The sequence below is a fragment of the Pseudomonas sp. GW456-12-10-14-LB2 genome, from assembly GCF_002884345.1.
Lineage (GTDB): Bacteria > Pseudomonadota > Gammaproteobacteria > Pseudomonadales > Pseudomonadaceae > Aquipseudomonas > Aquipseudomonas paraglycinae.
In genome coordinates this window covers 1-54614 of the sequence record NZ_POHV01000031.1, presented here as the reverse complement: position 1 = coordinate 54614, position 54614 = coordinate 1, and the positions used below count along the sequence as shown (strand labels likewise).

The window sequence follows — 54614 nt, the reverse complement described above, 5'->3', positions numbered from 1 at the left end:
GACAAGATCATCGCCTTCGTGCACGCCCATAACCTGCAAGTGCAGTGGCTGCTGGAAACCCACGCCCACGCCGATCACTTGTCCGCCGCGCCGTACCTGCGCCGGGAACTGGGCGGGAAAATCGCGATTGGCGAATCGATCAGCAAAGTGCAGAACGTGTTCAAGGCGCTGTTCAACCTGGAACCGGAATTTCGCGTCGACGGCTCGCAGTTCGATCACCTGTTCGCACCGAACGAATCGTTCAGGATCGGCAATCTCAAGGCCACCGCCCTGCACGTTCCCGGCCACACCCCGGCGGACATGGCTTACCTGATCGACGGCGAACAGATCCTGGTGGGCGACACGCTGTTCATGCCCGACGTCGGCACCGCCCGTTGCGACTTTCCCGGCGGCAACGCCCATCAATTGTTCAATTCGATTCACAAGCTGCTGGCCTTCCCCGCCAGCGTGAAGCTCTACGTCTGCCACGACTACCCGCCGCAAGGTCGCGACTCGCAGTGCCAGACCACCGTGGGTGAACAGCGCAAAAGCAATATCCACGTGCATGACGGCGTCGACGAAGCCGCGTTTGTCGAGATGCGCACCAAGCGCGATGCAGGGTTGGGCATGCCGACGCTGTTGCTGCCGGCGATTCAGGTGAATGTGCGCGCAGGAAATTTGCCGCCGGCGGAAGGCAATGGCGTTGTCTACCTGAAGATTCCGATCAACTCCGTGTAAGAAAAAATCATTGAAGGAACCGGAAACAAGGGGATTCGTACCTGGCACGTCGGATCCCATGAACTGGGCGTAATCTCGGCCAACAGGCAGACTTCATGGGGTAATCAACCCATGGAGATTTGGCAATATGGATATTCGCCGTAACCATCGCGACCTGACGCCGGAACAGAAACACGCCTTCGTAAATGCCATTCTGATACTGAAAAACCAGACGCCCAGCGTACTGCGCCCGGGTCAGCAGAGTCGCTACGATGACTTTGTACAGATCCACAAGAATTCCATGGGACGAGGTAACCCGATCTTCCCCAACCCCCATGGAACCCCTTTATTTTTTCCCTGGCATCGCGTCCTGATTCGCCAGTTCGAGCTTGAACTGCAAGCCGCCGCAGACAACCCGACCATCACGCTGCCGTACTGGAACTGGAGCATGAATGGTGCGGATGACCCCTTTACTGACGATTTCATGGGCAGAGACGGCGACCCGACGCAAAACCAGCGGGTAACCATTGGCCCGTTTGCCCTCGAGCGTCGTTTATTCGGCATAAAGGTCTGGGATGGTGAGACAGGAGATCCTGGCTTGCGGCGCAACTTCGGAGCAGGCCCCTCACCGCTCCCCTCTGCGCTGGATGTCGAAACCTTATTGAACAGAACGCCCTACTGGCTCGAACCGACCGGATGGGAAAATCTGACGGAAATGATGCACAACGATGTGCATGCCTGGGTTGGAGGCAACATGGGCGAAGCCTCCTCTCCCAACGATCCGTTGTTCTTCTTGCACCACTGTTATCTCGACTTTCTCTGGGAGCGCTGGAAGCGCAAACACCCGACCGAGCCGGTGATCGCATTTCCCGAGAACGCACCACACGGGATGCTCGGTTCAACGCTGATGTTCAATCCGGACAATGAACCTGCGCCCTGGCTTCAGCCTTTCAGGGTGGAACAGACCTTGAACACGGCAAGTCTGGATTACGGCTATGCCGATCTCTGATCAGGGCTGAGCACTCAGCTCCCGAGGATCAGGCCATTGGCCGGTAATGGTAGTGCCGTTTTGTAGCGCACCTGCTTGAGGGCAAAGCTTGACCGGATGTTCGCCACGCCGGGGACTTTGGTCAGAAAGTCCATCATGAAGCGTTCAAGCGCCTGAATGGTCGGCACCAGCACGCGGATCAGATAATCCGGATCGCCGGCCATCAGGTAGCACTCCATGACTTCGGGGCGGTCGGAAATCGCCTCTTCGAAATGCTGCAGCGCTTCCTCTACCTGCTTCTCGAGACTGACGTGGATGAACACGTTGACGTGCAACCCCAGCAGGTCGGCGTCCAGCAGGGTTACCTGCTCGCGGATCAGCCCCAGTTCTTCCATCGCCTTGACCCGGTTGAAGCACGGCGTCGGCGACAGATTGACCGAACGGGCCAGGTCGGCGTTGGTGATGCGCGCGTTCTCCTGAAGGCTGTTGAGAATGCCGATGTCGGTACGGTCCAGTTTGCGCATGAGACAAAACCACCTGCTTTTTATGTTTATGCAGAATTTCTATCTGCAAATGATCTTCAGCGCAACGAAACAGAGAGAAATATTCTTCTTGCCCGGGCCTATGATTGTTGTAGGACAAGATTTCTTTTATCGAAGAATGACTGCCAGCTCACTACAAGAAATTCACAAGATCGAGCGTAGAAGCCATGACCCAAGCGTATGAACCGCTGCGTCTGCACGTCCCTGAACCCTCGGGCCGCCCAGGCTGCAAAACCGATTTCTCCTACCTGCATCTGACCGATGCGGGCACGGTGCGTAAACCTTCCATCGACGTTGAACCGGCCGACACTGCCGACCTGGCTCGTGGCCTGATCCGCGTGCTCGACGACCAGGGCAACGCTCTCGGCCCGTGGGCTGAAAACGTGCCGGTCGAGATCCTGCGCAAAGGCATGCGCGCCATGCTCAAGACCCGGATCTACGACAACCGCATGGTGGTCGCCCAGCGTCAGAAAAAAATGTCGTTCTACATGCAGAGCCTTGGCGAAGAAGCCATCGGCAGCGCCCAGGCCCTGGCCTTGAACATCGACGACATGTGCTTCCCGACCTACCGCCAGCAAAGCATTCTGATGGCTCGCGACGTACCGCTGGTCGACCTGATCTGCCAACTGCTGTCCAACGAGCGCGATCCGCTCAAGGGCCGTCAACTGCCGATCATGTACTCGGTCAAGGACGCAGGCTTCTTCACCATTTCCGGCAACCTCGCCACTCAGTTCATTCAAGGCGTGGGCTGGGGCATGGCCTCGGCGATCAAGGGCGACACCAAAATCGCCTCGGCCTGGATCGGCGATGGTGCCACCGCCGAATCGGACTTCCACACCGCCCTCACCTTCGCCCACGTTTATCGTGCGCCGGTGATCCTCAACGTGGTCAACAACCAGTGGGCGATTTCGACCTTTCAGGCCATCGCCGGTGGTGAAGCCACCACCTTCGCCGGACGCGGCGTCGGTTGCGGCATCGCTTCCCTGCGAGTCGATGGCAACGATTTCTACGCGGTCTACGCCGCTTCCGCCTGGGCCGCCGAACGCGCCCGCCGCGGCCTCGGCCCGACCATGATCGAATGGGTCACCTACCGCGCCGGCCCGCACTCGACCTCCGACGATCCGTCCAAATACCGTCCTGCCGACGACTGGAGCCACTTCCCGCTGGGCGACCCGATTGCCCGCCTGAAACAGCACCTGATCAAGGTCGGCCACTGGTCGGAAGAAGAGCACGCCGCCGTCAGCGCCGAGCTCGAAGCCGAAGTGATCGCTGCGCAGAAACAGGCCGAACAGTACGGCACCCTCGCCGGCGGCCAGATTCCAAGCGCCGCGACCATGTTCGAAGATGTCTACAAAGAGATGCCGGAGCACTTGAAGCGCCAGCGTCAGCAGTTGGGGATCTGACATGAACGATCACAACAACAATATTCAGTTGGAAACCGCCATGACCACGACCACCATGACCATGATCCAGGCCCTGCGCTCGGCCATGGATGTGATGCTTGAGCGTGACGACAACGTTGTGGTGTTCGGCCAGGACGTCGGCTACTTCGGCGGCGTGTTCCGTTGCACCGAAGGCCTGCAGACCAAGTACGGCACCTCGCGGGTGTTCGACGCGCCGATCTCCGAGAGCGGCATCGTCGGTGTCGCCGTGGGCATGGGCGCTTATGGCTTGCGCCCGGTCGCCGAGATTCAGTTCGCCGACTATGTGTATCCAGCCTCTGACCAGATCATTTCCGAAGCCGCCCGTCTGCGTTATCGCTCGGCCGGCGAGTTCACCGCGCCGATGACCCTGCGCATGCCTTGCGGCGGCGGCATCTACGGCGGCCAGACCCACAGCCAGAGCATCGAGGCGATGTTCACTCAGGTCTGCGGTCTGCGCACGGTCATGCCTTCCAACCCGTATGACGCCAAAGGCCTGCTGATCGCCTCCATCGAAAACGATGATCCGGTGATCTTCCTCGAGCCGAAACGCCTGTACAACGGCCCGTTCGACGGCCATCACGACCGCCCGGTAACCCCGTGGTCGAAACACCCGCAAGCTCAGGTGCCGGACGGTTACTACACCGTGCCGCTGGACGTTGCCGCCATCACCCGTCCGGGCAAGGACGTGACCGTACTGACCTACGGCACCACCGTTTACGTATCGCAAGTTGCGGCCGAAGAATCCGGCGTTGACGCTGAAGTCATCGACCTGCGCAGCCTGTGGCCGCTGGACCTGGAAACCATCGTCAAATCCGTGAAGAAAACCGGCCGTTGCGTGGTGGTTCACGAAGCCACCCGCACCTGCGGTTTCGGCGCCGAACTGGTGTCGCTGGTGCAAGAGCATTGCTTCCACCACCTGGAAGCGCCGATCGAACGCGTCACCGGTTGGGACACCCCCTACCCGCACGCGCAGGAGTGGGCGTATTTCCCTGGGCCGTCCCGAGTGGGCGCGGCGCTGAAACGGGTCATGGAGGTCTGAATGGGCACGCACGTTATCAAGATGCCGGACATCGGCGAAGGCATCGCAGAAGTAGAACTGTCGCAGTGGCACGTAAAAGTTGGCGATCTGGTCGTTGAAGATCAGGTGCTGGCGGATGTGATGACCGACAAGGCAATGGTTGATATTCCCTCGCCGGTACACGGCAAAGTGATTGCACTCGGCGGTCAGCCGGGTGAAGTGATGGCGGTCGGCAGTATTCTGATCAGCATCGAGGTTGAAGGCGCAGGCAATCTGAAGGAGTCGGACAAACCGGCGCCTGTTGCGGCGAAAGAAACGCCAGCCGCACCCAAAGTTGAAGCTGTCGTTGAAAGCAAACCTGCTGTTGCCGCGCCGCGTCCGGCAGCTGCCGTTTGCCAGGGCCCGATGGTTGCTCGCGAAGCCGATGAGCGTCCGCTGGCCTCGCCGGCCGTGCGCAAGCATGCGCTGGACCTGGGCATTCAATTGCGTCTGGTGCGCGGTTCCGGCCCGGCCGGTCGCGTATTGCACGAAGACCTCGACGCCTATCTGGCGCAAGGTCAGTCGAAAGCTTCGGCGCCGGTCGCCGCCGCGTACACCCAGCGCAACGATGAAGAGCAGATTCAGGTTATCGGCATGCGCCGCAAGATTGCCCAGCGCATGCAGGACGCCACTCAGCGTGCCGCGCACTTCAGTTATGTCGAGGAAATCGACGTCACCGCGATTGAAGAGCTGCGTGCCCACCTGAACGAAAAACACGGCGCGAGTCGTGGCAAGCTGACCTTGCTGCCGTTCCTCGTGCGCGCACTGGTCGTCGCCCTGCGCGACTTCCCGCAAATGAACGCCCGTTACGACGACGAAGCCCAGGTCATCACCCGCCTCGGCGCGGTGCATGTCGGCGTCGCTACCCAAAGCGATGTCGGCCTGATGGTGCCGGTGGTGCGTCACGCCGAAGCGCGCAGCCTCTGGGACAGCGCGGCGGAAATCTCCCGCCTCGCCAACGCTGCCCGCAACGGCAAAGCCAGCCGCGATGAACTCTCCGGCTCGACCATCACCCTGACCAGCCTCGGCGCCCTCGGCGGCATCGTCAGCACCCCGGTGCTGAATCTGCCGGAAGTGGCGATCGTCGGCGTCAACAAAATCGTCGAACGCCCGATGGTCGTCAAAGGCCAAGTGGTGATCCGCAAGATGATGAACCTCTCCAGCTCCTTCGATCACCGCGTGGTCGACGGCATGGACGCGGCGCTCTTCATCCAGGCCATTCGTGGCTTGCTCGAACAACCCGCGACCCTGTTTGTGGAGTGATGGCATGCAAACTCTGAACACCACGCTGCTGATCATCGGCGGCGGCCCCGGCGGTTACGTGACGGCCATTCGCGCCGGGCAACTGGGCATTCCAACCATTCTGGTCGAGGGCGAATCGCTGGGCGGCACCTGCCTGAACATCGGCTGCATTCCGTCGAAAGCGCTGATCCACGTGGCCGAGCAGTTTCACCAGACTCAACATCACAACCAGCATTCGGCACTGGGCATCAGCGTTTCGGCGCCGACCCTCGACATCACTAAAAGCGTCGAGTGGAAGGACGGAATCGTTGATCGCCTGACCACCGGCGTCGCCGCGCTGCTGAAGAAGAACAAAGTTCAGGTCATCAACGGCTGGGCCAAGGTCATCGACGGCAAGACCGTGGAAGTCGGCGACACCCGCATCCAGTGCGAGCATCTGGTGCTGGCCACCGGTTCGAAAAGCGTCAATCTGCCAATCCTGCCGATTGGCGGGCCGATCATATCGTCCACCGAGGCGCTGGCGCCGAAGTCGGTGCCGAAACGCCTGATCGTGGTGGGCGGTGGTTACATCGGTCTGGAATTGGGGATTGCCTATCGCAAGCTCGGCGCCGAGGTCAGTGTGGTCGAGGCGCAGGATCGGATCCTGCCGGCCTACGACGCCGAACTGACCCAACCAGTGCACGACGCGCTGAAGCAACTGGGCGTGAAGCTGTACCTCAAGCACAGCGTGCTGGGCTTCGACGGCACGTTGCAGGTGCGCGATCCGAACGGCGACACCCTGAACCTGGAAACCGATCAGGTGCTGGTGGCCGTCGGTCGCAAACCCAATACCCAGGGCTGGAACCTTGAAGCGTTGAACCTGGACATGAACGGCTCGGCGATCAAGATCGACAGCCGCTGCCAGACCAGCATGCGCAACGTCTACGCCATCGGCGACCTGAGCGGCGAGCCGATGCTGGCCCACCGCGCCATGGCTCAGGGCGAGATGGTTGCCGAGCTGATCAGCGGCAAGACCCGCGAATTCAACCCGACCGCCATTGCTGCCGTGTGCTTCACCGACCCGGAGCTGGTGGTCGTCGGCAAGACCCCGGACGAGGCCAAGGCGGCGGGACTTGACTGCATCGTGTCGAACTTCCCGTTCGCGGCCAATGGCCGGGCGATGACGCTGGAATCGAAAACCGGCTTCGTGCGGGTGGTCGCCCGTCGGGACAATCATGTGATTGTCGGCTGGCAGGCGGTGGGTGTCGGGGTATCGGAATTGTCGACTGCGTTCGCGCAAAGCCTGGAAATGGGCGCGCGACTGGAAGACATCGGCGGCACCATCCATGCGCACCCGACCCTGGGCGAAGCGGTGCAGGAAGCGGCGTTGCGTGCCCTCGGCCACGCGTTGCACCTGTAACGCTCGGTCGCAGATCATTCCCACGCTCCGCGTGGGAATGCCTCCACGGACGCTCCGCGTTCGGCTGTTGGGACGCAGAGCGTCCCGGACTGCATTCCCACGCAGAGCGTGGGAACGATCAAAGGCAGAGATTTCGGGCTGCGAAACCGCTCAAGAATGAAGTATTGTTGTGCCCATCCAAAAAAACGTCAGAAGCCTTGAACCGCTTCGGCGGTTGTTCAGTGATAGAGGGTGTCATGGGTAACGAAAGCATCAACTGGGACAAGCTGGGTTTTGACTACATCAAGACCGACAAACGCTATCTGTCGTACTTTCGCAATGGCGAGTGGGACAAAGGCACCCTGACCGAAGACAACGTGCTGCACATCAGCGAAGGCTCCACTGCCCTTCACTATGGCCAGCAATGCTTCGAAGGCCTGAAGGCCTATCGTTGCAAGGACGGCTCGATCAACCTGTTCCGTCCGGACCAGAACGCCGCGCGCATGCAACGCAGCTGCGCCCGCCTGCTGATGCCGCATGTGTCCACCGAGCAGTTCATCGAAGCGTGCAAGGAAGTGGTTCGCGCCAACGAGCGCTTCATCCCGCCTTACGGCACCGGCGGCGCGCTGTACCTGCGCCCGTTCGTGATCGGCGTGGGTGACAACATCGGCGTGCGTACCGCACCTGAGTTCATCTTCTCGGTGTTCGCGATCCCGGTCGGTGCCTACTTCAAGGGCGGCCTGACCCCGCACAACTTCCAGATCTCCACCTTCGACCGCGCCGCGCCACAAGGCACCGGTGCCGCCAAGGTCGGTGGCAACTACGCGGCCAGCCTGATGCCGGGCTCCCAGGCCAAGAAAGCGCACTTCGCTGACGCCATCTACCTGGATCCGCTGACCCACAAGAAGATCGAGGAAGTCGGTTCGGCCAACTTCTTCGGGATCACCCACGACAACAAGTTCGTGACCCCGAACTCGCCCTCGGTACTGCCGGGTATCACCCGTCTGTCGCTGATCGAACTGGCCAAGTCCCGTCTGGGCCTGGAAGTGGTCGAAGGCGACGTGTTCATCGACAAGCTGTCGGACTTCAAGGAAGCCGGTGCTTGCGGTACTGCGGCGGTGATCACCCCGATCGGTGGCATCAGCTACAACGACCACCTGCACGTGTTCCACAGCGAAACCGAAGTCGGCCCTGTGACCCAGAAGCTCTACAAAGAGCTGACCGGCGTGCAGACCGGCGACGTCGAAGCGCCAGCCGGCTGGATCGTCAAGGTTTGATCTGACGGCCAGATGCACAAAAGCCCCCATCGAGTGATCGATGGGGGGCTTTTTCATTCGCCTCGCTCGCCGGCCTTCATGGCAATCCGCTTACCCGCGCGACCGGCGATCCCGCTCGCCTGTCCGTTCTGCTGCTTGCCCATTCGCGCCTGGGTAATCAATCCGGGAATCAGCTCTCCTTCCGGCAGGTTCTTCCAGAACCGCGTCGGCAAATGCCCCTGCATGACTTTCTCGTTCAAACGCGCCGGGTTGAAGATGTGGCTGTAGTACGTCAGCCACAAGTCACCGTGGGGATCGTCGACGTTCTGCGCCAGTTGCTGCCACTCCAGCGGACACTGACGATCATGGATCAGTTGTGCACCATCGTAATAAACCCCGTCGCGGGGCGTGGCGATCAGCCAGCGATGCCGGCCCATGCGCCCGATAAAGTGTTCGCTGGCGCTGTGCAGAATGTCGTGGGCCGGTTCGTGCCATGCGACGTATTGCGGGCCCGGCAGCTCTGGCGGGCGCTCGATGAAGCGCACGAACGCATGCAGATGATGGGCTTCGCGCTGCACCTGCTTGATCCGCCGCTGCAACTCGCTGCCCAGCTTGTCGCCGGCCATCATTGCCGTGCGGTCACCGTGGCTGACTCGCCACAGCACTTCATACAGCAAACTCCAGCGCTGATCGCCACGGTATCGCGACGCTTGTTCCAGGGTGTCGAGCAACGCACGCGGAATCCGTGCCTGAAACGGCCCCTGCCCTTCGGGCACCGCCACGTCACTGGCAAACAGATCACTTACCCCTTCCGACGCCCAGCTCACCAGACTCGGATCAATTTCATGGCTGAGCAGCCAGCGCGCCTGCTGGCGCCAGGTGTCGAACAGGTCGTCGCAGTCGAGATTGATCATCCCCACAGCCCCATCTGTTGCGGCATTGGTCGGTCGCGCAATTGCTGATAAAGCATCTGGCTGGTGACTTCCGCCTGCTGAGGGTGGTAATCGCTGGTGATGATGAACGGCTTGGCTTTGGCCAGCACACAGCGCATGCGCGCCACGTCTTCGTAGCGAATGCGCCGCTGCCGACGCAGTTCCACCAGACGTTCGGTGGTGCGCAAGCCGATGCCGGGGATGCGTGAAATCAACGCCGGCTCGGCGCGATTGAGGTCCAGCGGAAACACCTCGCGATTCTGCAGCGCCCAGGCCAGTTTCGGGTCGATGTCCAACGCCAGATTGCCCGGCCCCTGAAGCAACTCACCGGCGGTATAGCCATAACCGCGCAACAGAAAATCCGCCTGATACAAGCGGTGCTCGCGCATCAGCGGCGGTGCGGCCAGCGGCACGCTTTTCGGGCTGTCGGGAATCGGGCTGAAGGCCGAGTAATAGACCCGGCGCAGACGGAAGTTGCCGTAAAGCGCCTGCGCGCTGTGCAGGATGGTGCTGTCGTCGGTGTCATCGGCACCGACGATCATCTGCGTGCTCTGCCCGGCCGGGGCGAACTTTGGTGCGCGAGGTTCGTTGAGCACGGTCTGCACACCGGTGTAGATGGTGTTCATCGCCTGCTTGATCGAGCCGATGTGCTTCTCCGGCGCGAGAGTTTGCAGGCTGGCATCGGTGGGCAATTCGATGTTGACGCTCAAACGGTCAGCATAACGCCCGGCCTCTTCGATCAACGCAGGATCCGCATCAGGGATGGTCTTGAGATGAATGTAGCCACGGAACTCATGCTCTTCGCGCAGCAGCTTGGCGACGCGCACCAGTTGCTCCATGGTGTAGTCCGCCGAACGAATGATCCCCGAGCTGAGAAACAACCCGCTGACGCAATTGCGCCGGTAGAAATCCAGGGTCAGCGTCACCACTTCCTCGGGTGTGAAACGCGCACGGGGCACGTCGCTGGAACGGCGGTTCACGCAATATTGGCAATCGTAGAGACAGAAGTTGGTCAGCAGAATCTTGAGCAGCGACACGCAACGCCCGTCCGGCGTGTAGCTGTGGCAGATGCCCATGCCATCGGTTGATCCCAGCCCGCTTTTGCCCTCGGAGCTGCGCTTGGGCGCGCCACTGCTCGCACAAGAAGCGTCGTACTTGGCGGCGTCGGCGAGGATGCTGAGCTTGTCAATGATTTGCATGGCACGGACTCGATACTGTTCGCATATACAGTATAGAGAGCGATTGGCTCATACAAGGTGCAATGCCGCTCTTCGTCGGAATGTCGCACCGCAGGAGTCAGGTCAATTTGACTCGGCAGCAGTCAGATTGACTCGATTCAACAAGCGTCATAATGACTATCAACCCTGCGCAGCCCTTGATATTAAAGGCTGTCCGACATGGCCCGAAAATTGACTGACTCCCCGTAGCCATTTGGCTGAAGACCAAAACGGGAGTCGAACATGGATCATGTTTTTCAGGGCAAGCTTGCCGTCGTCACCGGTGCCAGTTCAGGCATAGGCCTGGCCGCGACCGAACGCCTGCTCAATCAAGGCGCGCGCGTATTGGCCATGTCGCGAAAACTCGGCGCACTGGCCGAACTGCTTGAGCGGTATTCGCAGCAACTGGTGTGGAAACCCGGCGATGTCACTCAAGCTTCCGACCTAAACGCTTTGGCCGAACAGGCTGCACGCCTCGGTCCGGTGAATTTCGTAATCCCTAACGCCGGTATTGCGGAGCTCGCTGACGGGCTCGACAGTTCGGCGTTCGATCGCCAATGGGCAGTGAACGGCGCCGGCGCCCTGAACACCTTGGCCGCCCTGCGCCCGCACCTTGCAGACAAGGCGTCAGTGGTGTTCATCGGTACTTTTCTGGCCGGAATCAGTTTCGCGGGACTGGCCGCCTATATCGCATCAAAAGCAGCATTGATCGCCCACGCCCGAACCCTCGCGGTCGAGCTGGCACCCCACGGCGTGCGCATCAATTGCGTCTCCCCCGGCCCGACCGCAACGCCGATCTGGTCGACACTGGGCTTGAGCGACGAAGCGCTCGGCGACGTAGCCCGAGGCGTCAACCAACGACTATTGGGCGGACAATTCCTCGAACCTGCGGCAGTGGCCGACGTCATTCTGTTCCAGCTGGGCAATGGCGCACGCGGCGTCATCGGTCAGGACTGGGTGGTCGACAGCGGATACACCTTGAGCTAACGCGCATGCACCGATCCGGGCGTGGAATCAGCCAACTGGCGACCTGACGAATCCCGCCCGGCTTCGGGCAAAACCAGCCCCCAGCGCGATGACAATTCTCGGCGCCCCTGCACCGTCAACGTCAGCGCCCGACTGTCCAGATCCTGCGTCACCCATTTGCGCTTCAACGCAGCCTGCAACAACGCCGCCCCGAGCGAACCGCCCAGATGTGGCCGACGCATGCTCCAGTCCAGGCACGCGCAGGCAAAGCGGCGGCGCATCGTCGGCAGATCCTTGACCTCAATGCCCAGCCCTTCAAAAAACGCCTCCCCGCTTTCACTGAGGCGATAAACCTGCTTGTCGGTTTCCACCAGCCAACCACCCTCCAGTAACCGGTCATGCAACAACACCGCCAGCGTCCCAGCCATGTGGTCGTAGCAGGTGCGGGCGAATTGCAGGCGATCCGGCGTGTGCGGTTTGAAGGTCGGTGCGGGGTTCTGACCGATCACCATCAGCGCTTCCAGCGCCTGGGCCACGCGCTTGTCGGCGAGGCTGTAATAACGGTGGCGGCCCTGCACGTGCAGGCGCACCAGCGCCAGGTCCTTGAGCTTGGCCAGGTGAGCGCTGGCGGTCGAGGCGCTGACGTCGGCGAGGGTCGCCAGCTCGGTGGCGGTGCGGGCGTGGCCGTCCATCAGCGAGCACAGCATTTTGGTCCGCGCCGGCTCCGCGATGGCGGCAGCCACTTGCGAGACGCCGATGTCTTGATGTTCTGCGTGCATATTTCGCTCCCGGACGAATCATCGCCCTCAAGGACTGGAGATAGTAGCAACACTTTCCCCACCGACAAGGTTGCGATCCATGGACCCGATCATCGCGGCGACTCACGCCGATCCCTACCCCTACTACGCCGAACTGCGCGCAGCGGGCGGGCTGACTTTTCATCACGGACTGAAACTGTGGATTGCCAGTAGCGCCCGCGCGGTGTGCGCGGTGTTGGCGCATCCGGATTGCAGGGTGCGTCCGGTGCAGGAGCCGGTGCCCAAGGCGATTGCCGATGGCATGGCGGGCAAGGTGTTTGGCCTCTTGATGCGTATGAATGACGGTGAAGCTCAGCGTTGCCCGCGTTCGGCCATTGAGCCTCCGCTGGGGCTCTTTGATCGGGAAGGAGTCAGCGCTCTGGTGTCCGCGCGGTTGATCACCAATGATTCCGACGGCCTCTATAAAGCCATGTTTCGCGGCCCGGTGTGCGTGGTTGCATCGTTGCTCGGATTCACCCCGGCGCAGGCGCGGGTCATCAGTGAACTGACGGCGGATTTCGCGGCGTGTCTGTCGCCGCTGAGCAATGACCTGCAACTGGCCGCAGCCCATCGGGCGGCGGAGCAATTGCGCGCTTACTTTATTGAATTGCTGGCGGATCCGAATCCGTTTCTCGCCGACATCCAACAGCGTTTTGTCGGCGAGGAGGATGTGCTGCTCGCCAACCTGATCGGCCTCTGTTCGCAGACATTCGAAGCCACCGCCGGGCTTATCGGTAATGCGCTGGTGGCGTTGCAGCGTCAGCCTGAATTACGCGCGGCGTCAGTGGATTCGTTGCTGGCTGAAGTCCAGCGCTTCGATCCTTCGGTACAGAACACCCGTCGATTTGTGGCGAACAGCTGTGAAATCGACGGCGTGCGGCTGGAAGCAGGTGACGTGATTCTGGTGCTGCTGGCCTCGGCCAATCGCGATCCGGCACTCAATGAAAACCCGGATCGCTTTATGCCGGATCGCCCGAATCGCCGCAGCTTCACGTTCGGCAGCGGTCGGCATCAATGTCCCGGACAGATGCTGGCAATGACGATCGCCAGCGCCACACTCACTGAAATCCTCGCCCGCGACATCGATCCGGGGCGATTCGCATGGCACTACCGGCCTTCGCTGAATGGGAGAATTCCGATGTTCAGCGAGGTGCAGCCTTAAGCGTTGCGCAATTCGATGGTCAGGTGCGAAAGTTCATGCACCGGCGCCAAGCGCTCACGGATCGCGTCGGCAGTCACGCCCGCCACCGCGACCACACTGACAATCGCCGCCCGCGCCTGCGGGCCGACCTGCCAGACGTGCAAATCGCTGATGCGCACATCATCGGAGGTTTCCAGCAGTTCGCGGATCTCCTCGGCCACGGGTTCATCGGTGGTGTCGAGCAACACGGCGGCGCTGTCGCGCATCAGGTTCCAGGCCCATTTGGCGATGACGATGGAACCGACGATGCCCATCACCGGGTCCATCCACACCCAGCCCAGATAGCGCCCGGCCAGCAGCGCGGCAATCGCCAGCACCGACGTCAACGCGTCCGCCAATACGTGCACGTAGGCTGAACGCAGGTTGTTGTCGTGATGGTGGTGATGGCCATGATCGTGGCTGTGGTCGTGACTATGGCCGTGGTCGTGATGGCTGTGGTGACCGGCCAGCAGAAAAGCGCTGAGCAGGTTGACGCCCAGGCCGACCACGGCAATCAAGGTTGCTTCGCCGAACGCCACACTGGTTGGCTGGAACAGACGGAAAACCGATTCCCCGGCAATCCCCAGCGACACCAGCCCCAACACCATCGCCGAGGCAAAACCCGCCAGATCACCGACCTTGCCGGTGCCGAAACTGTAGCGTCGGTTGTTGGCGTTACGCCGGGCAAAACCATAGGCTGCCGCCGCGATGCCCAAGGCGCCGGCGTGGGTCGCCATATGGAAACCGTCGGCCAGCAATGCCATGGAACCGGTGAGATAACCGGCGGCAATTTCGCCGATCATCATCACGAAAGTCAGCACCACCACCCACAGGGTGCGGCGGGCGTTTTCATCGTGCGAAGCACCGAGAAACTGGTGGTTGTGGGAAAAGTCATCAACCTTGAGGGTCATGATGTCGGCGCTCACTTGGAATATCGGCGGATGGCCAGCAGCAACTCTTCCACGCCCTGGGCGCGGGCTTCATCGCTGAGGTCGGGACGGGCGACATGCTCGCGGGCGTGGGCCTCAATGAACTGCTCCATCAAGCCATTGACCGCGCCGCGAATCGCCGCCATCAGGTGCAACGTCTTGGCACATTCGGCCTCGGACTCCAGCGCCCGTTCAACCGCCTGAACCTGCCCGGCAATACGCCGGACCCGGTTGAGCAACTCGCCTTTGTGTTCATGCGTGTGCGACATACCTATACCCCCTACCCCTATATGGCGAGCATAGTCGCTGTTCCGATCGAGAGGGGCAAGGCCTGTTTTCGACCATCCGTCGCAGCTTGAATTTTTGACGTGAAAGGATTGAGGCGGAGCGTCAGTCGGCAACCGCCTCTGGAAGGTGTTTCAGAGGCAGGATCGTTGAGAACCCTCGTCTGTCAGGCCCATTGCAGTGGCGAGGACGACGAGAAGCAGAGGTCTACGTCCAGTTGCGCTGCAGCCGACAGGTTGACCAGCGCATCCAGAGAGAACTTGTCGATTTTGCCGTTGAGTACGTCGTTGAGGCGCGGCTGGGTGATGCCTAGACGCTTGGCCGCCTCCTTCTGCGGAAGCTCCCAGGCACGAATCGTTTCGCACAACGTGCGCATCAGCTTGGCCCGCAGGCGCATGTTGGCCGCTTCCTGCGGCGTGTCTTCCAGTGCATCCCAGACGCTTGAGAAACGCTGGGGTGGATTTTGATGATCCGTCATGGTTTAGCCTGATTCCTTGTGCTGGATGTGCCATGCAGGCTATATCGAAACCGATATAAATCAAGCTCGAAGTGGCTTATTAAATATCCAGTATCACAAAGCAGAAATGCGCGAGCCGGCACACCTGATAAGCCGACACAGAACCCTGTGGGAGCGAGCTTGCTCGCGATGGCGGACTGAAAAATGACGCATCATTTTGCCCCCATCCGGGAGGCTACATTGCCTTGCGCCTTTGCCTACAACTACGCCAGAATCCGCCGGCTTGTGCGGTTTGGAGCCTGCCCGTAACTTGATTCGCATCACTGAATGGTCAGTGAACGGGTTTAGTCGCTCGGTGGGTTTTAAGCTGCATAGAGTCATTTCTGTCAGGCATTTCTACGCCTGTACTTAATGGTAGCTGTGCGCAGGGCACCTTCGGGTGCGCCGGGAAAGCTTAGAACCACCGGTCGACTAACCTGCGCATAGCTGCCACCCAATTTGTTTAGTCGCAAATGACGGTGTAAGCCTCAATTGAAAGGTTCTAAGCAAATGATCAAGCCAACACCCAATCCTCCGGAAACAGACATCCAGTCCGAATCCGACCCAACCTCTCCCTACTCCACAACCGATTCAAAAAAACTCCACGAAGCCGCCGAGCGCGCCCTCGACCATTACCTGAAACCCACCGCCCCGAAACAGCACTGCCCCGGCCGCATGTTCCTCATCGCCCCCCACATCGATCAGCATGCCCTGCTGGCCCACGCCTGCGAGTCGATGGCTTCGGCCAGCGTGATGCTCAGCGACTTCGCCGCGCTGCTGGACCCGCCCTACCGCAGCACCGTGCTGGGCATCGCCCAAGTGGTGATGTGTGGCGAGCTCGCCGTGAACCGGGCGCTGGACACTCTCGATGCCACGACCTGAGGAACACCCCATGGAAAGCAAATCCGATGCACACGTCGTCGCCGCCCTGATCTCCATCGGCCTCAACGAGAAAGACAGCCAATGGGCCGAAAAGGCCTGTCTGCTCCTGCTCGAAAGCGAAAGAAAATCCATCGTCACCGCCGCCCTCGAGGCCCTTGTCCAACTCGCCCGCGATCACGGCAAACTGGACCGGAACCGCGTCATGCCGGCACTCCACAGCGTCAAACGCAGATTTCCGAGCCTGACCAGCACGGTTGCCGCGACGCTGGATGAGATGGCTATAGCTGCGTAACGCCTCAGGTAAAAGGCAAGAAAAAACCCGCTGGCTCCGTAAAAGGAGGCAGCGGGTTTGGCTTTTACAATCACAAGACTGGTGTCCCATGGGCATTATCGAGAGTGCTTTTTTGTAACAACCATCTGAGCTTCAGAAGCGTCCTACATCTTTCAAACTCTCATTCAGATAGCGTCCTCCACGCTTTGAAAAGATGAAACAAGGACGCTCATGCCTCGAAAAACACTCCTCCCCCGGATTCAAAATCCGCCGTCAGGTGACGGGCACCACATCACTACCCGCTTCATGACTGCTACCGAACTTGCTGCGCAGGATGCCAGACAAAAGAAATACGACGATATGCTGGCCAGACAACAAGCCTATGAAGATCGTTTTGTTCGGCAGACGCCACGACAGAGTCAACTCAGCGCCGTAGGTTGTGTATTCGCCAAAAGCTGCAACCTCCCCGATGGCGTCATCAACCATGAAAGCCCGGCAGGGTTTATTCCTGTCGAAAGGCTTGCCGACTTTGGAGCGTTCTCACTGCTTGGGGGGCGCGAAAGAGATGCGTCGGGAAACATTCCCCTCAAAAAAATCAGCGGTGCCAATTTGCCGTCCGCACTGGGCACGCTTGTGTTGGGCAGTCCCGCTTTTGCTGGCGCCGGCGCAAGCTCCACTTTCAGTGTTGGTGCAGTCACGGGCGGCGTTGCAGGAGGTGCATTGGCGGGAATGGTTGCACTTCTGTGGCCATCGAATCTGGGGGACAGTTCGCTCTATACCGAAGAACAGCTCAGATCACTGAAGGAGGGCCGAACACGTATCCGGCTGCACGTAGAGCAACAGGCCGATGGCCGTCTCAAAGGGTACGGGTACAACACTCAGAAGCGCCCTGACTGGGAAATGATTCCGGTCGTGCAATTCGTTGCTCAAGGCTCTCGACAAGTGGCTGACTTTGGCAATGGCATCACATTGACCTGGACGCCAGCCGTCGACCCATCCAGCACTTCGGTCATCCCGCCGCTGGAAAGTGCCCCGCAAACACCGACTATCTGGATTTATCCTCCCACCGAGCAAGCAGACAAGATCATCGTCAGCCCGCTTTATCCGCCAGAGTACGAGGATTTCATCCTTGTGTTTCCGGCCGACTCCGGTATCAAGCCTCTCTATATTGTCTTGGCGTTGGAGTTTGATGCTGCCAGTTATCATGGAAAGGCAGACACTCCTGTAAAGAGCAAAGGCCCTGTCAATGGTCAGGAAGCCTTGGAGAATTCAATTCAGGTAAAACCTACATCACCACGCAGAATCGGTGTCGATCCAGATACCAGCGAGTTCGTCGTCTTTGATCGCACAGGGGGCGATGTTTACCATGGACATGTCAGACCTTGGGACAAACTCCATCAGGATATGAAAAACGCGCTAATCAAAGCCAAGAAAGCGGATAACAAAGGCAACATTTTGGGAGCCAAGAAGTGAGCTTGACCTATAAAGACCCGTCTATTAGCCATGATGAAGCAGTGAGACTTCTTCAAAGCCGCACAGACACAGACGTTATCCAGGCTCTGATTTCTATTGGCCTCAACGAAGAAGACAGGATTTGGGCCCAACAAACTTGCTTGAAGTATTTCGACAGCAGCAATGAAGCCGTAGTCTCCTCCGCCATTACCGCTCTAGGCCACATCGCTCGCAGGCACGGCGAGCTGGACAAAAATGCCGCCCTCTCAGCGCTGGAAGAAGTAAAGACAAGATTTCCCTCCCTGGAAGGCGTGATCGCAGACACGCTTGACGACATTGAGGCATTTACCTGATTCATCGGGCCCTTCATGCAGGACGTTGTGATCAGGAACGCCCCTCATCACAACGTACTCACCCACGAGCTTTAATCCTCCCGCGTCAAAACCTCAAGCAACTCAATCTCAAACACCAGATTCGAATTCGGCGGAATCTTGCCCATCGTCCGCTCGCCGTAACCCAGATGCGCCGGCACCACCAGCTTGCGCTTGCCGCCAACCTGCATGCCCATGATCCCTTGATCCCAACCCTTGATGACCCGGCCCGTGCCGATCACGCACTGAAACGGCTTGCCCCGGCTCCAGGACGAATCGAATTCGGTGCCGTCTTCCAGCCAACCCGTGTATTGGGTGGTGATCAACGCGCCTTTGACGGCGGCTTTTCCGTCACCGGGCTGAAGATCGATTATCTGCAGTTCATCATTCATAACATTCGCTCTATTGTTCCGCTGGCCGCCGTTTTCCCAGAAATGCCGGCCATTGGCAACCGTTTGACCCTACGTCGGCCGTGATGGATGATGGCCACCCGCTACCAATCCTGATCGATACGCCATGACAGCGACGCTTGAATGACTCAACTCTGGATCAGCTTCGCCATTGTCGTTGTGTTGTTGGTCGTGATCGCCGTTCTGATCCGCCGAGTGCGCGAGCTTCGTCAACAACTTGCCGAGTATCGCGAACTGCTCACCCGCGCCGCCGAGGGCCAGAATATCCGTCAGGATGGTGACGCCGACCGCTTCAAGCGCAGCCAGTATTTCGCCCGGATCGGCACCTGGGACTGGGAAGTCGACACCGACCGACTCTATTGGTCCGACGCAATATTCGGCATGTTCGGCTTCAAGATCGGCGAAGTGACGCCCTCCTACGCGCTGTTCTGTTCCTGCGTACACCCCGATGACCGCGCCAGAGTGCGCACCGGGGAATTGCGCTGTCTTGAGACCGGCGAAAACCACGACGAGGAGTACCGCGTGGTCTGGCCCGACGGCACAATCCGCTGGCTGCGGGAAACCGGCAATGTGGTGCGCAACGATCACGACGCGGTGATCAAGATGATGGGCGTGGTGCGCGACATCACCGAAGAAAAGGCCTCGGCCAGCTACCTCCAGCACCTCGCTCATTTCGACCCGTTGACCGGCCTGCCCAACCGCCTGGTGCTGGAAGAACGGCTATCGGAAGCACTGGAACATGCGCGCATGACCGAGACGCGGGTAGCGTTGGTATTTATCGATCTCAACGGCTTCAAAGCGATCAACGACCGCTACGGTCACGCCGCCGGCGACCGCGTTCTGATCACCACCGCCACCCGCCTGAAACGCATCCTGCGAGTCAGTGACACCGTTGCGCGTATCGGCGGCGACGAGTTCGTGGTCATTCTGCAAGGCCTCGCCCCCGGCCTGAACCTGCAGGACGAAGCGCGCAGTATCTGCCAGAAGATCTTCATCGAACTGTCCCCGCCCATTCCCATCGGCAACGACCAACGCCACATCGGCACCAGCCTCGGCGTCGCCGTCTTCCCCGACCACGCACCGACCATGGACCGGCTGCTGCACATTGCGGATCTGGCGATGTACGAGGCCAAACGCAGCGGGAACAATCAGTATCGGTTGGGTGGCGGGCAGACGCTGAGTCATGGCCGGGCTGATTGAATTTCAGCGCTCGGGCGTACCGAACACAACGCCATTGAAGGTATGCGTGCAGCACTGGCAACTGGGCGTCATGTCTTCGGCTTTCAGGGCGGGATTGACGATTTGCAGGCGCTTGTTCTCATCGACGTATAACCCGCTGTAGATGCTGGACTCACCCACCCCCACCACATCCCTTCGCTCATGTTCATGCAGAGCGACCATCCAGAACACGGGTTCCTGCCGATCCAGCCGCGACACGGCTTCACTGAAAATCTCGTCCCAATCACCGCCAACACGCGACAGCAAAAAGCGAAACAAGGGCGTGTAATCGAAGCCACGGTGCTGGATCCCATGCATCGAGCCGCGAGTAGCCTCGCTGTTGATTTCAGCCTTGGTGTTTCGCTGATGCCGGTAATGTCCGCCGGGATTGTTGCGACGGACGTTATGGGTGGTCGTATTTTCTTTGCGGTAAAGGGGTTTCTTATCCAACCTATTGCTCCTGACATCCAGTCACTCGAAACGCCCCTCGCGTTTTACCGGAACGGCGCTCGAATGCAATCAACCGTCCATGGCCAATTGTTGCTTGAGGTCAGCGCTCCACCGGCTGAATCGCCACAATCGTCCCGTTGGTGATCATCACCATCACGTATTTATCGTTGATCTGCACCCACTGCGCCTGTGGCTCAGGCTGTTTGAGGCCTTTCTGTTTCCAGTTTTTGATGGCTTTTTCGCTGCGCTGGTAAATGTCCGGGGCGCGGTCGTTGACGTTCAGTTCGCGGTTGCCGGTCGGTGATTGTTCGACAGTGTCGTTCGAGGTTTGCGCCGCTTGAACGAGTGGGCTGATCCCGGCGATGCCGGCGACGAGGGCCAGGCTGGCGATTAGGGTCTTGTTGTTCATCGGTGAACCTCATGAAATGTGTGATACCTGAACTCCGACTGCGGGGTTCTGGAATCATTCCTTGTTTTTTGATGATGCTGAACCGGAGATTGTAGTCGCGCCCCGGAACGCGATCCGGGCTAACCCGCCACCGGGCCAATACAGTCAACGGCATCCATTTGCGATAAGATCGCGCGCCCCTGCCGAGTGAATAAGGACATCACCGTGAAGATCTACCTCATCGTCAATCTGGTATTGCTTGCGCTGCTGGGGCTCTACGCTGTCAATCTTTTCAACAAGCTTGTTGCCCGGCGCAACGAGATCAAGAACGCATTTGCCCAGGTCGAAGTGCAGCTCAAACGCCGCTATGACCTGATCCCCAATCTGGTCAGCATTGCCAAGGGTTATCTGGCCCATGAGCGCGAAACCCTTGAAGCGGTGATCGCCGCACGCAATGCCGCCGTGGCCGGACTTGAGGCTGCACAGGCGAAACCGGGCAGCGCCCAGAACATCGCGCAATTGGGGCGGGCGGACAGCGCACTCAGCAGCGCGGTGGGTCGCTTGAACCTGACGCTGGAGGCTTATCCGGAACTCAAGGCCTCGCAGAACATGCAACAACTGAGCGAAGAGCTGAGCAGCACCGAAAACAAGGTGAGTTTCGCGCGGCAGGCGTTCAACGATGCGGTGATGGCCTACAACACGCTCAAGCAGAGCTTTCCGGCGGTGCTGCTGGCGGCCAGTTTTGGCCATCGCGAGGATGCGGTTCCGTTGAAGTTTGCCGATACGCTGGCCATCAAGACCGCGCCCAACGTTTCTTTCTGACTTCTTCTCTCCATGGATGGCTCGATGAACTTTTTCGAACGACAAACCCAGGCCCGAAACCAGACGCAACGGCTGGTGTGCATGATGATTCTGGCGATTGTCATGCTGATCGGGATGACCAGCCTGCCCTTCGTCTTCAATGGTTTTGAGGATTACCTGAGCGGGACTGGCACGCTGGCGGACGCGTTTCTGGCAATGGCCGTTATCGCATCGTTCATCAGCAGCATCGTGGTGATTGGCGGTCTGCTGAAATATCGGCAACTGCGGGCGGGCGGCAAGGTCGTCGCGGAGAAACTGGGTGGCCGCCTGCTCAATGGCAATGTGCGTACCCTGGACGAGCAGCGGTTGATGAACGTCGTCGAAGGGCGATTGCCTCCGGCACCTGCATGCCGGCGGTGTATCTGTTACCGGACGAAAGCATCAACGCCTTCGCGGCCGGATTTACACCGGAGGACGCGGCCATTGGTGTGACCCGTGGCGCGGTGGCGCTGCTGACCCGGGAAGAACTGCAAGGGGTGATCGCCCACGAATTCAGCCACATTTTCAACGGTGACATGCGCCTCAACACGCAACTGGTGGCAGTGGTGCACGGCCTGTTGGTGTTGGGGCTGGCTGGCACTTACATAATGGCCAGCCTGCTCAAGCGCGACAAACGCGACGTGCGGTTGATGCTGGTGGTTTTTGCGCTCGGTTTCGCACTGTGCGTGGCCGGATTTATCGGAAATCTCTATGGCAATTTGATCAAGGCGGCTGTCAGTCGCCAGCGTGAATTCCTCGCCGATGCCAGCGCGGTGCAATACACGCGCAATCCGCAAAGCATTGTCGGCGCCCTGAAAAAAATCGGCGCCCATAAACAAGGCTCCGTCATCAGCTCCCCCCGTGCCGCCGAATTCAGTCATTTGTTCTTCAGCACAGGCGGATCAGGTTGGCTGAGCCGGATGTTTGCGACCCACCCTGATCTGAGCGTGCGGATTCGTCGGATCGATCCGCAGTGGGACGGGAGTTTTACGACGGCTGCCGCAGCGGGCAAACCGGTGCCTGATCAGATGGCGGCAACGGCGGATTGATTCAGACTCCACGTCCACGGATGGCTAGATGAATTTCTTTGAACAACAGTGCCGGGCCAAACGTCGCTCGGTGCAGCTCGTGATCCTGATGTTTCTCGCCGTACTCGGCTTGATTCTTGTGTCCTTCATGCTACTGATTCTGCCGATCTCGTACGGCAAAACGCTCGAGGTTCTTGCGGAAAACTGGCAGTTTTTCGCGATCATTGCAGCGCTGGTAACGGGTGTTGTGTTGCTCGGCGGGCTGGTCAAATACATCGAACTGAAAGGGGGCGGCAAAGTGGTCGCGCGCCGTTTGGGTGGTCGTCTGATCAACCATGACGCGCGGACTCTGGAAGAGCGCCGCCTGGTCAACGTAGTGGAGGAAATGGCCTTGGCGTCCGGCACCGCAGTCCCTCACGTGTATCTGCTGCCAGATCTGGGCATCAATGCATTTGCTGCCGGCCTCGCTCCTCAGGATGCAGTGATTGGCGTCACTCAAGGTGCGATAAGCCTGTTGTCACGCGATGAACTGCAAGGCGTTATCGCCCACGAATTCAGCCATATCTATAACGGCGACATGCGCCTGAACACTCAACTGGTAGCGATCGTCCATGGGATCATGGTGATCGGGTTGGCGGGAAACCATCTCTTGCGCGGTCTTGAGGACACACCACACTCATCTGCCAATCGTAAGCAGCCGACCATTCTGGTCAGCATGTTTGGCACTGCGCTGTGCATTGTCGGATTCTCCGGGACGTTCTTCGGCAACCTGATCAAGGCTGCAGTCAGCCGGCAACGCGAATTCCTGGCCGATGCGACCGCCGTGCAATACACCCGCAACCCCGACAGTATTGCCGGGGCACTGAAGAAAATCGGCGGATACAAAATGGGCTCGACCCTCAAGGCCGCCCGTGCCGCCGAGTTCAGCCACCTGTTTTTCGGCCCTGGCACTTCCAGCTCTCTTCTGCTCTCGGGCCATCCGGATCTGCGTGAACGCATTCGCAGGATAGACCCTGACTGGGACGGGACTTTTGTGAACATCGCCGCACCAGCGCAAGACTCGATGGTAGCCAGAACCGTACAGGCAGCGACGCCAAAACAGCTGCCATAGCACGCCATTGATCTGCATAGCGCATCAATCCATGCCAACAATGCAATTAACAAATCGATCCCTGCGCGCCACTATCCGCCCCAATAAGAACCGTGCGCCGCCTCCCCGTCGCGCACGTCATAAAAGCGGTGGAGTACTTTTCTATGACAGCCTCAATCCCACACGGCGGCTCGCGGGCCGGCGCCATTTTCCGGGTGACCTCGGGTAACTTCCTCGAACAGTTCGACTTCTTTCTGTTCGGCTTCTACGCCACGCAGATTGCGGCGGTGTTCTTTCCGACGAGCAGTGAGTTCGCGTCCTTGATGATGACTTTCGCAGTGTTCGGCGCAGGCTTTTTGATGCGTCCGCTGGGGGCTATCGTGCTCGGCGCGTACATTGATGACGTCGGTCGGCGCAAAGGGTTGATCGTCACCCTGTCGATCATGGCCAGCGGCACGATATTGATTGTGCTGGTGCCCGGATACGAAACCATCGGCCTGTTTGCCCCGGCGCTGGTGTTGATCGGAAGGCTGTTGCAAGGTTTCTCCGCCGGTGCGGAACTGGGCGGAGTTTCGGTGTATCTCTCCGAAATCGCCACGCCCGGTCGCAAAGGCTTTTTCACCGCCTGGCAGTCGGCCAGTCAGCAGGTGGCCATCGTCGTCGCCGCTGCACTGGGTTATGGCTTGAACCAGTGGATGGCGCCGCAAGCCGTTGCCGATTGGGGCTGGCGGATTCCGTTTTTCGTCGGCTGCATGATCGTTCCGTTCATCTTCTTTCTGCGGCGCAATCTGGCGGAAACCGAAGAGTTTGCCGCCCGTAAACATCGTCCGAGCATGAAGGAAGTGTTCCGCACCCTTGGCCAGAACTGGGGCGTGGTACTGGGCGGGATGCTGATGGTTGCCTTGACCACCACCGCGTTCTACTTGATCACCGTGTACGCACCGACCTTCGGTAAAACCGTGCTGCACCTGAGCACATCGGATGCGTTGCTGGTGACGCTGCTGGTGGGCGTTTCCAACTTCTTCTGGCTGCCGATTGGCGGCGCATTGTCCGATCGCGTCGGCCGCCGTCCGGTGCTGATCGCCATGGCGCTGCTGGCGCTGGCCACCACTTATCCGGCGCTGTCGTATCTGGTGCAGGCGCCTAGCTTCAATCACATGCTGCTGTCGCTGTTGTGGCTGTCGTTTATCTACGGCCTGTACAACGGCGCGATGATTCCCGCGCTGACCGAGATCATGCCGGTGGAAGTGCGGGTGGCCGGTTTCTCCCTGGCCTATAGCCTCGCCACTGCCGTGTTCGGCGGATTCACTCCAGCGATGTCGACCTTCCTGATCCAGTACACCGGCGACAAAGCCGCACCGGGTTACTGGATGAGCATCGGCGCGCTCTGCGCATTGGGCGCGACGCTTTATCTGTATCGCCGGGCCGGCGGTCGTCTGCAACCTGTTACTGCCTGAGAACATCACCATGAAAAAACTGTTTACCGTTACCGCCCTGCTCGCCGGTCTTGCGTTCAACGTTGCGGCCCAGGCCGAAGAACTGCGGGTCATGACTTCCGGCGGTTTCACCGCCGCCTACAAGATCCTCGGACCAAAATTCGCCGCCGCCACCGGCAACACGCTGGACACCCAGCTCGGCCCGTCGATGGGCAAGGCGCCGGAGGCAATCCCCAATCGCCTCGCCCGTGGTGAAAAGGCCGACGTGGTGATCATGGTCGGCTACGCCCTCGACGACTTGATCAAACAAGGCAAGGTCGACCCGGCTTCGCGAGTGGAACTGGCGGATTCGCGGATCGGCCTGGTGGTGCGCGAGGGCGCGCCAAAACCGGACATCAGCAACGTCGACGCTCTGAAGAAAACCCTGCTGGATGCAAAATCGGTGGCTTACTCCGACAGCGCCAGCGGCGTGTACATCGAGCAGCAATTGTTCAAGAAACTGGGTATCGAAGATCAGCTGAAACCGAAGGCGAAGATGATCCCGAAAATCCCGGTCGGCTCGGTGGTCGCCACTGGCGACTATCAACTGGGCTTCCAGCAGGTCAGCGAATTGCTGCCGGTGCCGGGGGTGAGTTTTGTGGCGAAGATTCCTGAATCGGTGCAGTCGGTGACCCGATTTGCAGCAGGGATTCCGGTAGGTGCGCAGCATCCGCAGGAAGCCAAGGCGTTGCTCGCTTATCTCGCCGCACCTGCCGCCCAGGCTGACGTGCAGGCCACCGGTCTGGATTCGGTCAAGCGCTGACCGTCGGCGGCTGGACTTTCATTTCCACCACCAGCCGCTCCAGTTCCAGTGCCGCCGGGGTCAGCGTTCGACCCCGGCGTTTGATGATGCCGACACTGCGCATCACTTGCGGATCGGTCAGCGGCACCCGCGTCAGGATCGGATGATCCGCCGCCGGCATCGCCATCAGCGGCACCGCTGCCACCCCCAACCCCGCTTCCACCAGACCGATCATGGTCGTCACATGCCGCGTCTCGCAGATGCTCGGGCGCTGCGGCACCACTTTGGCCAGGGCCTGATCCAGCAGAAAACGGTTGCCCGAAGTCTTGTCCAGCGAGATGTAATCCTGCCGGTAGAACTCGTCCCAGGTCACGCTGCTACGCCCGGCCAGCGGATGATCGCGGCGACAGGCAACGACGTAGCTCTCCTGCACCAGCGGTTCGAAATCCACGCCCGCCTCCTGGGTGCCCATGAAGCTCAGACCGAAATCCGCCTCGCCATTGACCACCGCGCTCAGCACGTCGTGGGCGCTGGAATCGAGGACTTTGACTTTGATTCGCGGGAACTGCTGGTGATAGCGCGCGACCACGCTCGGCATGAAGTAATACGCCGCCGACGGTACGCAGGCGACGGTTACGTGGCCCTGCCGATTCGAGGCGACTTCGCTGATGCCCAGCAACGCGACGTCCAGATCGTCGAGCAAACGTTCGACGCTGGGCATGAAACCGCGTCCGGCCTGGGTCAGGCTGACCTTGCGCGTGGTGCGTTCGAACAGCTTCACGCCGAGGGCGTCTTCGAGCTTTTCGATGCGCCGGCTCAGGGCCGGTTGCGACAGGCGCACGGTGTCGGCGGCCTTGCGGAAACTGCCCTGCTCGACCACGGCACGAAAGGCTTGCAGGTCGTTGAGGTCGAAGTTGATGGCCATGAAAGACTCGAAGGAATTGATTCGCTGAGGCTATAAATGTAACCAATTGATGCAAATTATTACAGAAGCACATCTGCTCAATCAGGCTCTGCGCTGGATCTGCAATCATTTCAGCCTTTATCCTTGTCGCCCCCCGCCGTACCGCGTTACTGGAGTTCCGCTCATGCCCCATGAAGGCAATCTGTTGCAAGCCGCCGTCGTCTTTCTCCTGGCCGCCGTGCTCACCGTTCCCCTGGCCAAGCGCCTGCAACTGGGCGCGGTGCTCGGTTATCTGTTTGCCGGGGTGATCATCGGCCCATCGGTGCTGGGCCTGATCGGCAATCCGCAAAGCGTCAGCCATATATCGGAACTGGGCGTGGTGCTGCTGTTGTTCATCATCGGTCTTGAGTTGTCGCCGCGACGCTTGTGGGTGATGCGCAAATCGGTGTTTGGCGTGGGCCTGGCGCAGGTGCTGCTGACCGGTTCGGTGATTGGTGTGCTGGCGCTGTCGGTGTTCGGCCAGCCGTTGAACAGCGCGATTGTCTTGGGCCTGGGTCTGGCGCTGTCGTCCACCGCGTTCGGGTTGCAAAGCCTCGCCGAGCGAAAGGAACTGACCAGCCCCCACGGTCGGCTGGCGTTTGCGATTCTGCTGTTCCAGGACATCGCGGCGATCCCGTTGATCGCGCTGGTGCCGATGCTCGCGGGCGTCGATCACCACACCAGCACCGCCGACGACGTGCGCCACAGTTTACAGGTGCTCGGCAGTATCGCCGTGGTGGTGATCGGCGGGCGATATCTGTTGCGTCCGGTGTTCCGCGTGGTGGCGAAAACCGGTCTGCCGGAAGTCTCCACCGCCACTGCGTTGCTGGTGGTGATCGGCACCGCGTGGCTGATGGACATGGTCGGTGTGTCGATGGCGTTGGGCGCGTTTCTCGCCGGGTTACTGCTGGCGGATTCGGAGTATCGCCATGAGCTGGAAGCGCAGATCGAGCCATTCAAGGGCCTGCTGCTGGGGCTGTTTTTCATCAGCGTCGGCATGGGCGCCAACCTCAGTCTGCTGCTCAGCGCGCCGATCACGGTGCTGGGGCTGACGCTGTTGCTGATCGCCCTGAAGTTGCCGCTGCTGTTTGTGGTCGGGCGTCTGGCGGGTGGATTGAACAAGGTCAGCGCGATTCGCCTCGGCATCGTGCTGGCGGCGGGCGGTGAATTTGCGTTTGTGGTGTTCAAGATCGGTCGCGATCAGGGCCTGTTCGAACCGCGCCTGTATGACCTGCTGGTGCTGACCATCACCCTGTCGATGGCGGTGACGCCGCTGTTGCTGTTGATTTGCGCACGGCTGGTCAGCCCGAAAGTGCAACCGGTGGAAGTCCCCGAGAAATTCCGCCAGATCGAAACCGAAACCCCACGGGTGGTGATTGCCGGCATGGGCCGGATGGGTCAGATCGTGGCGCGGATCCTGCGGGCGCAGAACATCAAGTTCGTGGCGCTGGACACCTCGGTGGAAACCATCGAACTGTCGCGCAGTTTTGGTGGTGTGCCGGTGTTCTACGGTGACCCGATGCGGCCGGAAATCCTCAGCGCGGCCAAGGTCGGTGAAGCGGAGTATTTCGTGATTGCCACGGACGATCCGGAGACCAACATCAAGACCGCCGAGATCGTGCGCAAGCTCTACCCAGACATGAAAATCATCGCCCGGGCGCGTAACCGGCAGCACGTTCATCGGTTGGTGGATGTCGGGGCCGATCCGATCCGGGAGACCTATTACTCAAGTCTGGAAATGAGCCGCCGTACCTTGGTCGGCCTCGGTTTGACCCAGGCCCAGGCCGATGCGCGGATCAAACGCTTCAAGCACCATGACGAACAGGTGCTCGAGGCTCAACACGCGGTGTACGACGACGCGGCCAAAGTGCTGCAGACCGCGCAGGAAGCGCGGGCGGAACTGGCCCGGTTGTTCGAGTCGGATCAACTGGAAGAGCAATCGGGCAAGTCCTGAGCCCCCGCACACTGCGCGCGCCGACCGCCTGACCCTGATCGTTCCCACGCTCCGCGTGGGAATGCCTCAAGGGACGCTCCGCGTTCCAGCTCTGGAAGGGACGCGGAGCGCCCCGGGCTGCATTCCCACGCAGAGCGTGGGAACGATCACAAGTCAGGCCATCTCCAGCGCACGCTCTTCCTGCACGGGCGCTACTTCAAACCGGTCCGCCAGAAACGGCGTGATGTCCAGCGGCAGCGGTTCATCGTTGACCAGTTTGTCCAGCAACACCCCGGTAATCGCCGACGTCAGCACGCCGGTGCGGAAATGCCCGCAGGCGTTGAGATACCCCTCCACCCCGGCCATCGGCCCGAGAATCGGCAGCTCATCCGGCGAGCCCGGCCGCAGCCCGGCCCAGGTGCGCTTGAGGTTGATGTCCGCCAGTTCCGGCAGGCAACGCACCGCGCCTTGCACCAGCCCGGCGATTTCCGGCCAGGTGGTGGTGACGTCGAAGCCCTTGTCCTCGGTGGTGCTGCCGATCAGGATTTCGCCGTTGTCCTTCTGCGCCATGTAGCAATCGCTGGTGGTCAGGCAACCGTTGAGGATTTTCGGCAGGCGCTCGGTCAGCAGGATCTGGCCTTTCACCGGTTTCACCGGAATGCGAATGCCCGTGGCCCACTCGCTCAAATCCGCCGCCCAAGCGCCAGCGGCGTTGATCAGGGTCTTGCAGTGAAACACCCCGGCTTCGGCCGTCTGTACGCCAGTCACCCGCGAGCCGTGATGCAGCACGCCGGTGATGTTGGTGTTGACGTACATGTCCACGCCATTCTGCCGGGCACCTTCGGTGTAGGCGTCGGCCAGGCGGAACGGGCTGACCTGGTGGTCGCAGAGAAACTCCAGCGCGCCGCGCGCTTCATGGCTGACGCTCGGCTCTGACTCGCGCAATGCCGCCTGATCCAGCCAGCGCACCTGATCGGCCAGGTGCGGAATGCAGCCGACGATGTGCTCGGCGTACAACCGGTCTTCATCGTCATAGATCACGAATTTGAGCCCGGTCTTTTCGAACTTGAAATCCATCCCGTGATTGTCACGCAGCTCGCGGTGCAGCGCCGGGTACAGCGCGTTGGACTGCAAGGCGAAATCGAAAAACGACGGCGGCAGGATGTGCGGTGTGCTGGAGTCAACCGCCACCGCCGCGCCCTGGGTTTCGCGCTTGCGGTTGGCCGACATCATGCGGAAGAAAATCACCCCGCAACCCAATCCCACCGACTCGCCAATCGCCCACAAACCACCGGCCGAAGCGCGGGTCGCGTTGCCCGGGCGCTTGGCGTCGATCAGCGCAACCTTGAGGCCTTTGCGCTTGGACAATTGGTAGGCGATGGACGCGCCGATCACACCGCCGCCGGCGATGACCACGTCATAGAACTTACTCATGGGAAACGGCCTCCGTGCCGAGGGACTGGAACGCGGAAAAAGGAATCGGATCGATGGGGAAGCGCGGCCGCAGCCAGCCGACATCCTTGCGCCCGGTGGACTGACGCAAGCGGTCGCTGCAATAGCCGACGCACATCCGCCCCTGACAGTCGCCCATGCTTACGCGGGTGCGCATTTTCAGGCTGGCGATGTCTTGCACGCCCTGCTCCAGCGCGCGGTCGATGTCGGCGCGGGTCGCGTGTTCGCAGCGGCAGATCACCGTGTCGGCAGCCGGCAATGCGGTCTGCCCGACGCCGCGTTCGGTGTAGCGATCCACCGCCGCGCGGAAGCGCACGATGGCTTTGAGTTTGCCCAGATAACGGTCGCGACGGACGCGCGCCAGTTCCTCTTCGAGCACACCGCGTTGCAGCAGGATCGAGGTCGCCGCGATCTTGCCGGCCAGCATCGCCGCTTCACCGCCGCGAATCCCGCCCATGTCACCGGCCAGATGCACGTGGGGCTCGCTGCTTTGCTGCCAGATGTTGGCGTTGGCGCGCAGGTAACCGTCGTCGCTGAAGCCGTGATCCAGGCCCATTTGCTGACTCAGTTGCGTGCGCGGAATGAAGCCGTAGCCGACCGCGAGTGTCTTCGCCTCGAAGCGTTCGACGCGACTCATGTCCGGCTCCCACGTTGCCGAGTACGGCGCCACGCTGACGCTTTTCAGTTCGCCTTCGCCGTGCGCTTCGACCACGCCCCAGCCGCAGTTCATCGGGATGCCATGCAGTTTCAGATAAGCGAGCATGCTCAAGCCATCGAGGAACAGTTGCGGCTTGTTCAGCAGTGCCAGACTTTCCTTGGCGATCTTGCCGAATGCGCAGGCCTCGTAGACCCCGGCCACGCTCACACCCGACGCATGCAACTGGGTCGCCACCAGCGGCAACAGCGGCCCGGTACCGGCAATCACCACCGGCCCCTGCGGTTTGACCACGCCACTTTTGATCTGCAATTGCAGGCCGCCGAGCATGATCACGCCGGGCAGCGTCCAGCCTGGAAACGGCACGCTGCGTTCATGGCAACCGGCGGCCAGCAGCAACTGCGGGTATTCGATTTCGTGCAGACGCTCGTCGCCGTCCAGCACCACCAGCGAGCGCGTGCCTTCGGCGCCGACCACGCGGTGGTTGAGGCGCACGTCGATCAGCCCGGACTGCTCCTGAAAATCACCGTGTAGTTTGCCCAGCGCCTCGGCATAGCGCGGCCCCAGGTAATCCAGCTGCACGCCGTCACGCAGCGGCCCGCGATAGACCACGCCACCCAGGCGCGAAGCCTCTTCCAGCAAGGTGCAGCGCACCCCGTGCAGGGCCAGTTCGATGGCCGCGGCCATTCCCGCCGGACCACCGCCGACGATCACCGGATGCAGGCTCATACCACCTCCTGCCCGTGAATGCGGTTGACCTGGGTCTCGATCAGCATGCCGTCGCGTACCACGGTCTGGCAGGCGCGGCGCTTGTGCCGGCCGTTGATTTTCACCAGGCAGCACTGGCACACGCCCATGCCGCAATAGGCACCGCTGATCTGGTTGTGATCGTTGCGCGCGACCTGGCGCACGCCGAGGGACTGAATGACGCTGAGCACGGTTTCGCCGATGGCGGCGATGACCGGCTGGCCGTTGATGTGGACAGTCATATCCGCCTGCGCCAAAGGCTGGATATCGAAGGTTCTTTCTAGGCAGTGCATTGCAATGATCATCCGTGAAAGGTTCAGGTGAGGTTGAAACAGCTCCTTGCTGCACTACACCTCGCCGGCACGTCGGGTGTTATCTCTCTATCGGGCCGGCAGGTTGGTTCCGCTCGCGCAGCAAAGTGCGCGCAAGCAATGTAGTCGATCCAGCGGCAAGGGCCTGGAAATTTCACGGTAGGGGATATTGCGCCGACGAATATTGATCCAGGCCATGGAAATGACTGGTCGGTTCTGCGCCTTCGGCCCCGCGCAGAAAGCAAAAAGCCGCTTCAACCCGAAGGTGGAAGCGGCCAAGGCATGTGCCTCAAGGAATCAGTGCACGAACAGGGCGATCAGGATGATGATCGGGATTGGAACGCCGAGGAAAAACAGCAGTAGTGAGCGCATGGTGGTTCTCCTTGATTAACGGACTGGCGGCAGCGTGGTCGTGGTGTAGGTTTCGACTTCGACGTACTCGACCGCATCCCGGCGACGACCGCCGAAGGTGGCCGAGAGGCTGGCGAAGAACGCACCGGCCAACAGTGCGATGAACATCCACAGCGTGGTCCAGGCAGCGACTTTGGCGGCGGTGTCGGCGGCTTGTTGCGCTTTCAGCTTGGCGTCGGCGATGGCTTTCTGGGTACGGGCGTAGATTTCATCGACCCGACGTTCGGCGTCGGCCTGGGTCAGGTTGGTACGCTGAGCGACCAGTTGTGCGAGGTAGGTACGGTCTTCGGCGCTGAGCTGACCGTTGGCCAGGCTTTGGGCGAAGATCCGGGTTACGGTGCCACGGGCGGCGTCATCGCTGACGGCGGCGGGACGATCGTCGCGGAACAGGCTGTCGACGAAGTAGCCGTACTGGTCACTGTCGGTGTTGCCGGCCGCTGTGCCGGCCGCTTGCGTCATGGCACCGGCAGCGCCGCCGACAACACTCGCACCGGCCTGCACGCCACCGCTGACGATGCTGCTGACCGAGCCGACCACCAGCGTTGCGGTGACCAGCGTCGCGACACACCAGGAAAGGAAGCCATGGGCGGTGTCGCGGAAATACACCTCGTCACCGTGCATGTTGGCCCACTTCACTCGCAAGCGACCAGCAATGTAGCCGCCGAGCCCCGAAGCGATGATTTGCGTGGCCGCCAGCCAGATAATGGTGGAAATGCCCAGGCCCTTGGCGCTGACGCCCTCCCCGGCCCACGGTGAAACGGCGGAGAAGCCCAGACCGAAGCCCAGCAGCACGAGAATCAGCGACAGTGCCGCCGCAGCGGCAGCCCCTGCGAAGATCGCGCCCCAGGACACCCCCGAGACGTTGCTCGACTCTCCTTCGTAGGCAGGATAAAACCCATCAGAGGATCTATTCATTGTTGTAGTGCTCCAGGCATGAAAAATGGTGTTACAACTCGTCAACAGAGGAATTGCAGTGACCGTGCCAGTCGCCCACATTAAATAAATCGTTTGAATTCAATAGCTTAAAAAGTCTGAACTTCCTAAGACCATGCAAATTGCAACAACGGGTCGATAACAGCGGGTTTTATGCATTGGCACAAAAGCCCGGCCGTGGCGTTTGTATCCGCTAAAACATGAAAGTTAATTTAAAGCGCCGGCGCAAAATCTTGGCAAAATGCTGCCATTGCGTTTGAACAGACCAGCAGGCCCACCATGACTCGCATCCTCACCATCGAAGACGACGCCGTGACCGCCCGGGAAATTGTCGCCGAACTGAGCAGCCACGGCCTCGACGTGGACTGGGTCGACAACGGCCGTGAAGGCCTGGACCGCGCCGTCAGCGGCAACTACGACCTGATCACCCTCGACCGCATGCTGCCAGAGCTTGATGGCCTGGCCATCGTCACCACCCTGCGCACCATGGGCGTGGCCACGCCGATCCTGATGATCAGCGCCCTCTCCGATGTCGACGAGCGCGTGCGCGGCTTGCGCGCCGGCGGCGATGACTACCTGACCAAACCGTTCGCCACCGATGAAATGGCCGCCCGGGTCGAAGTATTGCTGCGTCGCCAGAACAGCAATGGCGCCCAGCCGACCACGTTGCAGGTGGCGGATCTGCAACTCGATCTGATCAGCCACGAAGCCCGCCGCGCCGAACAGGTGCTGACGCTGCTGCCGACCGAGTACAAATTGCTGGAATTCCTGATGCGCAACAGCGGCCAGATCCTGTCGCGGATGATGATTTTCGAAGAGGTCTGGGGCTATCACTTCGACCCCGGCACCAACCTGATCGACGTGCACATCGGCCGCCTGCGCAAGAAGATCGACCCGCCGGGCAACGTCCCGCTGATCCGCACGGTGCGAGGCTCGGGTTATGTCATTGCCGAACCCGTCTGACGGTTGGCGCTCCTCCAGCAGCCGCTTGCTGGCGCTGTACAGTTCGTTGTTCGTGGCCTGGAGCGCGATCCTCATGGGGGTCATGTACTTCGAGGTGTCCGGTTATCTCGACAATCTGGCCAAACATTCGCTGATGCAACGTCAGCATCTGTTTTCGCACTTTCGCGGCGATCAGCTGGAAGACGCGCTCGCCGCCAGCATGACCTTCGACATTCGTGGCATCGACGCCTACGGTCTGTTCGACGCTCAGCACCGTTACCTGGGTGGCGCGTTGCAGAGGATCCCCGAGGGCCTGCCGCTGGACGGCAAGATCCACATGCTCAGCGAATGCGCCGACTCCGACGACCCGACCCTGCCCGCCGACAGCTGCGACGCGGTAGCCACCCCGACCCGCGACGGCCGCTGGCTGGTGCTGTTGCGCGACAACGGCTCACTGTTCGCGGTGACGAAGATCATTCTGCATGCGCTGCTCTGGGGCGTGTCGCTGACGATTGTGCCGGGGATCATCGGCTGGCATTTGCTGCGTCGTCGGCCACTGCGACGGATCCGGGCGATCCAGGCCAGCGCCCAGTCGATTGTCGCCGGCGATCTGACCCACCGTTTGCCACTGTCCAATCGCCGAGATGAGCTGGACATGCTCGCCGCCATCGTCAATGCCATGCTCGATCGCATCGAGCGCTTGATGAACGAAGTCAAAGGCGTGTGCGACAACATCGCCCATGACCTGCGCACCCCGCTGACCCGCTTGCGCGCGCAGTTGTATCGCATGCAGCAGCAGGCCGGCGAAGGCTCGCCGGAAGCGGCGCAACTGGATCTGGTGCTGGCCGAGGCCGATACGCTGATGGCGCGGTTTCGCGGTTTATTGAGGATTTCCGAACTGGAGGATCGTCAGCGGCGCTCGGGTTTTGTCGAGCTTGATCCGGTGTTGTTGCTGCAGGAACTGCACGAGTTCTATCTGCCGCTGGCCGAAGACGACGAGCTGCACTTCGAGCTGAACATGCCGGAAACTCTGCCGATGCTGAACGGCGATCGGGCGTTGCTGTTTGAAGCGCTGGCGAACCTGTTGAGCAACTCGATCAAGTTCACCCCGGCCGGTGGCACGGTGGTGTTGCGCGGGGTCAATGATGCGGGGCATACGCGGATCGAAGTGCATGACTCCGGGCCCGGCATTCCCGAGTCGGAACGGGAGGCGGTGTTCCAGCGGTTCTACCGCGCCGAGGGCGGGCAATTGCAGAATGGCTTTGGCCTGGGACTGTCGATCGTCGCGGCGATCGTCAACCTGCATGGGTTCAGCCTTGAGGTGGGACGCAGCGATCTGGGTGGGGCGAAGCTGGTGCTGGATTGTCGGCAGAGCCTGATTTCACAGTCTTGAGATAGATCGTTCCCACGCTCTGCGTGGGAACGATCAGTGAACAAACTCAGGCGGGGTAGTTGGCGCGCAGTGCCTCAAGCCCGCCCTGATAGATGCCGCTAAACAGCGCCACCACTTCCTCATCGCTCACGCCCTTGGCCGTGAAGCGTCCCGACCACGTCACCTTCGCGCCCTGCCCTTGGGCCTCAACACGAATCGTCGCCAGATAATCGGTGGCCGGAAACGGTGCCTGCAGAATCGAATAGCTGTAGGTTTTGCCCGCGTTATCGAACGTCTCCAGGCGCTCGACCACCACTGCGCCGTCAGCGGTTTGCAAAGTGCGCACACGCCCGCCTTCGCTCAGTTCGCTGTTGGGAATGAACGGCAGCCAGTCCGGCAAGGTGTTGAAGCCGCCAATCAATTGCCAGACCTGATCGGCCGAAGCCGGGATGTCGATCGTTGCTGATGCTGTTGCCATAAATAAGAAGTCTCTCTCGATTAATTCAGATAGTCAGGCTGTCGACCACGCCGCCATCGACCCGCAAAGCGGCGCCGGTGGTGGCCGAAGACAGCGGTGAAGCGATGTAGGTAACCAGGTGCGCGACCTCTTCGACATCCGCCACGCGCTGGATGATCGAGCTCGGACGGGCCCGGCGCACAAAGGCGTCGGCTTCGTCACGCAGGCTGCGGCCAGACTCGGCGGCGGCATCCTTGAGCATTTCTTCGACACCGTCGGTGAAGGTCGGCCCCGGGAGGATCGCGTTGACCGTAACCCCGGTGCCCGCCAGGCGTTTGGCAAGGCCATGGGACACCGCGAGGTTGGCGCTTTTGGTCACGCCGTAGTTGATCATGTCGGCCGGGGTGGCCACGCCGGATTCCGAAGACAGGAAGATCACCCGGCCCCAGCCCTGCTCGACCATCGCCGGCACGTAATGCCGCGACAGGCGCACGCCGGAGATCACATTGATTTCATAGAAGCGCGTCCACTCATCGTCCGGCGCATCGAAGAAATCCACGGCGTTGTAGATGCCGAGGTTGTTCACCAGGATGTCGGCTTTCGGCTCAGCGGCGAACAGTTTCTGCGCGCCTTCGGCCGTGCCCAGATCCGCCGTCAGACCCCGCAGTTGCGCGCCCGGCACCTTGTCTCGAATGCTTGCCAGCGCCTGCTCGACCTTGGCCGCGTCGCGACCGATCACCACCACCGTGGCGCCCGCCTCGGCCAGCGACTGGCTGATGCCCAAACCGATGCCCGCCGTGCTGCCGCTGACAATCGCCAGTTTTCCGCTCAGATCGATCTTCATGCTTTCACCTCGTCGATGGGTAATGGTGCACGTTCGGACACCAGTTTCGCTTCACGCATGGCCTGCCAGAAACCGGCCGGAATGACCGCCGACAGCGCCGCCACATCTTCAGCGATGCGCCCCGGTTTGCTCGCGCCGGGAATCACTGCCGCCACGGCCGGATTGGCCAGCGAGAATTGTAGTGCAGCCGCTTTGACATCGACGCCGTAGGCGGCAGCGATGCGTTTGATCTGCTCGACTCTGGCAACGATTTCAGGACTGGCTTTCTGGTATTCGAAGTGCGCGCCACCGGCCAGAATCCCCGAGCTGTATGGGCCGCCGACCACGATTTCAAAGTTCTGCGCCCGGGCCGAATCCATCAAGCGCTGCAGAGCGCGGTCGTGGTCGAGCAAGGTGTAGCGGCCGGCCAACAGGAAGCCGTCAGGCTGCGCCTCGGTCAGGTCCAGCGTCAACTCGCACGGTTCAACCTTGTTCACGCCCAGGCCCCAGCCCTTGATCACGCCTTCTTCACGCAGGCGGGTCAGGACTTTGAAGGCGCCGGTGCGTGCCTGATTGAAATACTCGAGCCATTGGTCGCCGTAGAAATCCTGAGCGATATCGTGGACCCAGACGATGTCGAGGCGATCGGTTTTCAGACGCTTGAGGCTGTCTTCGATCGAACGCAAGGTGGCGTCGGCGCTGTAGTCGTTGACGATCTTGTTCGGGCGACCGTGCTCGAACACCCCGCTTTTCTCGCCCAGATCCCGGACGGCGGCGTCTTCGACTTCATCGAGAATCACCCGGCCGACCTTGGTGCTGAGCACATATTCGTCGCGTTTGTAGCGGGACAGTGCTTCGCCGAGGCGGATTTCCGACAGGCCCGAGCCGTAGAACGGCGCGGTGTCGAAGTAACGCACGCCGGCATCCCACGCCGCGTGCACGGTGGCCTGGGCTTCTTCCTCAGGAATGGCGCGGAACATGTTGCCCAGCGGCGCGGTGCCGAAGCCGAGTTGGCCGGGGAGTTTGTCTTTCAAGCTCATGATGCTGTCCTCGTAGTTCGTGGTCGGTGTTGACCGTTGAGCAGATCCTAGATTGCGCCACTCAGACCGTCCAAGACATAATCAGCAGCACTTGAGTCCCTGAAGGTCTGACATGATCGACATCCGCCAATTGCGCTACTTCGTCGCCGTCGCCGAGGAAGAACACGTCGGCCGCGCCGCCGAGCGCCTGCACATTTCCCAGTCGCCCCTGAGCCGACAGATCGCCCAGCTGGAAGAGCGCCTGGGCCTGACCCTGTTCGAACGCAGCCAGCAGCGCATCCGCCTGACCCGCGACGGCCAGACCTTTCTCGCCGAAACCCGCGCCCTGCTGACCCACGCCAACCGCCTGGAATCTCTCGGCAAACGCCTGGGCCGTGGCGAAGAAGGCGGCCTGTGCATCGGCTACATCGAAAACGCGATGCACGCCGGGGTCTTGCCCAATGCCTTGCGTGTGCTGCGGGTCGACCGGCCCAACGTGCATGTCGCGCTGTACAACCTGAGTTCCGCCGAACAACTGGAAGGCCTGCGTCAGCGTAGCCTCGATATCGCGCTGGTCAGTGAACCGCCGACGATCGACGACCCGGACCTGCTGGGCTTTCAGGTACTGGACGACCCGATGCTGCTGGCGCTGCCCGAACATCACCCTCTCAACCAACTGCCCTCGCTGACCCCGGCGGATCTGGCCGATCAGGAATGGATCGGCGTGCAGCCTCGCCGAGGCGCTGACGATGAGTTCGTCAGCGCCTGCATTCGCGCGGGCTTCACCCCGGATGTACGGATGCAGGCCACCGAGCCGTTTACCGCGTTGGGGCTGGTCGCTTCGGGGCTGGGGATCGCGATGATCCAGAAAGGTCTGAGCCACAACGCACCGCCGGGCGTGGTGCTGCGGGAAGTGCCGTGGCTGGCGTTCACCACGCCGTTGTGGGCGGCGTGGCACCGGATCAACCTGCGGCCGCTGGTGGAAACGTTTCGCAAGGTTCTGACCGGCGTCGATCCCGCCCAGTGACCCGACAGCCCAAGACTTTGCTGCTTTACTGAAAAGACTCAAAAAACCAGCGAGTCTTCCGGCATGAACCGCAATGACCTGCGTCGCGTGGACATGAACCTGTTGGTGATTTTCGAAACCCTGATGTTCGAAAAGAACCTGACCCGCGCCGGGGAAAAGCTGTTCCTCGGCCAGCCCGCCGTCAGTGCTTCACTGGCCAAACTGCGCGACCTGTTCGACGACCCGTTACTGGTGCGCAACGGCCGCGTGCTGGAACCGACCCAGCGGGCGCTGGCGATCCTCAAGGAATTGCAGCCGGCGATGGACACCATCTCCGGCGCGGTCAGCCGGGCCAAGGATTTCGACCCGCTGAGCAGCCGCGACGTGTTTCGCATCGGTCTGTCGGACGACGCCGAGTTCGGCCTGCTGCCGCCGTTGCTCAAGCAATTGCGCGAAGAAGCGCCGGACGTGGTGGTGGTGATCCGCCGGGTGAATTTCCTGCTGATGTCGTCGATGCTGGCGTCCGGGGAGATTTCCGTCGGCGTCAGTTACACCACCGAATTGCCGGCCAATGCCAAACGCAAAAAACTGCGGGACCTGCGCTGCAAGATCCTGCGCGGCGATGATCGTCCCGGCGCACTGACCCTCGACGAATATTGTGAACGGCCCCATGCGCTGGTGTCGTTTTCCGGGGATCTGGGTGGGGCCATCGACAACGATCTGGCGCGAATCAACCGCGCCCGGCGCGTGGTGCTGGCGGTGCCGCAATTCGCTCCGCTGCGGGCGATTCTGGCGGGCACCGACATGCTCGCCACCGTGCCGGACTTCGCCGCCTGCGCATTGGTCGAAGGCAGCAGCGTGTTGCGCGCCGACGACCCGCCGTTCGACATCGTGCCTTCGGAGCTGTCGATGGTCTGGAACGGGGTCAACGACAACGATCCGGCGGAACGCTGGTTGCGCTCGCTGATTGCCCATCACATGTCGGCGCCTCTTCCACCGCAGGCGCACTGATCGGCTTGAACCCCGGATCGACCTCGTGCAGGTACACCGGCAGGTCGGTCATCGGCGGCATCTGCGGGATGTCGAAATACATCTGCACCACCCAGCCACGGTGGTAGTTGTTATGGTTGATCACGTGCATCAGGATCGCCCCGGCATTCATGGTGCCGCCATCGCCGGACACAAATTTGAAATCGATCGGGCGGTTCAGCGAGGCTTCGGTCTGCTGCGCGCTCCAGGTGCGATACCAGCCGTCGACTTCCTGCTGGGCCTGACGCAACTCGCCGAGATCGGCGTGCACCAGATCATGGGACGTCGTGAAACCGTGCTCGCGCCCTTCGAGGTGCGCTTGCCAGATCCGGTCGACCACGTAGATGTGGTTCAGCGTACCGATCATGTTCTTGAAAACCGTCTTGCGCTCCCTCGTCGTCTCCCCCGCCGGCAGCGCTTGCAGGCTGTCGAACAGACGCTGATTGGCCCAGGTCTTGTAGTCCGTGAGCAGATGGGCCGTGGCCAGATTGATCATCGCGGGTCACCGTAGGCACGAAAAAGGGCTCCGCCTAGGATAGACCTCTCTCGCGGGAATGGCGGTGGTGCTGACTATTGGTCGGGTCTACAGTGAAATCTCCATCCCCTTCACAAGGACGTGAAGCATGCAAAATCGCCCTACTTTCGCCCAACGCCAGTTCGCCCGCCACTTGCGCACATCCCAGACCGACTGCGAACAACTGCTCTGGCAGAAGCTGCGGGCGCGGCAGGTGGCGGGGCTGAAATTTCGCCGGCAGGCGCCGGTTCCGCCGTTTGTGCTGGATTTCTATTGTGTGGAATTGAAGCTGGCGGTGGAGCTGGATGGGGGGCAGCATTTTTGAGGAGGCGGGATTAACTCATGACCGTCGGCGGACGGTTTATCTTTAGCGGCTGGGGATTGAGGTGGTGCGGTTCAGCAATCTGGAGGTGATTCGGCAGATGGGGGATGTGCTGGAGCAGATTGTGCGGGTTGCGCAGGAGCGTCGATTGCGGCTCTGATCCAGAAGCCCCCTCACCCTAGCCCTCTCCCAGAGGGAGAGGGAACCGATCGGGGGATATTGTCGGAATACATCGACCTGAAAAATCTGCGGTGAATCCATAATCGACTCGGTTTTTCAGGTCGATGCTTGGAATCCATAATGGACTCGGTTTTTCAGGTCGATGTACCTCTTAAGACACCTCGGTCGGCTCCCTCTCCCCCGGGGAGAGGGCTGGGGTGAGGGCCAACGGTCGACGCAGAATGCACGACAGTCCCGGAACCCATAATCGAATCTGTGTCTCAGGCCAATGCTTGGAATCCATAATCGACTCGGTGCATCAGGTCGATGTACCTCTCAAGACACCTCGGTCGGCTCCCTCTCCCTCCGGGAGAGGGCTGGGGTGAGGGCCAGCGGTCGACACGGAATCCATGAGCATTCAAGATCCCAACCGCGCCCACCCCGCCACCAGCTGCGCACTGATACTCACCCCGCCACAAACTATGACCACCACATCATGCGCTCCCGCCAACGCCGGATGGTCGAGGTACGCCACCGCCAGCGAAACCCCGCACGCCGGCTCCACCAACTGCCGCAGATCACTGGCATAACGCACCACCCCCATGATCGCGTCGTCATCCGACAGCACCAGACATTCATGATCGAACTCGCCGATATGCTCTACCGGCCAAGCCGCCACCTGAGCAGCTCCGAGGGAGGTGGCGACGCTGTCGATACGGCTCAGGCGCACCGGATGGCCAGCCTGGACGGCGGCGGCAAACGAAGCGGCGCCTGTGGTTTCGCAGGTGACGATGCGGCAGTCGCGGCGGTCGTGGCGCAGCAGCCCGGTGAGAATTCCCGCCAGCAAACCACCGCCGCCGACCGACGTGACCACAGTATCGACCTGCGGGCAGTCGTCGAGGATTTCGTCGACCATCGTGCTGTGCCCTTCCCACAGTACCGGGTGGTCGAAGGCCGGCACGTATTCGGTGTCTGCCGCACTGGCCAGTTCCCGCGCCCGCTGGTTGGCTTCGTCCCAGACTTTGCCGTGGACGATAACCTCCGCGCCGGTGCGGCGAATACGCGCGCGGGTCGCTTCGGGCGTTGTGTGCGGCACCACGATGCAGGCTTGCAGGCCCAGGCTGACGGCGGCCACCGCCGTGGCCAGTCCGGCATTGCCGCCGGACGGACACACGACCTTGCGCTTGCCCTGCGCCGCTGCCTGACTGCACAACAAGCCCATGCCACGCAGCTTGAACGAGCCGCACGGTTGCAGGTTTTCCAGCTTCAGCCAGATGCGCCGGGAAGCGGTCGACAGGGTCGGATGGAGGATCAGCGGCGTGCGGATGTGCAGCATGGCGGACTCCCGAAGCGGCCGCTCGGATGATCGGAACGTCTCTGCCTGAAGTTTAGTCCACGCCCCTGCCACCAGCTAAACGCCGGGGATCGTGCCGGGATCTACACTGAACGGAACAGCCGTGAGGTGCCTATGAAAATGTCTGCGCAAATGACCGTGGTCGCAGTGCTCGCCACCCTCGCCTATCTGGGCCTGGCGATGTGGGGCATCGGTGGCGTGGCGGTGTTCTTTTCTCACGGCGCTTTGGTCGTGGTGGCACTGGCCACGCTGGCCATGGTGGTGGCTTCGCTCTTTACGGAAGTGAACCTGAGTACCGGCGAACGCGAGGACCGGGCCAATCGCTGGGTGATTCCGGCGTTTGCCGTGATCGGACTGGTCAGTGCCTTTCTGCCGGCTTACTGCGACCGCATCGGTTTCTGGACCATCGGCCGCGAAGGTACCCGTTGGCTGGGCGCGTTGCTGTTTATCGTTGGGGGTGGATTGCGCTTGTGGCCGGTGTTTGTGCTCGGCCATCGGTTCAGCGGGCTGGTGGCGATTCAGCCGGGGCACCGGTTGGTCACCGAAGGCATCTACCGGCATCTGCGCAACCCCAGTTATCTGGGGCTGGTGATCAATGCGATCGGTTGGGCGCTGGCGTTTCGCTCGGTGGTCGGCCTGTTGCTCGCGGCGCTGACGCTGATCCCGCTGATCGCCCGCATCCACTCCGAAGAGGCCCTGCTGCGCACGCAGTTCGGTGCCGAATACGACGCCTATTGCGCCCGCAGCTGGCGCTTGGTGCCCGGAGTTTATTGACGTTGCAGGCGCAACTGGCCGTCGCTGTCGATGCTCAGCGCAATGTCGCGGTAACTGGCGATGGTCGCGTGTACGGTTTCCAGAGGATGCTGGTGAGTCGTGGTGATGATCATCAACGGCGCACCGGCGGCCTCAGCGGCCTGAATACCGACGGTGGCGTCTTCGAAAATCAGGCAGTCCGCCGGTTCCAGGCCCAGACGTTTGGCTGCCAGCCGATAACCGGCCGGATCCGGTTTGCCGGCGCTCACGTCCTCGGCGGTGATCATCACCGCCGGCTCAGGAATCCCCGCCGCCGCCATCCGTCGCAACGCCAGATCCCGTGGCGCCGAGGTCACCATGGCCCAGCGATCCGCCGGTAACGATTTGAGAAACGCTGCCGCGCCGGGGATCTCGACGATGCCTTCGACGTCTTCGATTTCCGCCTCGGTGATGAACGCCGCTTGCGCCTCGGCGTCCACGCCTGGCAGGTTCAAACGCGTGATGGTGTCGATGGCGCGCACGCCGTGGATGGTCGGCAGGAACGTTTCGACGTTCACCCCGTGACGCACGGCCCAGGCGGACCAGATCCGCTCGGCGGCGGCGATGGAGTTGAGGACGGTGCCGTCCATGTCGAACAGGAACGCGCCGAACGCGCGGTTGAAAACAGCATCGTGAGCAGACAAAAGATCACTTCCTCGCAAGGGGCCGGGCAACGTTGCCCGGCAATGTAGCACTTGCGGGACGCTTCAGTGCAGACGCGGCGCCTTGGATTTGAACGCACCGTCAACACAGTCGAGCAACTGGCCGATGGCCCAGGGCTTCTTGATGAACGCCACCGGATGCTTCACGCCCGAGGTTTCCGGCGTTTCATAACCGGACATGACCATCACCGGTTTGTCCGGCCAGCGCTCGCCGACCAGATTGGCCAGGTCCGCCCCGTTGAGGGTGCCGGGCATGGTGATGTCGGTGAGCAGCAGCGCGACTTCGGGCGCGTGCTCTTCCAGGTATTGCGAGGCCGCATCGGCACTGGTCTGCGGTTCGACCTTGAAACCTTCCTCCTGAAGAATTTCGCACAGAAACTCCAGAATCAACGGATCGTCCTCGACTACCAGAATCAATCCGCCAGGAAGGTGCGCGCTCGACGTGGAAATTGGACACATGAACTGGCACTCCCTGAATTGCATGAACGATTTAGCGGCTTGAATCCGCTGCTTATCAGGTATGAGCAGCACCTTCTACAGAAATTCATTTTTGATACAGGTCTTTTCGATAACACTCGGTTGATGGGCAGTCGCCGGTACGAAATTGCGGTTAAAATGCTCGCCCTTTTGCTGGCCGATCCCGATTGATGAACCCTCAAGCCCTCGCCGTTCTCCATGCTCACCTGCTCACCGCGCTGACTTCGGCTCCGGCCGAAACCCGGCGCCTGTTCCATGGGCGTGGGCGTTGCTGGCCGGGGCTGGAGCAAGTCACCGTGGACTGGCTGCAAGGCGTGGTTCTGGTGTCGTTGTTCAAGGAGCCCGAGGCTTCGCAGCTGGAAGACCTCAAGCGCCTGTTGCTGGAAATCACCGGTTCGGCACCATGGCAGCAGTCCGGCGCCCACACTTTGCTGATCCAGCACCGTTACCTGCCGCAAAGCACCGCCGAATGGCTGCTCGGTGAAGAAATCGACGAAATGACCATCGTCGAGGGCGAACTCAAATATCGGGTGGATCTGGGCCGCAAACAAAACACCGGGCTGTTCCTCGACATGCGTTACGGGCGCAACTGGGTGCGCGAACAGGCGGCGGGCAAACGGGTACTGAACCTGTTCGCCTACACCTGCGGCTTTTCGGTGGCGGCCATCGAGGGCGGCGCCAGCCATGTGGTCAACCTCGACATGTCCCGCGCCGCGCTGAGCCGGGGCCGCGACAATCACCGGCTGAACGGGCATGACCTGAGCAAGGTGAGTTTCCTCGGCCACGACCTGTTCAAATCTTGGGGCAAGGTAATCAACAGCGGCCCTTATGATCTGGTGATCATCGACCCGCCGTCGTTCCAGAAAGGCAGTTTTCTGCTGACCAAGGATTACCAGCGCGTGCTGCGTCGTCTGCCGGAATTGCTGACGGCGCAGGGCACGGTGCTGGCCTGCATGAACGACCCTTCGTTCGGTTCGGACTTCCTGATCGATGGCGTGACCCAGGAAGCGCCGAGCCTGCGCTTCGAACAACGGCTGGAAAATCCGCCGGAGTTTCCGGATATCGACCCGGAAAGCGGTCTGAAGGCGCTGCTGTTCAAGCAGATCGGCTAACCCGCTCAGCGCGGCCGCAACACCAGCGCAAACAACTCGCCATGCCCGGTGACGTTGAGCTTGTGATAGAGATTGCGCCGGTGCACCTTCACGGTCTCCGGCGAAATGTTCATGTGCTGGGCGATGGCCTTGCTGGAAAAGCCCTGGAGAATCAGACGCGCCGTATCGATCTCGCGCGCGGTCAGACGGGCGTCGAAGCGGTCGAGCAGCGCCGCAATATCGCCGACCGGCGCCTCGACCGCCGCACCTTGCGGCGGCATCAACTGCACATGCCGACGCATCGCTGACAGCACCCAGTCCTGCACGCAGAGCAGGCGCCCCTGCTCCTGCAAACTGAACGCCGTCGAGCGGCCCATCGACAAGCCGAGTACGCCGTCGTCGAGGTTGACCAGAAATTGCAGCTCATCTGCGCCGACCACCGAGCGGAAATAGCTCAGGTAGTACTCGCTGTGCAGAAACTGATCCGGCGCCACTGACGCGAGGCTGTGCAAACCGTCTGCGATCCCGGCGACGGCGGCCTGGTAGAACGGATCCAGCAAGTACATGCCGGCACAGTAACCGGCCAGTTCTTCCTGCTCGTCGGCGCGACCCTGGCTGTCGAAGTCGATCAGCAATTGCGGCGGGCGCCCCGTCTGCATCACCGCCACCAGCGCATTGTCCAGCGGCACCAGCAGCCGCAGCGTATCGACCAGCGCCCGCCAGAAACCGTCCTGACCGACCGTGGCGAACACCCGCGACAGGCTCTGATGCACCGGCAATTCCTGCAGCAACGCGTCCACGCTCTACCCCTTTTGTGTAACCCATGATGGGAATGGGTGCGGCGCAGCCCGCCCGATAGGCTGACCACTCCTGTTCATCACCGGCCTGCCAACAGGCCAGGAGTGCCGCATCATGCGTGGTCATCGTGGGTATATCAACCTGGGTCTGATGGGCGTTTTGTCCGCAGCGCTGAGTGCGCAGGCGGCCGATGCGCCGAGCGTGCATGTCTACAACTGGTACGACTACATCGGCCCGAACACCCTGCATGATTTCAAGCGTGACAGCGGTATCGAACCGGTCTACGACACCTTCGACAGCGCCGAAGTCCTGGAAGGCAAACTGATGACCAGCCGCAGCGGCTACGACGTGGTAGTGGCGAGCAATTTCAGCCTGCCGACCCTGATCAAGGCCGGCGCCCTCGCCCCGCTGCCCCGCGAACAACTGCCGGGATGGAAGAACCTCGACAACGATCTGCTGAGCAAACTGGCCAATAACGACCCCGGCAACCAGTACGCCGTACCTTATCTGTGGGGCACCAACGGCATCGGCTACAACGTCGACAAGGTGCGCGCCGTGCTGGGCGACAAGGCCCCGGTGGATTCGTGGGACCTGGTGTTCAAGGAAGAGAACCTGGCCAAGCTCGGCGAATGCGGTGTGGCGATGCTCGATTCGCCGTCGGAAATGCTCCCGGTCGCGCTGCATTATCTCGGCCTGCCGCCGAACAGCACCAACGCCGAGGACTATCAGAAAGCCGAAGCGCTGCTGCTGAAACTGCGCCCGCACATTGCCTACTTCAACTCCTCGAAATTCATCAGTGATCTGTCCAACGGCAACATCTGCGTGGCGGTCGGCTGGTCCGGCGCGATGCTCGAAGCCAGGACCACCGCCGAGCAGGCCGGCAACGGCGTGAAGATTCAGTACAGCCTGCCGAAGGAAGGTGCGCCGGTGTGGTTCGACACGCTGGTCTTGCTCAAGGACGCACCGCATCCGGCCCAAGGCCTGGCGTTCATCGACTACCTGCTGCGGCCCGATGTGATTGCGCCGGTCAGCGATCACCTGTCCTACCCCAACGGCAATCGCACCGCCACGGCGCTGGTTGCCCAGGCTACCCGCGACAACCCGGCGGTGTACCCGTCAGCCACGGCGATGGCCACCTTGTACACCCTCGAACCCTTGCCCAAAGCCACCGAACGGGTGCGTACGCGGGTGTGGAGCAAGGTCAAGAACGGCCAATAACAAAACGTGTGGGAGCGAGCCTGCTCGCGATTGCGAAGTATCAGGCACCTCAAATGTTGAATGTGCCGGCCTCATCGCGAGCAGGCTCGTTCCCACAAAGATTGCAATCTGTCAGTACATTTTTCTGCCCGAAAGAGAGAAGAACACCATGAAACCACGTGCCCGCGATCTCCATATCCGCATCGGTCAAATGCAACCCGGCCCGCTCAACGCCATCACCGACGTACCCGGCGTACGGGTCGGCCACAGCAACGTGCGCGGCCGCAGCGCCAGCGGTCGTGACATTTGCAGTGGCGTTACCCTGATCGAACCACGCGCCGGTTCGACCAATGCCCAGCCGTGTTTCGCGGGGGTCCATGTGCTCAATGGCAACGGCGATGCCACCGGGCTGGAATGGATTCGCGAAGCCGGCCTGCTGACCAGTCCGATCGCCTTCACCAACACCCACAGCCTCGGCGTGGTGCGCGATGCCTTGATCGAACTGGATCGCGCGCAGCAACCGGATGACGGTCGTCTCTACTGGAACATGCCGGTGGTGCTGGAAACCTTCGATGGGTTGCTCAACGACATCAACGGCTTTCATGTGAAGCCCAAGCATGTGGCCGAAGCGATGAACAATGCCGTTGACGGCCCGGTGCAGGAAGGCGCGGTGGGCGGTGGCAGCGGCATGATCTGCCATGAATTCAAGGGCGGGATCGGCACCGCGTCGCGCCGCTTGAGCAAGGCTCAGGGTGGCTGGACAGTAGGCGCAATCGTCCAGGCCAACCACGGAATTCGCAGCGAATTGCGAGTCGACGGCTACCCGGTCGGGCGATATATGGAACAGGTGGATTCGCCGTTCTTGCGGGCTTCGTTGCCGCATCCGGGCATGGGCTCGATCGTAGTGGCCCTCGCCACCGATGCACCGCTGTTGCCGCATCAATGCACGCGACTGGCGCAACGGGCGAGCCTCGGTCTGGCGCGTACTGGCGGTGGCAATGAGGATCATAGCGGCGACATCTTCATCGCCTTCGCCACCGGCAACGGTCATATCCCGCCCGCCGCCTACGAAGGTAAAGGCGCATCGACCTGCGATGGCTTGCGGATGGTCAACAACGATCACATCAGCGAGCTGTTTCTGGCAGCGACCGAGGCTGTGGAAGAAGCGATCATCAACGCCTTGCTTGCCAGCGACAGCACCGAAGGCAACGGGCATTCGGTGCCGGGGCTGGATGCCGCCACCCTGCTCGCGGCCCTGGATAAAGCCGGATGGCCGGGCGCTCGCTGACACTCAGCGGAACAACCCAAGTCCGAGTTCGCGCGCCGCCTGCAACTGCATCGCCGGATCGCTCGACTCGGACTCCAGCAACAACGCCGAGCCCGCCACTCTCGCCCCGCAGTAGTCGAAAATGCCGTGATCGATCTGCGTCTTCATCGCCGCGCCGTAGCCGTGGCGCTCGTAAGTGCGCACATCCGCTCCGCCGAGTCCGACCAGGTGTACGCGCAATCGTCCGAGTTTTTTCAGCGTCTTGTCGCCGTCGAAATCGTACGCCCAGCCATTGCTGAACACCCGGTCGATCCAGCCCTTGAGCAGCGCCGGCATCGACCACCAGAACACCGGATAAACCAGCACCAGCGCATCGGCGCGGTCGATGCGTGCCTGCTCGGCCAGTACGTCTTGCGGTGGCGCGGATTCGCGGTGATGCACCGCCCAGTCGGCCACGCCGAAGCGCGGATCGAATTCCTCGGCGTGCAGGTCGGCGATTTCGAAGGTGTTGGAGGGATCGCTTTCCGACAGGCCTTTGGCAATCTGCTGCGCCAACGCGTGAGTCAGTGAGCGTGGATCATCGTGATCGACAACAATCAGTGCGTGCATCGGGAAATCTCCGGTTGGTGATTGCTGACCAAGGGCTTACCCTTGCGAAAAGCTACGATTGGTAAGCTACTACTAGTAAGTTACCTTCAGTAAGTTACGTTTGGTATATAAGCGATGTCAACCACTGAAATCCCAGAACCCGCACAACCCCGTCGACGCCTGTCACGGGAAGACCGCCAGCGCCAGTTGCTCGACATGGCCTGGCAACTGATTCGCGAAGAAGGCACCGATGCCCTGACCCTCGGTTATCTCGCGGAAAAGGCCGGCGTGACCAAACCGGTGGTCTACGACCATTTCACCACCCGCGCCGGTCTGCTCGCAGCGCTGTATCAGGATTTCGACCGACGCCAGACGGCGCTGATGGACGCGGCGCTGGCCAATGCCGAAGCAACCTTGAGCGGCACTGCAACGGTGATTGCGACGGCGTATGTCGATTGCGTGCTGACCCAGGGCAACGAGATTCCGGGGGTGATTGCCGCCTTGGCAAGCACGCCGGAACTGGAGAAGATCAAGCGCGAATACGAGGCGATCTTTCTGGAGAAATGCCGCAATGTGCTGTCGCCATTCGCTGACGGCGCAGAGATCGGACAGGCAGGATTGCGCGCCATGCTCGGCGCCGCTGAAGCCCTGTCACAAGCGGCGGCCACCGACGAAATCAGCGCAGAACAGGCCCGTGACGAGCTGTTGGCAACCATCATTGCGATGGTCGAAAGAGCCGCCGCACGCGCTACCCAGGCAGGTGACTGACGGTACTTGAGCGCATCAGCCCACCTTCCTACGATGGAACTACGCAGTCGCTTGGTCCGCCAAGCCGTTGCGTAGGTGCGGGTGCTCTGAACCCCAATCAAGCCCGCACCTGGCTTCATGCGCATCTTGAGCCTCGCGGGCTCTACTTCCTCCCCATCAAAGAGTCTTGAGGCTCTTTTTTTGTCTCTGAAAATCAGCGTTCGGGTTCGCGACGGATCGAGCGCCACGTGGCCTGGGCCAGCAATTCGCGATAAGCCTTCGGACTGCCCTGCACTCGCCCGGACAACCACGCGCGGCAATAGCTGTCGGCCTGCCCGACGATCAGTGACGGCAGCAGTTCGGCGGGGCATTCATTGAGTTCAGCCGCACTCCCCGACTCGGCCAGCCAGTTACGCAGGCCAAGGTTGCGGGTCTTGTTGCGCTCGGCCAGTTCATCCTTGTGCGGGCCCCGGGTCACGGCATAACGCGCGTGATACTGGAACCGCGCCCATTCCGGCTGATTCTCGACCCAATCCACGTAGCTGTAGACCAGCGCCTGAACCCCCTCTTCGGTGGTCGTCGCGTCAGCCAGATAGGCGTCGCGCAGGCGCGCCTGATCCTCCAGCGCGGTGAAGAACAGCGCGGCCACCAGCCCTTCCTTGTTGCCGAAATGGTGGTAGATCGCCCCGACACTGGTGTCGCACTCGGCACGGATCATTTCGATGGTAGTGGCCTCGATGCCCTGATCGTTGAAGAGGCGCAGGGCCTTGCGAAAGATGTCGCGCTTGAGTTCGGCGCGGCGGCCGGGGTAGCTGCGTTCGAGTAGATCTGCGGTGTCCATGAGCCTTGAAAATCCGGGTAAAGGGCACATCCGTGCCGATGATCGAAACGCGCACAGGTTGACAGATTTCCCGCGGACAGAATACCGTTCCGTTACAGAACAATATTCTGTAACGGAACATGATTCTGTAAATCCATTTACTGCGAGGCTTCATCCATGAGTCAGTTTCTCAGCATGTTCAACAGCGTCGGTTCCCAGGCGTTCAGCCAAATGGCCTGCCAGGTCGCGCCGTACTTCAGCACCATCAATCCGCTGGTGACCGAGTTGCGGGCAGGTTCGGCGCAGGTGCAAGTGCCGTTTCGCCGCGAGATCACCAACCACCTCGGTACCGTGCACGCAATCGCCCTGTGCAACGCTGCCGAACTGGCGGCCGGGATGATGACCGACGTGTCGATTCCCGCCGGCGCGCGCTGGATTCCAAAAGGCATGACCGTCGAATACCTGGCCAAGGCCAAGACCGACGTGACCGCCGTGGCCAACGGCGAAGGACTGGACTGGCAGACCGAAGGCGACAAGATCGTGCCGGTGGATGTCCACGACGCCGAAGGCAAGAAAGTGTTCACGGCGCGGATCACCATGAACGTGAAACTGTCCTGAAATCACCGGCACAAAAAAGCCCTTGCTGCGCTGATCGCAACAAGGGCTTTCGTCGTTTCAAAGGGAAGGGATCAGTGAACGGTCAGACGCTGACGAACAAATTCTTCAGTGCGGCGAGTGACCTGATCCAGATGCCGGTCGCGCTGTTTCTCGGCATCGAGCATTGCCCGCTTGCCGTGCTTTTGCAGCAAGTAGGTGTGGATCTGCTGCACTTCCAGCGAACGGTAGATCGGCGTCGTGTCGATAAAACCGCGCAGCCCGTTGCTGCGGTAGTGCCGGGTGCTCATCAGCACCTGCGTCTCCAGTTGGCCCAGCACTTCAAAGCCCAGCGCCTCGAAATACGGCACCTTGCCGATGCTGCAGGTGAGCTCGGCATGGGGGTAACGCGCCACCATGTCCGCGATCAGCGAACGGGCCACGCCCTGACGCCAATGCCCCTCGCGCACTGCCAGATAGGCCACGTTGCACGCCTCCCAATCACCCTGCACCGGCAGGTACAACAGGAAGCCGATCACCTGCTCGGGGTCATCGTCATCGGTGGCCACCAGCAGTTCCACCTCGGTGCCCTTCTCGCCGTTCAACGCCTCCAGATACAGATGCACCTCGTAGCCGACCGCGTACTGATAGACGTTGTACAACAGGTTGCTCGGGCCGAGACCGATGGCACTGATGTCGGTCAGGTTGTCGACCACCATCTGCAGGATCTGACTGTTGACGCCTTCGGGGCATGGGGATTTGTAGTGGGTGATGCGGGGCATGGCGGGGGAACTCCGGCGGTAAAACACAAGTTGCCGGGTAGGTTGAGCGACCGGCGAACCGCGACATCATACCCTGTGCAAGCCTGACAAAAATTTCATCTGCCCGAGAACGGATCTTTCGCCGATTTGGCGTCCAATTTTTCAGCTGCGTTCATTTTCCGACGCACGCCTTGAGGAGCTGCCATGAACGTTCTGCGTTGCGCGAAAACAATGAAATGCTTGCTCGCTGCCGCGCTGGTGGCGATCACCCTGTCGGGCTGTGTCGTCGAACCGGTTCGCCCGCATCGGCCACCACCGATCGTCGAAGTGGTTCCGGTCATGCCTGCGCCGGGTTATCACTGGGTCGCCGGGCATTACCGCTGGGCCGGCAACCAATGGCGCTGGATGCCGGGACATTGGCGGGCGTATTGAGGCCCTTCACTGCGCGGGGGCAACGACCTTGAACTTGATGTCGATGTCCTTGGACACCACGGTGTCCGCCCACTCCCCCGCGCCAAGGCCGAACTCGTCGCGCTTGAGTACCAGTTCGCCGTCGAAAATGCCGATGCTGCTGTCGGGTTTGAGTTGCACCGGCACCTGCACCTCACGGGTGATGCCTTTGAGGGTGAGGTGGCCGTCGACCAGATAACGGTTGTCGCCGGCCGGACTGAAGCGGGTCGATTCAAACACCGCCACCGGGAATTTTTCGGTGTCGAACCATGCCGGTTTCACCAGCTCGGTGTTGGCATCTTCACTGCCGGCGTCGATGCTGGTGAGGTCGATGTGCAGCGTGGTGCGGGCGCTGGCCAGGTTGTCGCTGTCGAAATCCAGCATCGCGTCGAACTTGCCGAAGGTGCCGTACATCCGCGAGCCCATCTGGTTGTAGGTGAAACTGATCTGGCTGGCGGTGGTGTTGACCCGGGTGTACTCCACCGCATTCGCAGCAGGGATGAAGGTCAGGAAAGACGCGGCCGCCAACAACAATCGAATCGACATGCAATGCTCCGGCGCCCGATGGGGCTCGAATGACTTAAGCAAACATCCGTCACTTGCGCCAGTTCCGCCAACGCCCAACCGGATCAGTCCGTCACACCAACCGCTCGATCTTCTGGTGCTTCCATACCCGCGTGTAATACAGCGTCTGCAACACCAGCATCCCCAGATACGCAATCGGGAACGCCATCCACACGCCCTGCAAACCGAACTGCCCGTCCAGCCAGTAGGCCGCCGGCAACTGCACGCCGAGCACACAGATGATTGCCACGCCCACCGGCACCAGCACCGTACCGCTGGCGCGCATGATGCCGCCGATGATCGCCTGGAAACCGAAGATCAGCAGGCTCCACAACATGATGTGCAACAGATGCTCGGCCATCACCCGGGTCGAGTCTTCGGTCAGGAACAGCCCGAGCAACCAGTGCGATAACAGGTAACCCGCCAGGATCAAACCACCCGTCAGGCACACGTTGATCCAAAGCCCGGTGCGCAGGATCGGGCCCATTCGCTCCAACCGCCCGGCACCGATCGCCTGGGCGCCGAGGATCGACGCGGTGATCGCAATCGACAGCGCCGGAAACTGCACGTAGTTGACGATCTGCGTCACCGCGCCATAGGCCGCCGTCGCCTGCGAACCGTGCTGGTTGACCAGCGCCAGAATCACCAGCTCCGACAGCGACAGCACGATCATCTGCACCCCGGTCGGCAGACCGATGCGCAACACCTTGCCGAGAATCGCGCCGTCCAGCCGCAGCGCCGCGAAGAACTCGCGATCCGGCGCCAGCGGATGGCCCTTGCGGATCAGGCTCCATGACAGCCACGCCATCGCCGCCAGCGTACCGGCCAGACCGGCGAACGCCGCGCTTTGAATCCCCAGTTGCGGCAAGCCGAACCAGCCGCGAATGAACGCCGGGGTCAGCGCGAGCCCGACCACGGTCGACAGCAACAGCGCCAGCATCGGCGACAGCGTGTCACTCACCCCGCGCAACAACTGGGTGAACAACACGTACACCAGCACAACCGGCAAGGTCCACATCATCACCCGGGCATAGGCCACCGCATCATCCAGCACATCCGCCGGCGTGCCCAAACCCTGCAATGCCTCACGCGCAAACACACTGCCTAGCACCGCCGCCACCAGCCCGATCAACACCCCCAGCAACAACGTCGCACCGGCAATCGCCTTGACCATATGCGACTCACGCGCCCCCCACGCCTGACCGATCAGCACCCCTGCCCCGGCGCCCAGACCGATGACCAGCGCAATGAAGAAAAAGATGATCGGAAACATCCCGGACACCGCCGCCAGCGCCTGCGTGCCGAGCATCTGGCCGATGTAGATGCTGTTGACCGTGCCCGACATCGATTGCAGGAAGTTCGACAGCACCATCGGGGCCAGGAACAGCAGGTAGGTTTTCCAGAGGGGGGATTGAGCGGGGG

Annotated in this window: 60 protein-coding genes and 1 pseudogene (1 of these 61 running past the window's edge); 33 read left to right on the top strand and 28 right to left on the bottom strand. The window is 61.1% G+C overall.

Annotated elements, in window-relative coordinates; translation table 11 throughout:
• Window positions 1–717, top strand: partial view of an MBL fold metallo-hydrolase gene (locus C1X29_RS20680; protein ID WP_102718256.1) — the 3' portion only. The gene continues 147 nt to the left of window position 1, outside the view; only the last 717 of its 864 coding nucleotides appear in the window; the start codon falls outside the window, past its left edge; the stop codon is at window positions 715–717.
• Window positions 718–844: 127 nt separating this feature from the next.
• Entirely contained in the window at window positions 845–1705 is an 861-nt protein-coding gene (locus C1X29_RS20675; RefSeq protein ID WP_085746063.1) for a tyrosinase family protein, read from the top strand.
• Window positions 1706–1719: 14 nt separating this feature from the next.
• On the opposite strand, the gene bkdR is transcribed toward C1X29_RS20675, so the two are convergent.
• Window positions 1720–2208: a Bkd operon transcriptional regulator BkdR gene (gene bkdR, locus C1X29_RS20670; RefSeq protein ID WP_085602691.1), complete on the bottom strand. Its 489-nt coding sequence runs from the start codon at window positions 2206–2208 to the stop codon at window positions 1720–1722.
• Window positions 2209–2393: 185 nt separating this feature from the next.
• Here bkdR and C1X29_RS20665 point away from each other — a divergent pair, with 185 nt between their 5' ends.
• The 5 genes from C1X29_RS20665 to C1X29_RS20645 all read left to right on the top strand — a co-directional run bounded on the left by C1X29_RS20665 (window position 2394) and on the right by C1X29_RS20645 (window position 8604).
• Window positions 2394–3629: a 3-methyl-2-oxobutanoate dehydrogenase (2-methylpropanoyl-transferring) subunit alpha gene (locus tag C1X29_RS20665; RefSeq protein WP_007965287.1), complete on the top strand. Its 1236-nt coding sequence runs from the start codon at window positions 2394–2396 to the stop codon at window positions 3627–3629.
• Between the two features lies 1 nt (window position 3630).
• Window positions 3631–4689 (top strand): alpha-ketoacid dehydrogenase subunit beta, encoded by a 1059-nt coding sequence (locus C1X29_RS20660; protein WP_003224000.1) that lies wholly within the window; start codon window positions 3631–3633, stop codon window positions 4687–4689.
• On the top strand, window positions 4690–5970 hold the full coding sequence (locus tag C1X29_RS20655; protein WP_102718255.1) for a dihydrolipoamide acetyltransferase family protein: 1281 nt from the start codon (window positions 4690–4692) through the stop codon (window positions 5968–5970).
• A 4-nt stretch (window positions 5971–5974) separates the two neighbouring features.
• On the top strand, window positions 5975–7348 hold the full coding sequence (lpdA, locus tag C1X29_RS20650; protein ID WP_102687774.1) for a dihydrolipoyl dehydrogenase: 1374 nt from the start codon (window positions 5975–5977) through the stop codon (window positions 7346–7348).
• Window positions 7349–7584: 236 nt separating this feature from the next.
• The gene (locus C1X29_RS20645; RefSeq protein WP_011334831.1) at window positions 7585–8604 is read left to right on the top strand and encodes a branched-chain amino acid aminotransferase; all 1020 of its coding nucleotides are present in this window, start codon (window positions 7585–7587) and stop codon (window positions 8602–8604) included.
• Between the two features lie 53 nt (window positions 8605–8657).
• Here the strand turns inward: C1X29_RS20645 and C1X29_RS20640 are convergent, their stop codons facing one another.
• Both C1X29_RS20640 and C1X29_RS20635 read right to left on the bottom strand, forming a co-directional pair.
• A complete protein-coding gene (locus C1X29_RS20640; protein ID WP_102718254.1) occupies window positions 8658–9497 on the bottom strand; it encodes a TIGR03915 family putative DNA repair protein in 840 nt (279 codons plus the stop codon).
• Complete coding sequence (locus tag C1X29_RS20635; RefSeq protein WP_102718253.1) at window positions 9494–10714, bottom strand: putative DNA modification/repair radical SAM protein; 1221 nt, start codon at window positions 10712–10714, stop codon at window positions 9494–9496. Before C1X29_RS20635 ends, C1X29_RS20640 begins: the two co-directional genes overlap by 4 nt.
• 261 nt (window positions 10715–10975) lie before the next feature.
• Between C1X29_RS20635 and C1X29_RS20630 the strand changes: the two genes are divergently transcribed.
• A complete protein-coding gene (locus C1X29_RS20630; protein WP_102718252.1) occupies window positions 10976–11719 on the top strand; it encodes an SDR family NAD(P)-dependent oxidoreductase in 744 nt (247 codons plus the stop codon).
• Here the strand turns inward: C1X29_RS20630 and C1X29_RS20625 are convergent.
• Window positions 11716–12477 carry a helix-turn-helix transcriptional regulator gene (locus tag C1X29_RS20625; RefSeq protein ID WP_102718251.1) on the bottom strand — a complete coding sequence of 254 codons (762 nt, stop codon included), beginning with the start codon at window positions 12475–12477 and terminating at the stop codon, window positions 11716–11718. The genes C1X29_RS20630 and C1X29_RS20625 overlap by 4 nt on opposite strands.
• Window positions 12478–12556: 79 nt before the next feature.
• Between C1X29_RS20625 and C1X29_RS20620 the strand changes: the two genes are divergently transcribed.
• Window positions 12557–13657 (top strand): cytochrome P450, encoded by a 1101-nt coding sequence (locus C1X29_RS20620; RefSeq protein WP_102718250.1) that lies wholly within the window; start codon window positions 12557–12559, stop codon window positions 13655–13657.
• Here C1X29_RS20620 and dmeF read toward each other — a convergent pair.
• The 3 genes from dmeF to C1X29_RS20605 all read right to left on the bottom strand — a co-directional run bounded on the left by dmeF (window position 13654) and on the right by C1X29_RS20605 (window position 15367).
• Entirely contained in the window at window positions 13654–14586 is a 933-nt protein-coding gene (dmeF, locus tag C1X29_RS20615; protein ID WP_041475578.1) for a CDF family Co(II)/Ni(II) efflux transporter DmeF, read from the bottom strand. The two genes, C1X29_RS20620 and dmeF, sit on opposite strands and share 4 nt — an antisense overlap.
• An 11-nt stretch (window positions 14587–14597) precedes the next feature.
• Window positions 14598–14873: a metal/formaldehyde-sensitive transcriptional repressor gene (locus C1X29_RS20610; protein ID WP_102718249.1), complete on the bottom strand. Its 276-nt coding sequence runs from the start codon at window positions 14871–14873 to the stop codon at window positions 14598–14600.
• A gap of 182 nt (window positions 14874–15055) precedes the next feature.
• Window positions 15056–15367 carry a helix-turn-helix domain-containing protein gene (locus C1X29_RS20605; RefSeq protein ID WP_085746054.1) on the bottom strand — a complete coding sequence of 104 codons (312 nt, stop codon included), beginning with the start codon at window positions 15365–15367 and terminating at the stop codon, window positions 15056–15058.
• Between the two features lie 528 nt (window positions 15368–15895).
• Between C1X29_RS20605 and C1X29_RS20600 the strand changes: the two genes are divergently transcribed.
• From C1X29_RS20600 to C1X29_RS20585, 4 genes are all read left to right on the top strand, one after another.
• The gene (locus C1X29_RS20600) at window positions 15896–16267 is read left to right on the top strand and encodes a DUF6124 family protein (RefSeq protein WP_085746053.1); all 372 of its coding nucleotides are present in this window, start codon (window positions 15896–15898) and stop codon (window positions 16265–16267) included.
• A 10-nt stretch (window positions 16268–16277) separates the two neighbouring features.
• Window positions 16278–16559: a hypothetical protein gene (locus C1X29_RS20595; protein WP_085746052.1), complete on the top strand. Its 282-nt coding sequence runs from the start codon at window positions 16278–16280 to the stop codon at window positions 16557–16559.
• A gap of 210 nt (window positions 16560–16769) precedes the next feature.
• Window positions 16770–18011 carry an S-type pyocin domain-containing protein gene (locus tag C1X29_RS20590; protein WP_102718248.1) on the top strand — a complete coding sequence of 414 codons (1242 nt, stop codon included), beginning with the start codon at window positions 16770–16772 and terminating at the stop codon, window positions 18009–18011.
• Complete coding sequence (locus tag C1X29_RS20585; protein ID WP_102718247.1) at window positions 18008–18343, top strand: hypothetical protein; 336 nt, start codon at window positions 18008–18010, stop codon at window positions 18341–18343. The genes C1X29_RS20590 and C1X29_RS20585 overlap by 4 nt, the downstream gene beginning before the upstream one ends.
• 71 nt (window positions 18344–18414) lie before the next feature.
• On the opposite strand, the gene C1X29_RS20580 is transcribed toward C1X29_RS20585, so the two are convergent.
• On the bottom strand, window positions 18415–18753 hold the full coding sequence (locus C1X29_RS20580) for an FKBP-type peptidyl-prolyl cis-trans isomerase (RefSeq protein WP_102718246.1): 339 nt from the start codon (window positions 18751–18753) through the stop codon (window positions 18415–18417).
• A 141-nt stretch (window positions 18754–18894) separates the two neighbouring features.
• On the opposite strand from C1X29_RS20580, the gene C1X29_RS20575 reads away from it, so the two are divergent.
• Entirely contained in the window at window positions 18895–19971 is a 1077-nt protein-coding gene (locus tag C1X29_RS20575; protein WP_102718245.1) for a sensor domain-containing diguanylate cyclase, read from the top strand.
• A 3-nt stretch (window positions 19972–19974) separates the two neighbouring features.
• On the opposite strand, the gene C1X29_RS20570 is transcribed toward C1X29_RS20575, so the two are convergent.
• Together C1X29_RS20570 and C1X29_RS20565 are read right to left on the bottom strand one after the other, a co-directional pair.
• A complete protein-coding gene (locus tag C1X29_RS20570; protein ID WP_102718244.1) occupies window positions 19975–20439 on the bottom strand; it encodes a hypothetical protein in 465 nt (154 codons plus the stop codon).
• Between the two features lie 100 nt (window positions 20440–20539).
• Complete coding sequence (locus tag C1X29_RS20565; RefSeq protein WP_064597595.1) at window positions 20540–20848, bottom strand: RcnB family protein; 309 nt, start codon at window positions 20846–20848, stop codon at window positions 20540–20542.
• A 204-nt stretch (window positions 20849–21052) separates the two neighbouring features.
• Between C1X29_RS20565 and C1X29_RS20560 the strand changes: the two genes are divergently transcribed.
• From C1X29_RS20560 to C1X29_RS20540, 6 genes are all read left to right on the top strand, one after another.
• On the top strand, window positions 21053–21649 hold the full coding sequence (locus C1X29_RS20560; RefSeq protein WP_102687787.1) for a LemA family protein: 597 nt from the start codon (window positions 21053–21055) through the stop codon (window positions 21647–21649).
• A gap of 24 nt (window positions 21650–21673) precedes the next feature.
• Window positions 21674–22120 carry a hypothetical protein gene (locus tag C1X29_RS29715; protein WP_256584377.1) on the top strand — a complete coding sequence of 149 codons (447 nt, stop codon included), beginning with the start codon at window positions 21674–21676 and terminating at the stop codon, window positions 22118–22120.
• Complete coding sequence (locus C1X29_RS20555; protein ID WP_256584376.1) at window positions 22036–22716, top strand: M48 family metalloprotease; 681 nt, start codon at window positions 22036–22038, stop codon at window positions 22714–22716. The genes C1X29_RS29715 and C1X29_RS20555 overlap by 85 nt, the downstream gene beginning before the upstream one ends.
• A 28-nt stretch (window positions 22717–22744) precedes the next feature.
• Window positions 22745–23806, top strand: coding sequence for a M48 family metallopeptidase (locus C1X29_RS20550; RefSeq protein WP_102718243.1), 1062 nt, complete (start codon window positions 22745–22747; stop codon window positions 23804–23806).
• 143 nt (window positions 23807–23949) lie between these two features.
• On the top strand, window positions 23950–25242 hold the full coding sequence (locus tag C1X29_RS20545; protein WP_102718242.1) for an MFS transporter: 1293 nt from the start codon (window positions 23950–23952) through the stop codon (window positions 25240–25242).
• Between the two features lie 10 nt (window positions 25243–25252).
• Window positions 25253–26023, top strand: a complete 771-nt coding sequence (locus C1X29_RS20540) for a substrate-binding domain-containing protein (RefSeq protein WP_074688852.1) — start codon at window positions 25253–25255, stop codon at window positions 26021–26023.
• Here C1X29_RS20540 and C1X29_RS20535 read toward each other — a convergent pair.
• Window positions 26013–26927: a LysR family transcriptional regulator gene (locus C1X29_RS20535; RefSeq protein ID WP_007952946.1), complete on the bottom strand. Its 915-nt coding sequence runs from the start codon at window positions 26925–26927 to the stop codon at window positions 26013–26015. The genes C1X29_RS20540 and C1X29_RS20535 overlap by 11 nt on opposite strands.
• A gap of 163 nt (window positions 26928–27090) precedes the next feature.
• Between C1X29_RS20535 and C1X29_RS20530 the strand changes: the two genes are divergently transcribed.
• Window positions 27091–28899, top strand: a complete 1809-nt coding sequence (locus tag C1X29_RS20530; protein WP_102718241.1) for a monovalent cation:proton antiporter-2 (CPA2) family protein — start codon at window positions 27091–27093, stop codon at window positions 28897–28899.
• Window positions 28900–29052: 153 nt separating this feature from the next.
• Here C1X29_RS20530 and hcnC read toward each other — a convergent pair whose 3' ends face one another.
• From hcnC to C1X29_RS20505, 4 genes are all read right to left on the bottom strand, one after another.
• Window positions 29053–30312, bottom strand: coding sequence for a cyanide-forming glycine dehydrogenase subunit HcnC (hcnC, locus tag C1X29_RS20525; protein WP_102718240.1), 1260 nt, complete (start codon window positions 30310–30312; stop codon window positions 29053–29055).
• Window positions 30305–31714, bottom strand: coding sequence for a cyanide-forming glycine dehydrogenase subunit HcnB (gene hcnB / locus C1X29_RS20520; protein WP_102718239.1), 1410 nt, complete (start codon window positions 31712–31714; stop codon window positions 30305–30307). Before hcnB ends, hcnC begins: the two co-directional genes overlap by 8 nt.
• Window positions 31711–32025, bottom strand: a complete 315-nt coding sequence (gene hcnA, locus C1X29_RS20515) for a cyanide-forming glycine dehydrogenase subunit HcnA (RefSeq protein WP_102718268.1) — start codon at window positions 32023–32025, stop codon at window positions 31711–31713. The genes hcnB and hcnA overlap by 4 nt, the downstream gene beginning before the upstream one ends.
• Window positions 32026–32430: 405 nt before the next feature.
• Window positions 32431–33369 carry a hypothetical protein gene (locus tag C1X29_RS20505; protein ID WP_102687794.1) on the bottom strand — a complete coding sequence of 313 codons (939 nt, stop codon included), beginning with the start codon at window positions 33367–33369 and terminating at the stop codon, window positions 32431–32433.
• Between the two features lie 297 nt (window positions 33370–33666).
• Here C1X29_RS20505 and C1X29_RS20500 point away from each other — a divergent pair, with 297 nt between their 5' ends.
• Both C1X29_RS20500 and C1X29_RS20495 read left to right on the top strand, forming a co-directional pair.
• On the top strand, window positions 33667–34350 hold the full coding sequence (locus C1X29_RS20500) for a response regulator transcription factor (protein ID WP_007952956.1): 684 nt from the start codon (window positions 33667–33669) through the stop codon (window positions 34348–34350).
• On the top strand, window positions 34328–35722 hold the full coding sequence (locus tag C1X29_RS20495; protein ID WP_102687795.1) for a HAMP domain-containing sensor histidine kinase: 1395 nt from the start codon (window positions 34328–34330) through the stop codon (window positions 35720–35722). The genes C1X29_RS20500 and C1X29_RS20495 overlap by 23 nt, the downstream gene beginning before the upstream one ends.
• A gap of 46 nt (window positions 35723–35768) precedes the next feature.
• Here the strand turns inward: C1X29_RS20495 and C1X29_RS20490 are convergent, their stop codons facing one another.
• Genes C1X29_RS20490 through C1X29_RS20480 form a run of 3 tightly spaced genes read right to left on the bottom strand, consistent with a single transcriptional unit; the run spans window position 35769 to window position 38021 of the window.
• Window positions 35769–36179 (bottom strand): SRPBCC family protein, encoded by a 411-nt coding sequence (locus C1X29_RS20490; protein ID WP_102718238.1) that lies wholly within the window; start codon window positions 36177–36179, stop codon window positions 35769–35771.
• Between the two features lie 25 nt (window positions 36180–36204).
• Window positions 36205–37002, bottom strand: a complete 798-nt coding sequence (locus tag C1X29_RS20485; RefSeq protein ID WP_007952959.1) for an SDR family NAD(P)-dependent oxidoreductase — start codon at window positions 37000–37002, stop codon at window positions 36205–36207.
• Window positions 36999–38021: an aldo/keto reductase gene (locus tag C1X29_RS20480; protein ID WP_102718237.1), complete on the bottom strand. Its 1023-nt coding sequence runs from the start codon at window positions 38019–38021 to the stop codon at window positions 36999–37001. The genes C1X29_RS20485 and C1X29_RS20480 overlap by 4 nt, the downstream gene beginning before the upstream one ends.
• Before the next feature lie 112 nt (window positions 38022–38133).
• On the opposite strand from C1X29_RS20480, the gene C1X29_RS20475 reads away from it, so the two are divergent.
• Both C1X29_RS20475 and C1X29_RS20470 read left to right on the top strand, forming a co-directional pair.
• A complete protein-coding gene (locus C1X29_RS20475) occupies window positions 38134–39027 on the top strand; it encodes a LysR substrate-binding domain-containing protein (protein ID WP_102718236.1) in 894 nt (297 codons plus the stop codon).
• Window positions 39028–39090: 63 nt separating this feature from the next.
• Window positions 39091–40017, top strand: a complete 927-nt coding sequence (locus C1X29_RS20470; protein ID WP_085602635.1) for a LysR substrate-binding domain-containing protein — start codon at window positions 39091–39093, stop codon at window positions 40015–40017.
• Here C1X29_RS20470 and C1X29_RS20465 read toward each other — a convergent pair.
• Complete coding sequence (locus C1X29_RS20465; protein ID WP_102718235.1) at window positions 39932–40531, bottom strand: DinB family protein; 600 nt, start codon at window positions 40529–40531, stop codon at window positions 39932–39934. The genes C1X29_RS20470 and C1X29_RS20465 overlap by 86 nt on opposite strands.
• A 127-nt stretch (window positions 40532–40658) precedes the next feature.
• Here C1X29_RS20465 and C1X29_RS20460 point away from each other — a divergent pair.
• Window positions 40659–41031 (top strand): annotated as a pseudogene (locus C1X29_RS20460) (endonuclease domain-containing protein).
• A gap of 417 nt (window positions 41032–41448) precedes the next feature.
• On the opposite strand, the gene C1X29_RS20455 reads toward C1X29_RS20460, so the two are convergent.
• Entirely contained in the window at window positions 41449–42366 is a 918-nt protein-coding gene (locus C1X29_RS20455; RefSeq protein WP_102718234.1) for a pyridoxal-phosphate dependent enzyme, read from the bottom strand.
• A 132-nt stretch (window positions 42367–42498) separates the two neighbouring features.
• On the opposite strand from C1X29_RS20455, the gene C1X29_RS20450 reads away from it, so the two are divergent.
• Window positions 42499–43158, top strand: coding sequence for an isoprenylcysteine carboxylmethyltransferase family protein (locus tag C1X29_RS20450; protein WP_085654273.1), 660 nt, complete (start codon window positions 42499–42501; stop codon window positions 43156–43158).
• Here the strand turns inward: C1X29_RS20450 and C1X29_RS20445 are convergent.
• Together C1X29_RS20445 and C1X29_RS20440 are read right to left on the bottom strand one after the other, a co-directional pair.
• Window positions 43152–43820: an HAD family hydrolase gene (locus C1X29_RS20445; RefSeq protein WP_102718233.1), complete on the bottom strand. Its 669-nt coding sequence runs from the start codon at window positions 43818–43820 to the stop codon at window positions 43152–43154. The two genes, C1X29_RS20450 and C1X29_RS20445, sit on opposite strands and share 7 nt — an antisense overlap.
• 63 nt (window positions 43821–43883) lie before the next feature.
• Complete coding sequence (locus tag C1X29_RS20440; protein WP_085746029.1) at window positions 43884–44297, bottom strand: response regulator; 414 nt, start codon at window positions 44295–44297, stop codon at window positions 43884–43886.
• A 188-nt stretch (window positions 44298–44485) separates the two neighbouring features.
• Between C1X29_RS20440 and C1X29_RS20435 the strand changes: the two genes are divergently transcribed.
• A complete protein-coding gene (locus C1X29_RS20435; protein ID WP_102718232.1) occupies window positions 44486–45427 on the top strand; it encodes a class I SAM-dependent methyltransferase in 942 nt (313 codons plus the stop codon).
• Window positions 45428–45432: 5 nt separating this feature from the next.
• On the opposite strand, the gene C1X29_RS20430 is transcribed toward C1X29_RS20435, so the two are convergent.
• Window positions 45433–46206, bottom strand: a complete 774-nt coding sequence (locus C1X29_RS20430; RefSeq protein ID WP_102718231.1) for a helix-turn-helix transcriptional regulator — start codon at window positions 46204–46206, stop codon at window positions 45433–45435.
• A gap of 112 nt (window positions 46207–46318) precedes the next feature.
• On the opposite strand from C1X29_RS20430, the gene C1X29_RS20425 reads away from it, so the two are divergent.
• Window positions 46319–47422: a polyamine ABC transporter substrate-binding protein gene (locus C1X29_RS20425; protein WP_102718230.1), complete on the top strand. Its 1104-nt coding sequence runs from the start codon at window positions 46319–46321 to the stop codon at window positions 47420–47422.
• 148 nt (window positions 47423–47570) lie between these two features.
• Window positions 47571–48689: a P1 family peptidase gene (locus C1X29_RS20415; protein ID WP_102718228.1), complete on the top strand. Its 1119-nt coding sequence runs from the start codon at window positions 47571–47573 to the stop codon at window positions 48687–48689.
• A gap of 3 nt (window positions 48690–48692) precedes the next feature.
• On the opposite strand, the gene C1X29_RS20410 is transcribed toward C1X29_RS20415, so the two are convergent.
• Window positions 48693–49277 carry an NAD(P)H-dependent oxidoreductase gene (locus tag C1X29_RS20410; RefSeq protein WP_102718227.1) on the bottom strand — a complete coding sequence of 195 codons (585 nt, stop codon included), beginning with the start codon at window positions 49275–49277 and terminating at the stop codon, window positions 48693–48695.
• Between the two features lie 114 nt (window positions 49278–49391).
• Between C1X29_RS20410 and C1X29_RS20405 the strand changes: the two genes are divergently transcribed.
• Window positions 49392–50024 (top strand): TetR/AcrR family transcriptional regulator, encoded by a 633-nt coding sequence (locus C1X29_RS20405; RefSeq protein WP_102718226.1) that lies wholly within the window; start codon window positions 49392–49394, stop codon window positions 50022–50024.
• 193 nt (window positions 50025–50217) lie between these two features.
• Here the strand turns inward: C1X29_RS20405 and C1X29_RS20400 are convergent, their stop codons facing one another.
• Window positions 50218–50844, bottom strand: coding sequence for a TetR/AcrR family transcriptional regulator (locus C1X29_RS20400; protein WP_102718225.1), 627 nt, complete (start codon window positions 50842–50844; stop codon window positions 50218–50220).
• Between the two features lie 156 nt (window positions 50845–51000).
• Between C1X29_RS20400 and C1X29_RS20395 the strand changes: the two genes are divergently transcribed.
• A complete protein-coding gene (locus C1X29_RS20395) occupies window positions 51001–51441 on the top strand; it encodes a hotdog fold domain-containing protein (protein ID WP_011334899.1) in 441 nt (146 codons plus the stop codon).
• 71 nt (window positions 51442–51512) lie between these two features.
• Here the strand turns inward: C1X29_RS20395 and C1X29_RS20390 are convergent, their stop codons facing one another.
• Window positions 51513–52199, bottom strand: coding sequence for a GNAT family N-acetyltransferase (locus C1X29_RS20390; protein ID WP_102718224.1), 687 nt, complete (start codon window positions 52197–52199; stop codon window positions 51513–51515).
• Window positions 52200–52382: 183 nt separating this feature from the next.
• On the opposite strand from C1X29_RS20390, the gene C1X29_RS20385 reads away from it, so the two are divergent.
• Window positions 52383–52610, top strand: a complete 228-nt coding sequence (locus tag C1X29_RS20385) for a YXWGXW repeat-containing protein (RefSeq protein ID WP_085746019.1) — start codon at window positions 52383–52385, stop codon at window positions 52608–52610.
• A gap of 6 nt (window positions 52611–52616) precedes the next feature.
• Here the strand turns inward: C1X29_RS20385 and C1X29_RS20380 are convergent, their stop codons facing one another.
• On the bottom strand, window positions 52617–53174 hold the full coding sequence (locus C1X29_RS20380; protein ID WP_102687808.1) for a YceI family protein: 558 nt from the start codon (window positions 53172–53174) through the stop codon (window positions 52617–52619).
• A 91-nt stretch (window positions 53175–53265) separates the two neighbouring features.
• On the bottom strand, window positions 53266–54614 hold a 1349-nt coding region (locus C1X29_RS20375), incomplete at its 5' end, for an MATE family efflux transporter (protein ID WP_256584375.1).

Coding starts and splice junctions, on each gene's coding strand:
- C1X29_RS20675 (WP_085746063.1), top strand. CDS start 845: ATGGATATTCGCCGTAACCATCGCGACCTGACGCCGGAACAGAAACAC.
- bkdR (WP_085602691.1), bottom strand. CDS start 2,208: ATGCGCAAACTGGACCGTACCGACATCGGCATTCTCAACAGCCTTCAG.
- C1X29_RS20665 (WP_007965287.1), top strand. CDS start 2,394: ATGACCCAAGCGTATGAACCGCTGCGTCTGCACGTCCCTGAACCCTCG.
- C1X29_RS20660 (WP_003224000.1), top strand. CDS start 3,631: ATGAACGATCACAACAACAATATTCAGTTGGAAACCGCCATGACCACG.
- C1X29_RS20655 (WP_102718255.1), top strand. CDS start 4,690: ATGGGCACGCACGTTATCAAGATGCCGGACATCGGCGAAGGCATCGCA.
- lpdA (WP_102687774.1), top strand. CDS start 5,975: ATGCAAACTCTGAACACCACGCTGCTGATCATCGGCGGCGGCCCCGGC.
- C1X29_RS20645 (WP_011334831.1), top strand. CDS start 7,585: ATGGGTAACGAAAGCATCAACTGGGACAAGCTGGGTTTTGACTACATC.
- C1X29_RS20640 (WP_102718254.1), bottom strand. CDS start 9,497: ATGATCAATCTCGACTGCGACGACCTGTTCGACACCTGGCGCCAGCAG.
- C1X29_RS20635 (WP_102718253.1), bottom strand. CDS start 10,714: ATGCAAATCATTGACAAGCTCAGCATCCTCGCCGACGCCGCCAAGTAC.
- C1X29_RS20630 (WP_102718252.1), top strand. CDS start 10,976: ATGGATCATGTTTTTCAGGGCAAGCTTGCCGTCGTCACCGGTGCCAGT.
- C1X29_RS20625 (WP_102718251.1), bottom strand. CDS start 12,477: ATGCACGCAGAACATCAAGACATCGGCGTCTCGCAAGTGGCTGCCGCC.
- C1X29_RS20620 (WP_102718250.1), top strand. CDS start 12,557: ATGGACCCGATCATCGCGGCGACTCACGCCGATCCCTACCCCTACTAC.
- dmeF (WP_041475578.1), bottom strand. CDS start 14,586: ATGACCCTCAAGGTTGATGACTTTTCCCACAACCACCAGTTTCTCGGT.
- C1X29_RS20610 (WP_102718249.1), bottom strand. CDS start 14,873: ATGTCGCACACGCATGAACACAAAGGCGAGTTGCTCAACCGGGTCCGG.
- C1X29_RS20605 (WP_085746054.1), bottom strand. CDS start 15,367: ATGACGGATCATCAAAATCCACCCCAGCGTTTCTCAAGCGTCTGGGAT.
- C1X29_RS20600 (WP_085746053.1), top strand. CDS start 15,896: ATGATCAAGCCAACACCCAATCCTCCGGAAACAGACATCCAGTCCGAA.
- C1X29_RS20595 (WP_085746052.1), top strand. CDS start 16,278: ATGGAAAGCAAATCCGATGCACACGTCGTCGCCGCCCTGATCTCCATC.
- C1X29_RS20590 (WP_102718248.1), top strand. CDS start 16,770: ATGCCTCGAAAAACACTCCTCCCCCGGATTCAAAATCCGCCGTCAGGT.
- C1X29_RS20580 (WP_102718246.1), bottom strand. CDS start 18,753: ATGAATGATGAACTGCAGATAATCGATCTTCAGCCCGGTGACGGAAAA.
- C1X29_RS20575 (WP_102718245.1), top strand. CDS start 18,895: ATGACTCAACTCTGGATCAGCTTCGCCATTGTCGTTGTGTTGTTGGTC.
- C1X29_RS20565 (WP_064597595.1), bottom strand. CDS start 20,848: ATGAACAACAAGACCCTAATCGCCAGCCTGGCCCTCGTCGCCGGCATC.
- C1X29_RS29715 (WP_256584377.1), top strand. CDS start 21,674: ATGAACTTTTTCGAACGACAAACCCAGGCCCGAAACCAGACGCAACGG.
- C1X29_RS20555 (WP_256584376.1), top strand. CDS start 22,036: ATGCCGGCGGTGTATCTGTTACCGGACGAAAGCATCAACGCCTTCGCG.
- C1X29_RS20550 (WP_102718243.1), top strand. CDS start 22,745: ATGAATTTCTTTGAACAACAGTGCCGGGCCAAACGTCGCTCGGTGCAG.
- C1X29_RS20545 (WP_102718242.1), top strand. CDS start 23,950: ATGACAGCCTCAATCCCACACGGCGGCTCGCGGGCCGGCGCCATTTTC.
- C1X29_RS20540 (WP_074688852.1), top strand. CDS start 25,253: ATGAAAAAACTGTTTACCGTTACCGCCCTGCTCGCCGGTCTTGCGTTC.
- C1X29_RS20535 (WP_007952946.1), bottom strand. CDS start 26,927: ATGGCCATCAACTTCGACCTCAACGACCTGCAAGCCTTTCGTGCCGTG.
- C1X29_RS20530 (WP_102718241.1), top strand. CDS start 27,091: ATGCCCCATGAAGGCAATCTGTTGCAAGCCGCCGTCGTCTTTCTCCTG.
- hcnC (WP_102718240.1), bottom strand. CDS start 30,312: ATGAGTAAGTTCTATGACGTGGTCATCGCCGGCGGCGGTGTGATCGGC.
- hcnB (WP_102718239.1), bottom strand. CDS start 31,714: ATGAGCCTGCATCCGGTGATCGTCGGCGGTGGTCCGGCGGGAATGGCC.
- hcnA (WP_102718268.1), bottom strand. CDS start 32,025: ATGCACTGCCTAGAAAGAACCTTCGATATCCAGCCTTTGGCGCAGGCG.
- C1X29_RS20505 (WP_102687794.1), bottom strand. CDS start 33,369: ATGAATAGATCCTCTGATGGGTTTTATCCTGCCTACGAAGGAGAGTCG.
- C1X29_RS20500 (WP_007952956.1), top strand. CDS start 33,667: ATGACTCGCATCCTCACCATCGAAGACGACGCCGTGACCGCCCGGGAA.
- C1X29_RS20495 (WP_102687795.1), top strand. CDS start 34,328: ATGTCATTGCCGAACCCGTCTGACGGTTGGCGCTCCTCCAGCAGCCGC.
- C1X29_RS20490 (WP_102718238.1), bottom strand. CDS start 36,179: ATGGCAACAGCATCAGCAACGATCGACATCCCGGCTTCGGCCGATCAG.
- C1X29_RS20485 (WP_007952959.1), bottom strand. CDS start 37,002: ATGAAGATCGATCTGAGCGGAAAACTGGCGATTGTCAGCGGCAGCACG.
- C1X29_RS20480 (WP_102718237.1), bottom strand. CDS start 38,021: ATGAGCTTGAAAGACAAACTCCCCGGCCAACTCGGCTTCGGCACCGCG.
- C1X29_RS20475 (WP_102718236.1), top strand. CDS start 38,134: ATGATCGACATCCGCCAATTGCGCTACTTCGTCGCCGTCGCCGAGGAA.
- C1X29_RS20470 (WP_085602635.1), top strand. CDS start 39,091: ATGAACCGCAATGACCTGCGTCGCGTGGACATGAACCTGTTGGTGATT.
- C1X29_RS20465 (WP_102718235.1), bottom strand. CDS start 40,531: ATGATCAATCTGGCCACGGCCCATCTGCTCACGGACTACAAGACCTGG.
- C1X29_RS20455 (WP_102718234.1), bottom strand. CDS start 42,366: ATGCTGCACATCCGCACGCCGCTGATCCTCCATCCGACCCTGTCGACC.
- C1X29_RS20450 (WP_085654273.1), top strand. CDS start 42,499: ATGAAAATGTCTGCGCAAATGACCGTGGTCGCAGTGCTCGCCACCCTC.
- C1X29_RS20440 (WP_085746029.1), bottom strand. CDS start 44,297: ATGTGTCCAATTTCCACGTCGAGCGCGCACCTTCCTGGCGGATTGATT.
- C1X29_RS20435 (WP_102718232.1), top strand. CDS start 44,486: ATGAACCCTCAAGCCCTCGCCGTTCTCCATGCTCACCTGCTCACCGCG.
- C1X29_RS20425 (WP_102718230.1), top strand. CDS start 46,319: ATGCGTGGTCATCGTGGGTATATCAACCTGGGTCTGATGGGCGTTTTG.
- C1X29_RS20415 (WP_102718228.1), top strand. CDS start 47,571: ATGAAACCACGTGCCCGCGATCTCCATATCCGCATCGGTCAAATGCAA.
- C1X29_RS20410 (WP_102718227.1), bottom strand. CDS start 49,277: ATGCACGCACTGATTGTTGTCGATCACGATGATCCACGCTCACTGACT.
- C1X29_RS20405 (WP_102718226.1), top strand. CDS start 49,392: ATGTCAACCACTGAAATCCCAGAACCCGCACAACCCCGTCGACGCCTG.
- C1X29_RS20400 (WP_102718225.1), bottom strand. CDS start 50,844: ATGGACACCGCAGATCTACTCGAACGCAGCTACCCCGGCCGCCGCGCC.
- C1X29_RS20395 (WP_011334899.1), top strand. CDS start 51,001: ATGAGTCAGTTTCTCAGCATGTTCAACAGCGTCGGTTCCCAGGCGTTC.
- C1X29_RS20390 (WP_102718224.1), bottom strand. CDS start 52,199: ATGCCCCGCATCACCCACTACAAATCCCCATGCCCCGAAGGCGTCAAC.
- C1X29_RS20385 (WP_085746019.1), top strand. CDS start 52,383: ATGAACGTTCTGCGTTGCGCGAAAACAATGAAATGCTTGCTCGCTGCC.
- C1X29_RS20380 (WP_102687808.1), bottom strand. CDS start 53,174: ATGTCGATTCGATTGTTGTTGGCGGCCGCGTCTTTCCTGACCTTCATC.